This window comes from Streptomyces inhibens, assembly GCF_022221585.1.
Taxonomy (GTDB): Bacteria; Actinomycetota; Actinomycetes; order Streptomycetales; family Streptomycetaceae; genus Streptomyces; species Streptomyces inhibens.
This window is the reverse complement of the sequence record NZ_CP084681.1, coordinates 1-57,671: the sequence shown is the minus strand read 5'-3', so window position 1 is coordinate 57,671 and position 57,671 is coordinate 1. Positions and strand designations below refer to the sequence as shown.

General features: G+C 67.7%; 42 protein-coding genes and 9 pseudogenes (1 of these 51 running past the window's edge). 30 read left to right on the top strand and 21 right to left on the bottom strand.

Annotated features, from left to right (window positions below; translation table 11 throughout):
- Both KI385_RS00270 and KI385_RS00260 read left to right on the top strand, forming a co-directional pair.
- Positions 1-2,136 carry the 3' portion of a M48 family metalloprotease gene (locus KI385_RS00270; protein WP_238570219.1) on the top strand. Its footprint begins 777 nt before the window's first position, so the window shows 2,136 of its 2,913 coding nt (coding positions 778-2,913); its start codon lies beyond the left edge, outside the window; the stop codon is at positions 2,134-2,136.
- 2,188 nt (positions 2,137-4,324) lie between these two features.
- The gene (locus KI385_RS00260) at positions 4,325-5,008 is read left to right on the top strand and encodes a DUF899 family protein (protein WP_238570218.1); all 684 of its coding nucleotides are present in this window, start codon (positions 4,325-4,327) and stop codon (positions 5,006-5,008) included.
- A 757-nt stretch (positions 5,009-5,765) separates the two neighbouring features.
- On the opposite strand, the gene helR is transcribed toward KI385_RS00260, so the two are convergent.
- Complete coding sequence (gene helR, locus KI385_RS00250) at positions 5,766-7,913, bottom strand: RNA polymerase recycling motor ATPase HelR (protein WP_238570217.1); 2,148 nt, start codon at positions 7,911-7,913, stop codon at positions 5,766-5,768.
- Positions 7,914-8,102: 189 nt separating this feature from the next.
- Positions 8,103-9,329: a glycosyltransferase gene (locus KI385_RS00245; RefSeq protein ID WP_281066759.1), complete on the bottom strand. Its 1,227-nt coding sequence runs from the start codon at positions 9,327-9,329 to the stop codon at positions 8,103-8,105.
- Between the two features lie 219 nt (positions 9,330-9,548).
- On the opposite strand from KI385_RS00245, the gene KI385_RS00240 reads away from it, so the two are divergent.
- Both KI385_RS00240 and KI385_RS00235 read left to right on the top strand, forming a co-directional pair.
- Positions 9,549-9,863, top strand: a complete 315-nt coding sequence (locus tag KI385_RS00240; RefSeq protein WP_238570215.1) for a hypothetical protein — start codon at positions 9,549-9,551, stop codon at positions 9,861-9,863.
- A gap of 449 nt (positions 9,864-10,312) precedes the next feature.
- Positions 10,313-10,969, top strand: coding sequence for a class I SAM-dependent methyltransferase (locus KI385_RS00235; RefSeq protein ID WP_238570214.1), 657 nt, complete (start codon positions 10,313-10,315; stop codon positions 10,967-10,969).
- Between the two features lie 183 nt (positions 10,970-11,152).
- Here the strand turns inward: KI385_RS00235 and KI385_RS43775 are convergent, their stop codons facing one another.
- Entirely contained in the window at positions 11,153-11,287 is a 135-nt protein-coding gene (locus tag KI385_RS43775; protein ID WP_281066758.1) for a hypothetical protein, read from the bottom strand.
- An 855-nt stretch (positions 11,288-12,142) separates the two neighbouring features.
- Here KI385_RS43775 and KI385_RS00230 point away from each other — a divergent pair.
- Positions 12,143-12,856 (top strand): hypothetical protein, encoded by a 714-nt coding sequence (locus KI385_RS00230; protein WP_238570213.1) that lies wholly within the window; start codon positions 12,143-12,145, stop codon positions 12,854-12,856.
- Between the two features lie 213 nt (positions 12,857-13,069).
- Here KI385_RS00230 and KI385_RS00225 read toward each other — a convergent pair whose 3' ends face one another.
- The 4 genes and pseudogenes from KI385_RS00225 to KI385_RS00210 form a co-directional block, all read right to left on the bottom strand.
- On the bottom strand, positions 13,070-13,432 hold the full coding sequence (locus KI385_RS00225) for a hypothetical protein (protein ID WP_238570212.1): 363 nt from the start codon (positions 13,430-13,432) through the stop codon (positions 13,070-13,072).
- Positions 13,433-13,560: 128 nt separating this feature from the next.
- Positions 13,561-14,322 (bottom strand): MerR family transcriptional regulator, encoded by a 762-nt coding sequence (locus KI385_RS00220; RefSeq protein WP_238577502.1) that lies wholly within the window; start codon positions 14,320-14,322, stop codon positions 13,561-13,563.
- 159 nt (positions 14,323-14,481) lie between these two features.
- Positions 14,482-15,033 carry a YciI family protein gene (locus KI385_RS00215; protein WP_238577501.1) on the bottom strand — a complete coding sequence of 184 codons (552 nt, stop codon included), beginning with the start codon at positions 15,031-15,033 and terminating at the stop codon, positions 14,482-14,484.
- A gap of 32 nt (positions 15,034-15,065) precedes the next feature.
- Positions 15,066-15,251 (bottom strand): annotated as a pseudogene (locus tag KI385_RS00210) (transposase); the annotation flags it as partial.
- Between the two features lie 116 nt (positions 15,252-15,367).
- Here KI385_RS00210 and KI385_RS00205 point away from each other — a divergent pair.
- On the top strand, positions 15,368-15,925 hold the full coding sequence (locus tag KI385_RS00205) for a hypothetical protein (RefSeq protein ID WP_238570211.1): 558 nt from the start codon (positions 15,368-15,370) through the stop codon (positions 15,923-15,925).
- 8 nt (positions 15,926-15,933) lie between these two features.
- On the opposite strand, the pseudogene KI385_RS00200 reads toward KI385_RS00205, so the two are convergent.
- A pseudogene (locus tag KI385_RS00200) lies at positions 15,934-16,101 on the bottom strand (transposase); the annotation flags it as partial.
- Between KI385_RS00200 and KI385_RS00195 the strand changes: the two are divergent.
- Positions 16,091-16,493: pseudogene (locus KI385_RS00195) on the top strand (transposase family protein); the annotation flags it as partial. The pseudogenes KI385_RS00200 and KI385_RS00195 overlap by 11 nt on opposite strands.
- A gap of 511 nt (positions 16,494-17,004) precedes the next feature.
- Positions 17,005-19,893 carry an ATP-binding protein gene (locus tag KI385_RS00190; protein WP_238570209.1) on the top strand — a complete coding sequence of 963 codons (2,889 nt, stop codon included), beginning with the start codon at positions 17,005-17,007 and terminating at the stop codon, positions 19,891-19,893.
- Between the two features lie 133 nt (positions 19,894-20,026).
- On the opposite strand, the gene KI385_RS00185 is transcribed toward KI385_RS00190, so the two are convergent.
- Entirely contained in the window at positions 20,027-21,166 is a 1,140-nt protein-coding gene (locus tag KI385_RS00185; RefSeq protein ID WP_238570208.1) for an RICIN domain-containing protein, read from the bottom strand.
- 923 nt (positions 21,167-22,089) lie between these two features.
- Entirely contained in the window at positions 22,090-22,746 is a 657-nt protein-coding gene (locus tag KI385_RS00180) for a maleylpyruvate isomerase N-terminal domain-containing protein (RefSeq protein ID WP_238570207.1), read from the bottom strand.
- A gap of 753 nt (positions 22,747-23,499) precedes the next feature.
- On the opposite strand from KI385_RS00180, the gene KI385_RS00170 reads away from it, so the two are divergent.
- A complete protein-coding gene (locus tag KI385_RS00170; RefSeq protein ID WP_238570206.1) occupies positions 23,500-24,315 on the top strand; it encodes a hypothetical protein in 816 nt (271 codons plus the stop codon).
- Between the two features lie 454 nt (positions 24,316-24,769).
- Here KI385_RS00170 and KI385_RS00165 read toward each other — a convergent pair whose 3' ends face one another.
- Positions 24,770-24,943 carry a hypothetical protein gene (locus KI385_RS00165; RefSeq protein WP_238570205.1) on the bottom strand — a complete coding sequence of 58 codons (174 nt, stop codon included), beginning with the start codon at positions 24,941-24,943 and terminating at the stop codon, positions 24,770-24,772.
- Here KI385_RS00165 and KI385_RS00160 point away from each other — a divergent pair, their 5' ends adjacent.
- On the top strand, positions 24,944-25,219 hold the full coding sequence (locus KI385_RS00160) for a hypothetical protein (RefSeq protein WP_238570204.1): 276 nt from the start codon (positions 24,944-24,946) through the stop codon (positions 25,217-25,219).
- A gap of 578 nt (positions 25,220-25,797) precedes the next feature.
- The gene (locus tag KI385_RS00155; RefSeq protein WP_281066757.1) at positions 25,798-26,268 is read left to right on the top strand and encodes a hemerythrin domain-containing protein; all 471 of its coding nucleotides are present in this window, start codon (positions 25,798-25,800) and stop codon (positions 26,266-26,268) included.
- A gap of 100 nt (positions 26,269-26,368) precedes the next feature.
- Here KI385_RS00155 and KI385_RS00150 read toward each other — a convergent pair.
- Together KI385_RS00150 and argG are read right to left on the bottom strand one after the other, a co-directional pair.
- Positions 26,369-27,303: pseudogene (locus KI385_RS00150) on the bottom strand (DUF6192 family protein); the annotation flags it as partial.
- 843 nt (positions 27,304-28,146) lie between these two features.
- Complete coding sequence (gene argG / locus KI385_RS00145) at positions 28,147-29,601, bottom strand: argininosuccinate synthase (RefSeq protein WP_238570201.1); 1,455 nt, start codon at positions 29,599-29,601, stop codon at positions 28,147-28,149.
- Between the two features lie 3,043 nt (positions 29,602-32,644).
- Between argG and KI385_RS00135 the strand changes: the two genes are divergently transcribed.
- On the top strand, positions 32,645-33,631 hold the full coding sequence (locus KI385_RS00135) for an LLM class flavin-dependent oxidoreductase (RefSeq protein WP_238570200.1): 987 nt from the start codon (positions 32,645-32,647) through the stop codon (positions 33,629-33,631).
- Positions 33,632-34,080: 449 nt separating this feature from the next.
- Here KI385_RS00135 and KI385_RS00130 read toward each other — a convergent pair whose 3' ends face one another.
- Positions 34,081-34,545: a hypothetical protein gene (locus tag KI385_RS00130; protein ID WP_342593415.1), complete on the bottom strand. Its 465-nt coding sequence runs from the start codon at positions 34,543-34,545 to the stop codon at positions 34,081-34,083.
- A gap of 824 nt (positions 34,546-35,369) precedes the next feature.
- Here KI385_RS00130 and KI385_RS00125 point away from each other — a divergent pair.
- The 3 genes and pseudogenes from KI385_RS00125 to KI385_RS44385 all read left to right on the top strand — a co-directional run.
- Positions 35,370-35,876: a hypothetical protein gene (locus KI385_RS00125; RefSeq protein WP_238570199.1), complete on the top strand. Its 507-nt coding sequence runs from the start codon at positions 35,370-35,372 to the stop codon at positions 35,874-35,876.
- A gap of 203 nt (positions 35,877-36,079) precedes the next feature.
- On the top strand, positions 36,080-36,517 hold the full coding sequence (locus tag KI385_RS00120) for a hypothetical protein (RefSeq protein WP_238570198.1): 438 nt from the start codon (positions 36,080-36,082) through the stop codon (positions 36,515-36,517).
- 359 nt (positions 36,518-36,876) lie between these two features.
- Positions 36,877-36,963: pseudogene (locus KI385_RS44385) on the top strand (IS5/IS1182 family transposase); the annotation flags it as partial.
- Between the two features lie 134 nt (positions 36,964-37,097).
- Here the strand turns inward: KI385_RS44385 and KI385_RS00115 are convergent.
- Complete coding sequence (locus KI385_RS00115) at positions 37,098-37,466, bottom strand: MerR family transcriptional regulator (RefSeq protein WP_238570197.1); 369 nt, start codon at positions 37,464-37,466, stop codon at positions 37,098-37,100.
- Between the two features lie 90 nt (positions 37,467-37,556).
- Between KI385_RS00115 and KI385_RS00110 the strand changes: the two genes are divergently transcribed.
- The 3 genes from KI385_RS00110 (at position 37,557) to KI385_RS00100 (ending at position 39,651) form a co-directional block, all read left to right on the top strand.
- Positions 37,557-38,075, top strand: coding sequence for a hypothetical protein (locus tag KI385_RS00110; RefSeq protein WP_238570196.1), 519 nt, complete (start codon positions 37,557-37,559; stop codon positions 38,073-38,075).
- A 627-nt stretch (positions 38,076-38,702) separates the two neighbouring features.
- On the top strand, positions 38,703-39,017 hold the full coding sequence (locus KI385_RS00105) for a hypothetical protein (protein ID WP_238570195.1): 315 nt from the start codon (positions 38,703-38,705) through the stop codon (positions 39,015-39,017).
- A 400-nt stretch (positions 39,018-39,417) separates the two neighbouring features.
- On the top strand, positions 39,418-39,651 hold the full coding sequence (locus KI385_RS00100; protein WP_342593414.1) for a lamin tail domain-containing protein: 234 nt from the start codon (positions 39,418-39,420) through the stop codon (positions 39,649-39,651).
- Between the two features lie 381 nt (positions 39,652-40,032).
- Here KI385_RS00100 and KI385_RS00095 read toward each other — a convergent pair whose 3' ends face one another.
- On the bottom strand, positions 40,033-40,767 hold the full coding sequence (locus KI385_RS00095; RefSeq protein WP_238570194.1) for a TetR/AcrR family transcriptional regulator: 735 nt from the start codon (positions 40,765-40,767) through the stop codon (positions 40,033-40,035).
- A 105-nt stretch (positions 40,768-40,872) separates the two neighbouring features.
- Between KI385_RS00095 and KI385_RS00090 the strand changes: the two genes are divergently transcribed.
- Positions 40,873-41,952, top strand: a complete 1,080-nt coding sequence (locus KI385_RS00090) for an alpha/beta fold hydrolase (RefSeq protein WP_238570193.1) — start codon at positions 40,873-40,875, stop codon at positions 41,950-41,952.
- Between the two features lie 484 nt (positions 41,953-42,436).
- Here KI385_RS00090 and KI385_RS00085 read toward each other — a convergent pair whose 3' ends face one another.
- The 3 genes from KI385_RS00085 to KI385_RS00065 form a co-directional block, all read right to left on the bottom strand.
- Positions 42,437-42,787: an LppU/SCO3897 family protein gene (locus KI385_RS00085; RefSeq protein WP_238578083.1), complete on the bottom strand. Its 351-nt coding sequence runs from the start codon at positions 42,785-42,787 to the stop codon at positions 42,437-42,439.
- 1,145 nt (positions 42,788-43,932) lie between these two features.
- The gene (locus tag KI385_RS00070) at positions 43,933-44,151 is read right to left on the bottom strand and encodes an EF-hand domain-containing protein (RefSeq protein WP_238570192.1); all 219 of its coding nucleotides are present in this window, start codon (positions 44,149-44,151) and stop codon (positions 43,933-43,935) included.
- A 136-nt stretch (positions 44,152-44,287) separates the two neighbouring features.
- Positions 44,288-44,677, bottom strand: coding sequence for a hypothetical protein (locus KI385_RS00065; protein WP_238570191.1), 390 nt, complete (start codon positions 44,675-44,677; stop codon positions 44,288-44,290).
- Positions 44,678-45,175: 498 nt separating this feature from the next.
- On the opposite strand from KI385_RS00065, the gene KI385_RS00060 reads away from it, so the two are divergent.
- From KI385_RS00060 to KI385_RS00040, 5 genes and pseudogenes are all read left to right on the top strand, one after another.
- Positions 45,176-45,511 (top strand): hypothetical protein, encoded by a 336-nt coding sequence (locus KI385_RS00060; protein WP_238570190.1) that lies wholly within the window; start codon positions 45,176-45,178, stop codon positions 45,509-45,511.
- Positions 45,512-46,367: 856 nt separating this feature from the next.
- Complete coding sequence (locus tag KI385_RS00055) at positions 46,368-47,399, top strand: sulfotransferase family protein (protein WP_238570189.1); 1,032 nt, start codon at positions 46,368-46,370, stop codon at positions 47,397-47,399.
- A gap of 1,063 nt (positions 47,400-48,462) precedes the next feature.
- A pseudogene (locus KI385_RS00050) lies at positions 48,463-48,694 on the top strand (ATP-binding protein); the annotation flags it as partial.
- Between the two features lie 242 nt (positions 48,695-48,936).
- Entirely contained in the window at positions 48,937-49,257 is a 321-nt protein-coding gene (locus KI385_RS00045) for a hypothetical protein (protein ID WP_238570188.1), read from the top strand.
- A complete protein-coding gene (locus KI385_RS00040; protein ID WP_238570187.1) occupies positions 49,254-49,916 on the top strand; it encodes a GNAT family N-acetyltransferase in 663 nt (220 codons plus the stop codon). The genes KI385_RS00045 and KI385_RS00040 overlap by 4 nt, the downstream gene beginning before the upstream one ends.
- 7 nt (positions 49,917-49,923) lie before the next feature.
- Here the strand turns inward: KI385_RS00040 and KI385_RS44130 are convergent.
- Positions 49,924-50,087: pseudogene (locus KI385_RS44130) on the bottom strand (transposase); the annotation flags it as partial.
- A gap of 422 nt (positions 50,088-50,509) precedes the next feature.
- Between KI385_RS44130 and KI385_RS00035 the strand changes: the two are divergent.
- The 3 genes and pseudogenes from KI385_RS00035 (at position 50,510) to KI385_RS00025 (ending at position 53,203) form a co-directional block, all read left to right on the top strand.
- Positions 50,510-51,177, top strand: a pseudogene (locus KI385_RS00035) (HEAT repeat domain-containing protein).
- Positions 51,178-51,183: 6 nt separating this feature from the next.
- Positions 51,184-52,168: pseudogene (locus tag KI385_RS00030) on the top strand (MerR family transcriptional regulator); the annotation flags it as partial.
- An 813-nt stretch (positions 52,169-52,981) separates the two neighbouring features.
- A complete protein-coding gene (locus KI385_RS00025; protein ID WP_238570186.1) occupies positions 52,982-53,203 on the top strand; it encodes a hypothetical protein in 222 nt (73 codons plus the stop codon).
- Positions 53,204-53,438: 235 nt separating this feature from the next.
- Here KI385_RS00025 and KI385_RS00020 read toward each other — a convergent pair whose 3' ends face one another.
- Positions 53,439-54,035 (bottom strand): 2'-5' RNA ligase family protein, encoded by a 597-nt coding sequence (locus tag KI385_RS00020; RefSeq protein ID WP_238570185.1) that lies wholly within the window; start codon positions 54,033-54,035, stop codon positions 53,439-53,441.
- A 274-nt stretch (positions 54,036-54,309) separates the two neighbouring features.
- Here KI385_RS00020 and KI385_RS00015 point away from each other — a divergent pair, with 274 nt between their 5' ends.
- The 3 genes from KI385_RS00015 (at position 54,310) to KI385_RS00005 (ending at position 57,045) form a co-directional block, all read left to right on the top strand.
- Positions 54,310-54,642 carry a hypothetical protein gene (locus KI385_RS00015; RefSeq protein ID WP_238570184.1) on the top strand — a complete coding sequence of 111 codons (333 nt, stop codon included), beginning with the start codon at positions 54,310-54,312 and terminating at the stop codon, positions 54,640-54,642.
- Positions 54,643-54,656: 14 nt separating this feature from the next.
- Positions 54,657-56,213: a helix-turn-helix domain-containing protein gene (locus tag KI385_RS00010; protein ID WP_238570183.1), complete on the top strand. Its 1,557-nt coding sequence runs from the start codon at positions 54,657-54,659 to the stop codon at positions 56,211-56,213.
- 256 nt (positions 56,214-56,469) lie between these two features.
- A complete protein-coding gene (locus KI385_RS00005) occupies positions 56,470-57,045 on the top strand; it encodes a transcriptional regulator (protein ID WP_238570182.1) in 576 nt (191 codons plus the stop codon).
- Positions 57,046-57,671 lie beyond the last annotated feature (626 nt).

The following is a 57,671-nucleotide window of genomic DNA, read 5'->3' as shown; positions in this document are numbered from 1 at the left end:
GGCACCGGGCACGAACTCGTTTCGTCGGCCGTGATGATCGCGTTCGTCTACCTTGCGCGCGCCGACATCCTGCGCACCCGCGAGACCTTTGCGGACCTGGACGCCCTCGCGTGGGGCGCCGATGCCAAAGGCTGGCACCACACAGCCGCTCGGGACGCGACGGCGGGCGCCGGGCAGGGCCGGGCGAGGAGGGCGCTGGCCTCGTTCGTCGCGCTGTGGCGGACCCACCCCGCGTGGGACCGGCGCGTGGCTTCGCTCACCGACTCCCGGGAGCTGTTCGAGCCACACGCGCTGACCCTGTTCGTGGCCGGCGCCACCGCGACGATCGCCGGCGACCAGATAACCGATCTGCTGCGGGTACCCGGGACAGACTGGGCGCTCCGGCTGTTGACGGCGCTGCTTGCCGGGCTGATCGCGGCGATTCCCGGGGTCGCCCTGTGGCGTGCCGTGGCGCGTGCGGTCCTCACCGGCGGCCGGGTGCCGTCGGGGCTGCGCGTGGGATGGTGGCTCGGGGTGGGTCTCACGGTGGGCGAGTTGCTGACGAGCAGCACCTCCGGCAGTACGCGGTGGCTTCCCAGCCATCCGGAAGCGCTCGTGGTGCTGATCGTCATCAGCGTCGGAATCATGTGCTGGACGGCGCAGTTCGCGGAGTTGTCGGTGCGGTCGTGGCGGGGACGCGCTCTCCGGCCGGCCATGCTGATGGGGCTGGCAGCGATCTGGGTGGTCTTCGCGCTGTGGTACGCCTGGTGGCAGAACGAGGGCCACATCTTCACGATGGGGTGGGCGTACTCCGAAACCGGCATCCGACAGGCGTTGGAGGAGGAGCTGCCGGGCACGGTGCCCGGGGACCGGGGCGCGCTGGCGGCAATCGCTGCGGCCCTGCCGGTGCTGCTGCCGATCGGCATGGATCCCTTCATCACGTGGGCCGCAGCGGTGCTGTGGCTGCTCCCGATGCTCGCCTGGCTCCGGCGTCCGGCATCCGGAGCGCCGGAGTGGGTGCGTCGGGCGCTGCGTGGTGCCCCCGGCCCAGTGCTTCGCGCAGGGCTGCTGCCGCCGCTGCGCCGCGTCCTGCTCGCCGCGGTCATCGGCGCGGCGGTGTGCTGGGCGGGCACCGTCGCCGTCATGGCCGCCATGCACACCTGGCAGCCGCCCGTCGACAGGCGCTACGGCACCTACCAGCTGGTCTTCCTGGCACTCGTGCTGATCGTGCTGGTCTGTGGCACCGCGGCCACGGCCGCCCTGACCAGCGTGGTGGCCTCGCGCCTCCCTCTGCTCGTGGCGCTGGTCGCCGCGGGGACGACGGCGTTGCTCGGCCTGGCCGGTGTGTACCTCCTCGGCGCGGCCGACGGCTGCCTGGGGCCGTTGAACACGCTCGGTTCCACCTGCTTCTGGTCGCCCGCCAAGTTCTGGCCGGCGACCGAGCTGCTGCTGCCGCTGGTCCTGGGCCTGGGCATCTTCGTGTCCGCCGGCGCCGCCCTCCTGTGCACGGTGCTGAAGCGCATCCTGCGGCCGCTCCGCCCGGCCATGACCTCCGCCGGGCGCGCGCGTACGGTGCCCCTGCGACGGGAGGGGGTGGCGCTGCGGCGCCTGTGGGTCGGCGCGGTCTGCCTCACGGCCGTCGCACTCACCGCCGCCGTGTCCCTGCCGAGCGGCGGGGGACCGGCCCGGACGTCCCTCACCAAAGGCCAGTTGATTCCCACCGCCGCGATCCCCACCGCCTCACCCCAGGTCCTCGCCGCGCAGACGGACGCCTGGCTCCGGCTGGGTGGGGCACACCTCACGGCGCACTTCACGGCCGAGGTCCTGGCCGTCATCACTGCCCTTCAGGACAAATCAGCCCTCACCGACAGAGGATTCGCCGCAACCCGCATCCGTCCGCATTGCGTCGCCCTCGAGCACATCGCGGCGGACGCCGCAGCCTACTTCCCGGTCCCCAACCCCTTGACCCAGAAGCGGTGGACGAAGCTGCAGACCCGGAGCAAGCACGCCGGCGCCGACTGCCGACGCGCCATCACCGACGGAAAGTTCACCCTCTTCGCCAAGGCCATGCGCACGTTCCTCAACATCGGCGAGACCACGCCCGCACTCCTCGACACCATCAAATCCGAGGCAGCTTCGGCCGAGTCGAGACCCTGAAAGCCAATCCGCCCGAAGTCCCGCCGCACGCATACGCCATGACGCCCCACATGCCTGCGGTCCGTCCCCCATAACCGTCGATGCCCTGCACGCCGCCTCGTTTCGGCAATGGGCTGGTGGCGTGATGTACGGCCAGCCGCCGCACCGGCGAACGGTGACCTGCGGGAGACACGGTCTCTGCCGACACAACTGTTCCGGTCGTGCCTGCATGGCCTACAAGAAAGCTCAGTAAAGCCGCGACAATTGGGTACTAAACTATTCCCCCGCACGTCAACCAACCATCTTCGTTCCAGCAGCAAATTACGATCTCCCCGCCAAGTTCCCCGATATCGCAGCCGGGAGCCATCCGGGTGATCCCTGGAGTGCGGCACAACGCCGATTGCAGCCAATGACACAAACTCATAAAGAATGCTACATCCTGACTTGCGTCACTGGGTGGCTTGAACTTGACTTTGACAAAAGGGTGCTCATGGTCTGCGCACTTTGTGTTCGCTAGATGAGTGATTGATTCAATGATATCGAGCGGGAGTGTAATCCAGTTATCGCACGAGAGTGACTTTGTGAAGCTGATGGTTGATGAGGATCCATCAATTGCCTTTACCGCGCCAACGACGGAAAACTCTTCAGGGTTGGGCAATTCATTGTTTGACAGCTGGGATACAAACTCTGCGGGTTCATGGGTACGCATTTGCTCACTCCATCCCGTCAGTTCCGCGCCACTGCACGGAAATGGATACCATGGCGTCAGGAATGCCGAGCCAGTTGTATCCACGTTAGTCCTGTTGCCCTTTACGTGCACCCTGGTGACCTATCGGCCGTCAGTAGGCATACCCGGTGAGATCCCGTTCCGCCTTCTCTGACATCACCTTCGCGCTGTCGGGCGCCGTGCAACCCATGAAGAACCGTCTATAAGCAGCGATATCATTCGGCTGGCCCTTAACTCACACCAAACCCGCCCCCTTACAAGTGATCACTTTCACTGGGTCGACCTGCGCGGGTTGCGCGGTGGGCGACGCCGTCGGGGCCCTGTTCACGGTTCTGGCGGTGAGCTCCAGGGCGGCCCGAGCAGCAGATGCCACCAGCCGCCCCTGTTCCGGGGCGTATGGCCCCGCATCCGCCGGCCCCCGTCTTACCGTCGCCCTCGGTGTCGTGCGGGCCAGATGGGGTGAGTATGGGGACTGGACCAATCGAAGGGAACACCTTCGATCTGAAGAGCCTGTTCGATGAGGCCACCTGCGACATCGACTACTGCCAGCGGGAGTATGCATGGCAGCCCCGATTTGCAACAGGCTTTGCGCGGCAGCGACCTCGCTGACCACCTGCTTCTGACCAATTGAGTGCCTGGGCTTGGTGCCTTTCTTGTGGTGGGCAGGGCGGGTGTCTGCCTCACCGGTCGCGAGGATTCGGCCCACGTCGAGGCGTGTGGCTGGGCGGCGGTTCTTCGAACCCGGAGGCCCGCCGGCCCGAGGCGTGAAGGTTTCGGTGCCCCGGCCGGGGAGCCGGTCTTCGCGCGGACGTTTCTGAACCCTCTCCGGACGGGGGCGGATGTCAGTCTGTTCGGTTGGGGGCGGGCTTCTCCAGGGCCGCCTCAACTGGGACAGTGCGGCCTTGACCTGATTCAGCGTCACATGGAATTTCGCGGCGAACTTCTTGGCCGTCGCGGGCCGAGAACGTGCCGTTCGCCGCACCACCGCCCTTGCCGCACAGGACGAGATGGATGACGAACGGCTTCTCGCCCTTGGCCTTCGGCAGGTCCTTGGGCGGCCCCTTCGGCGGCCCCTTGAGCAGACTCGGGCTGTCCCGCTTCCCGTGCTCGGCGCACCTGGCCGTCCCCGGCTTCGACGTGGACGTACCCGTGCTGCTTGCGCTGCTCGTACCACTCTTCCCGACGCCGTCGTGGCCGCCTCCCCGAACACGCCCGCCATCACGGCGACCGCCATCCCGCCGGCGACCAGCACATTCCTGGCTCGTAGCGCCCGTTGCCGCAGCCGCGGTCTCCCTGCGTACGGGGACCGACCTCCTCGCTCCACTCGCGGATCAGCGCACCAGCCGGACTTCAGCTCAACTATCGGCGAACCTTGGAGCCGCCATAGACTTGAAGGACCGGTTCGGGGATGCGGGGACGCGGGGACCGGGAGCTCGGGATCCGGACCGGGGGCCGGGGGGATGGCCACCCCAGGAGGACGCGATGTTGCGGCACACCAGACTGGCCGGGGAATCAGCGGACTACCTCGCCGCCCGCGAAGAGCTGCGCCTGGCCGAGATCGACCTCATGCGCCACCGCGAGAAGGTCGCGGCCCAGCGACGGGCACTCCCGCAGGGGCCGCCCGTCGACGACTACGTCTTCATCGAGGGCCCCGCCGACCTCGACGCCGGCGACACACCGGTCCGCGAGGTCACCCTGAGCGGGCTGTTCACCGCCCCGGACCGCGCCCTGATCGTCTACCACCTCATGTACGGAAAGCTGCAGACCGACCCCTGCCCGATGTGCACCCTGTGGATCGACGGCTTCAACGGCATCGCCCACCACATCGCCCGCAACGCCGACTTCGCCATCGCCGCGGCGGCCGACCCGCCCGTCCTGCGGCAGCACGCCCGCAACCGCGGCTGGCACCGGCTACGGCTCCTGAGCAGCGGCGACAGCACGTTCAAGTATGACCTGGGCAGCGAGGACAAGGACGGCGAACAGGACTCCACCATCTCCGTCTTCACCCGCGACGGCGACGGCACGGTCCGCCATTTCTACTCCACCCACCCGCGCATGGCCGACGACATCGACCAGCGCGGCATCGACCTCCTGGCCCCTGTGTGGCACCTCCTCGACCTGACCCCGCAGGGTCGCGGCGACTGGTACGCGAGCCTCGACTACTGACCCCCGACAACGGCCCCCACCACCAGTACAGCCGTCAGGGCGGACACGACCAGGGCCTTCTTCACCAAGGACAAGACGGTCGCTTGGCGGAGTTTCACTCGTACGCTGCGTAATCTCGCTGGTGTACCTCGCGAGCGTGTCGGTCAGCCGCGTGGCGAACTCCGCCGCGTGCGTCAGATACCCCGCCCCACCTCGTCGCCCTGGTCCGCGCCGGAGCCCGCTCCGAGAACGGTCACCTCGTCGAACGCACCGAGCCCGCAGCGGCATGCGCGAAGCCCCCCCACAGCTGACTGCTACTGAACGTAGCTGGTGCTCATGATCGCCTGGATCTGCTCAGTCGGACAGTGCTCATGATCCGCCGACAGTGCTCACGGAACTGCGGATCCTGGAACGGTGCAGGTCCCACGACCTCGTGCGCATGGGTTCCTGCGGGAACGCCGGAATCCGCGGGAGATGAGCGCCGGCCATGTCGGTCCATCATGCGCAACCGGTGCCCTCGGAACAGAGCCTGCTGGTTGACCTGGCCCTGATCGACGACGAAACAGTCGTCCCGGTCGTCGACCAGGGCCAGGCCCGCTCAGCCGTGGGAGACGACTGCGCGGCGGCCCTGCACGCGGATCGCCTCGATGGCCCCCCGGGCGACGCCCTCCGAGATGCCGCGCATGCTGCCGGAGCCGACGTACACCGTGGTGTGCCGGCGTCCGGCGTCCAGGAACGCCTCCAACTCGGCCGGGAGCGGGTGTCCGTCCGGCCTACATCAGGAGCTCGTGAGGATGACGAGCCGCTGGGTCGCTCGGGTCATCGCGACATAGCGGTCGACCGCTCCTTCGATGCCCTTGCCGAACTCCTCCGGGTCGATGAGGACGACCAGGTCGAATTCGAGCCCCTTTGACAGCTCCGGGGTCAGCGACCGGACGCGGGACGTCGGCCGGAACGTGGGATCGCCGATGACGCAGGCGATGCCGTCGGCATGCGCGGCGAGCCAGGTGTCGAGGATCGAGTCCAGATCCGAAACGGTTCCGTGTACGACGGGGACGTCGCTGCTGCGGATGGAGGTCGGCACGTTGGCATCCGGGAGCACGGCCCGGATGATCGGCTCGGCTTCCGCCATGACTTCTTCCGGCGTCCGGTAGTTGATGCTCAGGGAGGCCAGGTTGATCCGGTCGAGCCCGATCCGCTCGAGCCGTTCCTGCCACGACTCCGTGAACCCGTGCCTGGCCTGGGCGCGATCCCCGACGATGGTGAAGCTCCGGGACGGGCACCGGAGCAGCAGCATCTGCCACTCTGCGTCGGTCAGTTCCTGAGCCTCGTCCACGACGATGTGCGCGAACGGGCCGGCGAGCAGGTCCGGTTCGATGCTGGGCAGTGCGGTCTCGTCGACCAGACTGTCCCGCAGGTCCTGTCCGCGCAGCATCGTCACCGCACCTTCACCGTCGTCATCGGCCGCGAGCACGTTGTCGATGACGTCGGCCATGCGCGCGCGTTCGGCGGCGAGAGCGGCCTTGTGCCGACGCTGGCGTCGTGCCGCCTCCGGGTCGCCGAGCCGCTGCCGCGCCGCGTCCAGGAGCGGCAGGTCGGACACCGTCCAGGCCTGGGGGTCCTTGCGCTGCAGCTTCCGGACCTCATCGGGGCTGAGCCAGGGAGCGCACATCCGTAGGTAGGCGGGTACCGACCACAGGTCTCCGACGAGGTCGGCCGCTTCGAGCAGCGGCCACGCGCGGTTGAGGGTGGTGACCAGCTCTTCGTCGTGCAGCAGCGATCTCCGGAAGAGGTCGGGCGAGACGTCACCGTCGTGCTTGTCCATCAGGATCGTGAGCAGCTCCTCCCAGATCTGCTCGCGCGCCTCGTTGTGCGGAGTACCTGGTTCCGGTGCTTCGAATGCCTCGGCCCAGTCGTCGGCGCTCAGCCAGATGTCGGACCAGTGGGTCGTGACCGTCATCCCCTTGGTGGGCGGCTCCTCGTAGATACTGACGGCCTTCTCGATCGCCTTCACCATGTCCGCGGACGACTTCAGGCGAGCCACGTCCGGGTCGGCCTCGACCGCTGCTGCGGCTCCCTCGGCGACGAGGTCCCGCACAGTGCAGGTCTGCACGCCCTCCTCTCCGAGGCTGGGGAGGACGTCGGCGACGTAGGCCAGGTAGGGCCGGTGCGGACCGACGAACAGCACACCGCCCCGACGGTGACCGAGGCGAGGGTCGGAGTAGAGGAGGTAGGCGGAGCGGTGCAGAGCGACGACGGTCTTCCCCGTGCCCGGACCGCCGTCGACGACGAGAGCGCCGCGGGATCCCGCGCGGATGATGGCGTCCTGGTCGGCCTGGATGGTGCCGAGCACGTCTCGCATCCGTGCCGACCTGTTGCTGCCCAGGCTGGCGATGAAGGCGGACTGGTCGTCGAGCGCGGCGTGCCCGACAAACCCGTCCGAGGTGAACACCTCGTCCCAGTAGTCGCTGATCCGGCCGCGGGTCCAGCGATACCTGCGGCGGCTTGCCAGACCCATCGGATTGGCGTGGGTGGCTCCGAAGAACGGCTCGGCCGCGGGGGAGCGCCAGTCGAGCAGCAGCCGACGACCTGTGCTGTCCGTAAGGCCAAGTCGTCCGACGTACACCGGCTCAGGGTTGTCCGCGCTGACCATGTGTCCGAGGCACAGGTCCAAACCAAAGCGACGCAGTGCGCGCAGGCGAGCGGTCAGCCGGTGGATCTCCGCGTCCCGGTCCATCGCCTGCCGGCCCACGCCGCCGGGCGCCCTGCGCTCGGCATCGAGGCGGTCGGACAGTTCGGCGATCGCCTGCTCAAGGCTCTCAGCGATAGCCGCGAAGTGCTGCTCGTCGCCGGCGATCAGCGTCGGGTCGGCCTTGGGGGAGAGGTGGTCGGGAAGGTCAAACACGCTGGTAGTCAGCGGGTGCACGTAATCGGCTCCGATCTGAGGTCGCTCGCGACCATTGCGCGCAGCAAGGCGTCTGGACGGCGTGACGAACCTGGTGGCCATGAAGAGCAACGCTCCGCCTGACGTGGACACCGTGGTCGTTGCCGGTTCAGGTCGCCAGGGTCTGCAGGTTCTCGTGTTCTGGGTCCTGGCTCGACGATCCCGCGTGGTTCACGCGGACATGGGCGGCCTTTCTCGGCTGATCGCGTCGAGCAGCAGCTTCGCGGCCACCGTCGCTCCGTCGGTGCGAATCGTGGCGGCCACGGCGGTCGCTCGTGCGCGGGTCTCAGGGGTCTGGGCCGCCCTGAGCGCGGCGGACAGGGACTCGGTGGTCGGCGTCGGACCGTCGTGTGCCGTGCCGATGCCCAGGTTGGCCACCCGGCCGGCCCAGTACGGCTGGTCCACCGACTGGGGTACCACCACCTGTGGCGCGCCGGCTCGTGTAGCCGTCGTCGTGGTGCCCGCGCCGCCGTGGTGCACGACGGCGGCCGCCCGGCGGAACAGTGCCTGGTGGTTGACCTCGCCGACGACGAAGCAGTCGTCCTTGTCGTCGATCAGGGCCAGGTCGGCCCAGCCGTGGGAGACGAGTGCACGGCGGCCTTGCGCGCGGATCGCCTCGATGGCCACCCGGGCGGTGTCCTTCGCGGCGCGCAGGGGCATGCTGCCGAAGCCCACGTACACCGGTGGTGTGCCGGCGTCCAGGAACGCCTCCAGCTCGGCCGGGAGCGGACGTTCGTCCGGCACGATCCACGCGCCGGTCTGCACGACGTCGAGGTCCGTCGGTTGCCACGGGCTCAGAGTCGGGTCCGTCGCCAGCCACGGGTGGTCGGTGTAGATGTGGTCGCGGACGTTGTCCACCAGTGGCAGGTCCATCGACGCCCGGTGGGTGTTGAGCGCCGGGCCGAACAGCTCCTTGATGTCCTGGGCGTCCAGGTCCCACAGCGCCCGGTTGTCGGTCACCTCTGGTGGGAACGGTCGGCCCAGCCGCGGCAGCGGCGGGCGGTGCGGTGACGGCAGGGTGATCGGCTGGTAGCTCGCGTACACGTAGTGGATGCCCAGTTTCTCGGTCACCGACCGCTCGGCGACCGGCATCATGCCGCCCGCCACCACCGCATCACATCCCTCGGCCGCTTCGACGATCTTGTCGAACTGCGCGGCGACCCAGTCGGCCGCGCGCCGGGGCAGGTCCGCCGCCGGTGGCGGCGTCGCCCCGGTCACCATCGGGCGCACAGGCCGGCCGACCGGCACCAGCGGCACGCCGACACCGGCCAGCAGCTCCGCGAAGTCCGGCGGCGCGCACACCCGCACCTCCGCGCCGAGTGCCCGCAACCGCACCGCGAGTCCCACCATCGGTTCGACGTCCCCGCGTGACCCATACGTCGACAACAACACACGCATTCCGCGACTCTCAACTCCTCAACTTCTGGCCCAGGCGAGCGATTCTGCAGCACGACCCGGGCCTTGCCACAAGCCCCCCGGTGCGCTATAAGTTGAGAGTGGCAAGGAGTGGGTACCCTCCTTGCCTTTGCCTTTTACTGTCCGCTCTGGACGGACGACCTCCTCGCGAAGCGGCGGCGCGCCGCGTACGGCGGTCCCGTCGGCCCAGGAGGATCTCCCATGGGCCTACGGATGCAGCCGCGGAACGAGAAGTTCTCCCCCTTCTTCAGCAAGGCCGGCTCGAACGTCGTCAAGAGCGCCGCCATTTGCCGTGCCCGCAGCTCCCGACGTCGCCCTCGCCATCCACTCGCGATGTCGCTGGCGCTTAGGGAGGGCCTGCGCAGCACGGTCCTTGCCTCGCTGTCCCGCAGGGACTACCACCCGGCCGTTGGCGACGTGCCGGGAAGTCTGACCTACCGCGACGGCGACCAGATCCGTGTCGTCGCGCTCTCGCCGGAGTCCGAACTCCTCCTGACCGCCTACCTGGAGCGGTGAGCCTCGGCGCGCGAGGCGGATCGTCATCTCCTACATGCGACTTTCCGCAAGGACTCCAAGTTCTCACCTTGACTCCAGGCGAACTGGCGGGCCTGCAATTCCATTGCGGGATAGCCGGGTTGGGCCGTCATCTCTTCCGGATTCTTGCTGTAGAGAGACCACGGTTGGCAACAAGGCGCCGCGAGCAGCGCTGGTGACCCCGACGAGATATGCGCTGTCGCCGCACTCCTGTTGCGTCTCATTAGGTGACTGGGGTCATTAGGTGACTGGGGGTTGCTGGAGCCGCTGACCGCTCTCATCCAATCGAGGCGTTTGCTCACCGAACCTGGTCGTTGCGTCTTCTGCCTCAGCGAACCTGGCCCTGCGGGTGATCGCACTGGGGGTGCCAACTCGGCCACATGTCCTCGATCGAGGTGTCACAGGAGCCAGGGACTTGGTGGACTGACGGCATGACGCCACTGCCGCACCGAATCCTCCGAGCTCTCGACCAGTTCAATGCCGCCCACCCCTGGGACCACAACGCCCACTACCACCGGTGGATCCTGCGGCAACTTCCCAAACGCTTCGACACTGCCCTGGACATCGGCTCCGGCAGCGGCGACCTGGTCCGGCTCTTGGCCACACGCGCCAACGAGGTCCAGGGAATCGACTGCGACCCGGTGATCATCTCCCGGGCGCAGAGGCTGACTCCTCCGGCGATCCCAGTGACCTTCACGGTCGCAGACGCGCTGACCGGGATCCCTGCCGGTTCCTACGACGCCATCACCTGCGTCGCCACCATCCATCACCTGCCCTTCGCCGAAGCTCTTACCGTCTTCCGCCGGCATCTGGCACCCGGAGGAACCTTGGTGGTCGTAGGCCTTTCCCGGGCGCAGACTGCCGGGGACTATCTGCTCGGCGCCGCTGCCAGCCCGCTGAATGCCGCCACGGGCTGGCTCAAGAACAAGGGCCGCAGGGCACCCCGGCCGGTCTCGATGACCGCCCTGACCCGACCAGCGGACATGAGCTTTTCCGACATCGTCAGTGAGGCCCACCACGCCCTGCCCGGCGCCCGGCTCCGCCGTCGACTGTTCTGGCGCTACACACTCGTATGGCATCGTCATTGAGTAGACCCCAAGATCGCCCTGCCTGCCTGCCTGCCTGCCTGCTTGCCTGCCGAACAGAACGATGTGCTCGATCGAGGTCAACTCCCGTCCGCGCCAGAACGAGTCGTGGATATAGGGCAGTGGCCGCTCGACCCGCGGCTTGTCCTTGGGCTTCAACGCGCGAGCCGGGTCGACCAACACGCCCTAGTGGGTGGCGAGTTCGGCATACGCCTTGTTGATTTCCGGGTCGTAGAGGTCGGGCTTGTCGATCCCAGTCCTCAGATTTGTCCGGCACCAGCCGGCGCGGGACTCCGCCGAAGTAGCGGAAGGCTGCGACATGGGCCTCGGTCCACGCGTGCTGGTGCAGGTGCAGCACAGGGCGGACGAACATGTGCCGCGAGCACGGCAGCACCATTAAAACGAACGCCCAGATCCGGTGGCGCTTGCCGGTGCCCGGGTTGGTCCGCCGGCCCAGGAAACCGTAGTCGATCTGGGCCTCCTCACCGGGCTCGACTTCATCGCGCAGCACGGTGGCCTGCGATCTTCTCGTTTCCTCGGGCAATGTGGCGTGCACCAGCGGCGGAAGGAGGAGATCGACACATCCAGCTTGTGCTCGTCCCGCAGCCGCTGGTGGATCGTGGAGACCGTCAACGTCCCCAGCAGGCTCTCGATGTAATCGCGGTGTTGGTCGACCTCTGACCAAGTGATCTGTCTGATCTGTCTGAGCCGGGAATTGGTGAGTTCGGGGAACCAGATCTTGATCGGTTTGGCCCGGTGATGGTCTTGCGGTCCACCCCCAGCGACGTGTGCGGCTCACTCATCGAGCGGCCCGCGTACCAGTGGATGTAGATCTCGGTAATGGCGACCACGACGAACGTCCTCCGTGCCGTCCGGGCTGCCCATCGGCTTTCCGAACCACAGACCGAAGAAACCCCGCAGCTCCGCGATGTCCAGGTCCCTCGATCGATCCCGAACTCCGCCGTACCCATGACTAATTGGGAGAATTCAGCATGGGAAATGACATGACGCTCAGACCACTCGTCGAGATCGGGAAAACGTGATCGCCGACACCCGCGGCTGCGGTCACGTAATTCCCCCAGGAGCCGGCCGACGGGCCTTCGGGTGGGGCGCTCGTCCTGCGGGCAGCGGAAAACCGTTGGACGGTCGAGCCCGGATGGGCCATGATCCGCACTCGTGACGACACCGAAGCGGCATCTGGTCCGAGCGGCCGCCCGCAACAACGCCGAGTGGTGTGCGGCGATGAGCCGATCGCACGGCTTGGCAGGAGAGTTCGGGGCACAGGACTGGACCGCTCCGGCTCGCACGCCGCTGTACTACCCCGACGCGGTGACGCTGGTGCCGGGCGCCGACCCGGCCGCGCTGGCGACCCGGATCGACACCACGACGCCCGGCGCCACCGTCAAGGACAGCTTCGCCGACCTCGACCTGGGGGAGGCCGGCTTCCAGGTGCTGTTCGAGGCGCAGTGGATCCACCGCCCGGCGAGTGCGCCCGCCACCGCGTCGGATCTTGCCTGGAACGTGGCGGGCGACCCGGACACGTTGCGCGCCTGGGCGCACGCTTGGGACGACGGGAACGGCAACGCGGACCTCTTCCGGCCCGAACTGCTCGATGACCCGGCCACGTTCGTGCTCTCCGGACTGTCCCTTGGCGGCCGGGTGATCGCCGGAGCGGTGGCGAGCTGCAGCGACCAGGTGGTCGGAATCTCCAATGTCTTCGCGCTGGAGGGCGGCCCCAACGCGGCTTGGCCGGTCGTACTGGACGCGGTGCACGGGCTGTTCCCCACCCTGCCGGTGGTCGGCTACGAGCACGGCAGCGATGACCTGGCGGCCGCCGTCCGCCACGGCTTCGAGCCGGTCGGTCCGCTGCGGATCTGGCTGCACGGCTAGACCGGCTCCAGAGCTGCCCGAGCCACTGTTCGCCGCCACCGCCGCTATGGGAAACGTGACAGCGACGGTGGGGAAGTGACGCTCAAGCGGGGTTCGAGCAGGCAGGACGGCAGGACGGGCAGGAGATCTCCGGGAGGGGATGACGCCGGCATGTGGTGCCGCCGTGCTCGGCCGTCCAGCGTCGCCGATGCGACGGGGCTGCAGGACTGGGGGTCAGCGCGGGTGGAGTTGCCCGGAGGCGGGGACGTCGAGGACGAAGATGTGGCCGATGTCCGCGTCTGCGTAGCCGTAGTCGACGTTTTTCACCCGGAGCTGTTGCGGGGTGGCTTCGACGATCTGGACGGCGACGGGCTCCGGGCGGCCGGGCAGGGAGAGCAGCCAGTCCTGGGCCAGGTAGCTCAGCCCCATGCGGTCCAGGCACTGGCGGGCGTGATGCTCGTTGGTGGGTGCGCCGAGCGGGTGGCCGAAGACGGTGACCGGGGTGAACAGAAACGGGTTGTCGTCGACCGGGCGCAGATAGCCGAGGAGTTCGCCGTCCTCACAGCGGTGGTGGCGGGCCCAGTGGGCGGGGATCACGGCGGATGCTCCAATGAGTGTGCGGCGACGCCGCTTCGCGCGGACAGGGCATCGCCAGGCGGTGGATCAGATCGGGTGGAAGATGCCCGGGGCCAGAGGTCTGCAGCCCTCCAGCAGCCGGTGGCCGGTCAGCTCAGGCGGGCGTCCGCGTAGACGGCCATCGCGTCTCGCTGGTAGGCGGCGAGCCCAACAGCGACCTGGTCGTAGGCCGCGCGCCACTGCACATCGTCGACATAGGTGTCACCAAGGGCTTTGAACGCGGCCGCGTTCGGGGTCCACATCCGGCAGATGCCCCGGTAGTGGGCATCGACCTCGGCCTGCACCGCGGTGTCGGTCACCGGCGTGCCGGATGCTACGAACTCGGCCATGCGGACCATCGCCGCGGTCGCCTCCCGCTGCAGCCGCGCCTGGTCCTCATCCGTGAGTGTGCCGGCGAACTGCCTCGACTGCTCCGCCTCGTCAGGCCACTGCTCGAGGGCGGCCGCCTCGTGGCGGGCGGCGTCGAAGCCCTCGAACAGGTTCTCCGGCCTGCTGATCTTCGTCATGTCGTGGGTGTCCTTGTCTTCCTCAAGTTCGGCGATGGTGCGGCCGACTGTGGCGGCCAGCACGTCCAGCCGCTCCCGCTCCACCAGCAGCCTCCGGCGGTGCTCCCGCAGCGCGGCCACCTGGTCGACCTGGCGCTCCAGGACCGCCGCGATCTCGCGCAGTCCCAGACCGAGTTCCCGCATCAGCAGGATCTGCTGCAGCCGCAGCAGCTCTGCCTCCTCGTAGTAGCGGTGGCCGTTGCTCCCGATGTACGCAGGATCAAGCAGCCCGATCTCGTCGTAGTGCCGCAGCGTCCGGGACGTCACCCCGGACATCCGGGCCACGTCCGCGATGGACCAGGCCATAGCCGTGCCTTTCATCGCCGGGCCGGTCTCTCCGGCCACACACGAGACCGTAGGAGTTGACGCAGCGGAAAGCGCAAGAGGGCCCCGGCACGCACCACTCTCACAACGCCCGGCAATAACGGCTGGCACAATGAGGTGGAAGGCTGGCGACGCCTCGGTTCATGACGGCCGTCCGCCGAACTGCCAGTTGTGAACTTCGATATCGGCGTACCGGTCCGGGGTCAGGACGGCGCGTGCCGTGTACGGGTCCGGCGCCCGCACCAGCGCCGCCGTACCCAGCCAGGTGTCGCCGTCGTCAGACAGCAGCGGCCCGTACGCGATCAACTCGTCCTGCTCGGACGGCACGGCGAGGTCGCCGGCCTGCCCGGCGCCAAGGCCGAGCACCAGGTACCGGTTGCCGCCGGTCCGGCCACCCGGGAAATCCCACATGGTGCGCCCCAACGTGTTGCGCCACCGGCGCAGCAGCACGTCGCGGTACACGCCTGCTTGGTAGCCGGGCTCGCCGAAGGCGAACGCGCGGGCGGCGGCAGGATCTGGCAGGTCGACGATGTGCACACTGCCGGTGGGCGCGTCGCCGTCGCTGGTGAGGGTCGGGCCGCGGGCGATCATCTCCCTCGCGTACCCGTCCATGTAGGACCAGTGCGCTTCCAGCAGCTCGTTACGCAGCGCCAGGGAGCCGGGCCGATCGCGGTGATAGCAGAAGAACTCCATGACCACATTCTTCATCACCATGCGCATCCCCCTTACAACGTCCCGCACAATGCGTTGAGTTGGCGGTGGGTGATGAGGCAGCAGGCCGGCCTTGAGAAAGGCTTCGTGGATGTCGGCTCGTCGTTCCCAGCGGATGCTGAGGCGCTTGGAGCCATGGAGCCATGGAGCCAGGCGAAGGTTCGCTCGACCACCCATCGGTAGGTTCCCAGGCCGGCTCCGCCGAGGAAGCTGAGCAGGCCACGATCCTGCGCCGCTCTGCCCTGCAAGTACGGCAGCCTGACTGGCGGGGAGGCGCTGGAGGGGGATGTCCGTGCCTCGTGCTATCCAGGCTTGTATGACGGATACGACGTACTCCGAATTGCTGGGAACTATCGATGAGTTCGCCGGAAGGCTGGACCTGCATGAGCGGGTGGCCTGCCTTTACGGCCTGATCGCTCCCCTGCTCGACCGCGTTGAGCAGGAGGACGAGGAGTTGAGCGATGAGCCCGTGCTCTCGACCGCGGATGCGGTGCGGGGGATCCACAAAGCTGCTGCTGGCGAGCCGACCGACGTCGATGCGGTCCATGAGCAGCTGACCGAAGTGGGTCTGTGCTACTCCGAAGACCAGGACCCGGAGCGACACATTGTGTCCCAGTCGGCCTACGCGTCGGCGGCCTGGCTGCGCCTGCTGACAGGGCGGAAACTGCGTACCACGAGATACCTTGAGGGCGACGACGAGGATCTGATGCCGCCGTTCGCTCCGTCGACGTTCACGCAGATTGTCGATCTTCTGGCTTGGACTCGATCGGGCCAGGTGTATTGCCACTGGGAGGACGCCACAACCGCTCCCGAGGACGATCTTCCGGCCGCGACACGCGAGCTCCAGGTGATGCACCTGGAGATCACCACCTGAGGAAATCATCAGGGGCGGATCACGGTCCTCCGTTGCAGGTTGTAGGCGAAGACGCCGAGTCCGACCCAGGTTTGTGCTCCGCTGAGCCGTCGCAGCCGTGTTCGGCGGAGCCCGAACCCACGCTTGAGGTGACTGATGCGGGCTTCGATACCAACGCGCCGGTTCCGCTTCATCCGGACCCTCGCCCAGGACACCGACCTGTGGCACGACGACGTGTGGGTCGTGGACTCCACACCGGTGGAGTGCGCTCGGTCCAGGCCCACCGTCAAACGCACGGACCTGGCCGGCCGGGTCGCCTACGCCTACTGTCCGTCCCACTCCCGATTCTTCCGGGGCGTGCGACTGCATCTGATGGGCACACCCGGTGGCCTGCCCATGGCCTGGGCCCTGGCCCACCCCAAGGCGGACGAACGCGACGTCCTGGCCGACATACTCACCACTGACCCTGACCTACTGGCCACCCCTCCCGGTCAGACCGCCATCGGCGACAAGAGTGACGTGTCCAAGCACCTGGACGCTTTCATGACCAACCACGGCCGGCCTGGCCCTGCTCCGACCGAGCTACCGGGCCCGGTGTCTCGGTCGTCATCGTGACGCGGTCGCCGTCGAGCCTGCCGGTGCTTTTCGGCTTCGGGTCGTCCCGCGGCAGGCTCCAAAGCATCATCGCGACCACGGTGGCGGTCATGGCCAGCGGCAGCCGGCATGTCAGCGAGACCGGTCTCCGGGCCGCAGCCGGCGGCTGGGTGGGGAGCCGTGCCTGCGCGGCCTCGGCAGAGGCAACACGGGCCCCTCATGGGCCAGTTCTTCTCTGACATCTCGCGGGGCGGTGGCCGGGGTGGAGGAGGCTCTCGCCGGTCCCGCGGCGGGTTGACGACGAAGATCCGCCTTGCAGCCAACGGCCGCTGCCCTCCGCCGGCGGGTCCGCCGCTGTTCCGTACTCGTCTGGTCCCCGCGGCCAGGCGGCCGGTCGGCATGACCACGGTCATGTCCTGGACCGCATGCCCCCGGGTTCCATGGCTGCCTCGATCGACGAGTGGATCTTGTCCGGGTGATGGTCATTCGTTACGCATATCCAAGACATGTGTTATGAAACACCTGGCATTACATGGCGTGGGGGCGAAGTGATGGCTTCATTCGAAGGTTGTCTTGTGGGTCGTGCGGCTGAGTTGGCGGAGCTGTCCAGGCTGGCGGAGTCCACACTTGCGGGCGAGGGGCAGGCCGTGTTCGTCGTGGGTGAGGCCGGTCTCGGGAAGACCGCGGTGCTTGAGCGGGCCGCGGCGGCAGCGGAGCGTATGGGTATACGGGTGCTGCATGGGAGTGCCCAGGAGCTGGAACAGGCATGTCCGTTCGCCTTCATTTCAAGCTCCTTGAGGCTGGAGGAGTCTCCCTCGGATGCCCGGCGGGCTCGGGTCGCCGAGGTGCTGCGTGGCGATGCCCGCTACGGTCTGCCGGGCGCCAAGAGTGAGGCGGCGGGGGCGACGATCGAGGCGATGGTCGGGCTGGTCGAGGACTTGTGCGCACAGGGGCCGCTGGCACTGTTCCTCGATGACCTTCAGTGGGCAGATGCGGCAAGCGTGGCCGTGCTGCACAAACTGGTGCGTTCGGTGCATCAATTGCCGCTTCTGGTGGTGGGTGCCCACCGGCCCGTGCCCGGAGTTGGGGAAGTCTGCCACCTGTCACGGAGCCCGATCGCCGGCAATCGCACCCTGCTGGAGCTGGCACCACTCGATACGGAGGCCGTGGCGGCCCTGCTGGCTGACCTGTGCGGCCAGCCGGCCGGTCCGCGACTGCGGCGCATGGCAGAGGGAGCCGCCGGCAACCCGCTGTACATCACGGAGTTGATCGCCGCGCTGAGGCGCGAGCACGCCATCGAGACCGGCGAGGACATGGCGGACATCGCCGCCGGCTGCTCGCTGCCGCCGCTGACCGCGCTGGTGACGCACCGGCTGCGCTACCTGCGTGATGACGTGCTGCAGGTGCTGCGCGTCGCCTCCGTACTGGGCGCCAGTTGCACCACCGCCGAACTCGCAGCAGTGGTGGACCTTCCGGTACGCGACCTGCTGACCGTCATGGCGGAGGCCGAGGCATCCGGGGTGCTGAGGGACACCGGCCAACGCCTGCGCTTCCGCCATGAGCTCATCCGGCACGCCCTGTACGACGCCGTGCCGGAGTCGGTCCGGACCATGCTGCACATGAGAGCGGCGCAGTGCCTTGCCGAGGCCGGGGCAGCTCCCGAACGCGTTGCCGAGCACCTGCTCAACGGGGTGCCGAGCACGGACTTCCTGATCACGTGGCTGGAAGGATCCGCGGCACGGCTCACCACGCGGGCACCGGTCATGGCTCTGCGGCTGCTCACCACGGCGCTGGCGCTCGGGGACCCCACGGATGCCGGGTATATCAATCTCCGTCTGCACCATGCCCTTGCGCAGCTCTCCTGCGGTCTCCTCGCCGAGGCGGAGGAAAGTGCCCGCTGCGCCCTGGCAAAGGCACCTGACCCCGGGTGGGAATGCCTGATGCGCTGGATCGTCATCCAGGCGGCGTTCGCCCGCGGCCGGCCTGACCTGGCGCTGGCGGAGGCGCGGGCCGGATGCCGGAGCCCGGGCGTACCGGCGATCGAGGCGGTCCGGTTCCAGGCGTTCAGTGCGGTATGTCTCTTCGCGCTGGGCGACGTCACCGAAGCCGGCGCGGTCGCCTCACGTGCCCGGCGCGCCGCCGACGAGGCCGGTGACAGTTACGCCCTGGCCAGCACCCTGCACATACTGGCAGCCAAGCGTTTCCTCGAAACGCCTGACGCCGAAGCGGTCGAACTGGCGCGGCAGGCGTCCCGCCTCACGCCCGACACGATGCACCCGGCGGAGTGGATGGGGCTGCAACTCGCCCTGGTCAACTACTACGTCGATCTCGATCTCGGGCACGACGCCCAGCGGACCCTCGCCGCCGTACGCATCCCGGCGGAGCACACCGGAGGGGTGTTCCTGCCCTGGTACCACCTGTCCTGCGCGCTCCTCGCGTTTCACACGGGGCGCTGGGACGATGCGCTGGCGGAGATCGAATCAGGTCTCGACTGCGGAGGCCAGGACGAGATGAGCCGGGCGCTGCGGGCGGTGGCGGCATTGATCGCCGTGCACAGAGGCCGGCGCCCCCTCGCCGAAGCACATCTGACCGCTCTGCAGCCCGAGCTCGACAACGCGACGGTCGCCGCCTTCTACGAGTATCTGCCGTTGTGCGCAGGCGTCCTTCTGGACGAAGCGCAGGGCGATGCCCAGCGCGCCTACTCCCGGCTCGCCGAGGCGTTCGACAGCGGCGTCGGCCATCTGCCGGGCCAGCTGATCCTCAGCTTTCTGACACCTGATCTGGTCCGCCTCGCCCTGGCCCAGGGGGACCACACGAACGCACGGCGATACGCCGCCGCCGCGCAACGGCGCGCCGACCACAGCGGCGGCCTCTACCACCTCGGTGACGCCTACCGCTGTCAAGGTCTGCTGAGCGAGGACCCTGATCTGCTCATGGAAGCGGTCCGCTGCTACCGCAACGCTCCGCGGCCACTCAATGCGGCACACGCCCTTACCGATGCGGCGGAAATGCTGGCCCGTAAAGGGCGACTGGATGACGCCCGCGTGCTGCTCGATCAGGCGCTGGACACGTTCACGCAGCTGGGCGCGGTCTGGGACGTGGCCCAGGCGACGTCCCGGCTGCGAGCGGTCGCCGTCCGCCGGGGCTCACACAGGACCCGAACCGGCTTTCGCGACGGCTGGGAAGCACTCACCCACACCGAACGACTGGTTGCGGAGCACGTGGCCGAAGGGTGTTCCAATCCCGAGATCGCGGCTCGGCTGTCCATCGCCCGAAGCACCGTCAGCACGCATGTGTCCAGCATCCTCAGAAAGCTGGCGATGACCTCACGGGTCGAAATCGCCGCGGAGGTGACCCGCCGGCAGAAGTCCGGGCGGTCACCTTCGCAGGGCTGACCCCCTCGGCGCCCGACGCTCGACGCGTTGTTCCCCGGCTCCGTTCGCGGAGGCCGGGGAACCGTCCGACGGCGTGCCGTCAGATCACGAGGTGAAGTGCTCTCAGATCACGAGGGGGAGTGATCCGCACCGGTCACCGGTTGTTGACGCACTCCGGAGCGAGGCTGTCGCTCGTGCACAGCACCAGGTTACTGCTGAGATTGTCGGTGCCGTCCTTGGCGGGGATGGTGGCGGTGCCGTCACCGGACCAGGTGTCACCGAGATCATTGGTGAACGTCCACTTACCCGTCACCGTCTTCATGAGCTGGCCTCGCATGGCCCAGCTGTAGTTGTTCGGCTTCACGGATATCTTGTTCGCGTCGCTCACGGCGTCGGTCTGGGTCCAGGAGTGATCGTAGCGTGCGGTGATCGCCGTACTGACCTTGGCCGTGACGATTTCGACGTTGATCCCGACCTCGCTGGTGACGGTGATGGAGCCGCCCACCGCATTGGTCTGGGACGTGGTCTGAGTCCAGGTGATGGTCCGATCCCCGGGGTCGGTGCTGTTGTTCCACACATTGGAGCTGACCCGCTGCAGGTTCCCCACGGATGCCACGCTGTCGCCGGTGACCTTGTAGTCACACGACTTGATGATGCTGGAACTGTTGCTGCACTGCTTCAGGGCGTACGCGGTGGCCAGGTCCGAGAGGGTGGGACCCGTGTACTCCGGGCTGGGCGTCGGGCCGATGGTCCACTGCTGGTTGTTGTCGCCGTTGCAGTCGTGGATACCCACTGTTGTGCCGTCGTTACTGCTTCCCCCGAACACATCCATGCACTTATTGGTGTTGACGTTCCGGATCAGGTAGTAGCCGCCACCACCGCTCGAGGGCTGCAGATACCAGTTCTGCTTGCTGTTGCTCTGGTCGCAGTACTCCGGCTCGACGAGGTGGCCGTTGTCGGAGTTGAAGTCGACGCACTTCTGCGTCTTGTCGTTGCGAATCAGGAAACTCCCGTCCCCGTTGGGAAGGATGCTCCAATTCGCTATCGGCGACTTGTTGATGACCATTTCGGTCCGGTAGTCCGGCGAGTCCTTCGCCAGATCCAATGATGGCGCAAGACCGTCGCTCTGGGGCAGGCGCGGCGACAGCGACAGGCCCGTCATGGCGGGGGTGTCCGCGTGAGCCGTTCCGGCCGTGAGCGGCGAGACTGACGTGGCGAGGGTGGCGAAGGCGACCGCGGCGAATGCGGCCATCGTCCGCCGCACTGGCCTGTGGGGGGTCGGCTCGGTGATCATGGTTATTCGGTTCTCCTTCGGCAGTTCTTGCTTGTGGGCGGGCTTGGTGACCGGCCCTCATGCCGTGGCAACGCCCTCCCGGACAGGGGAGGAAGCACCCCATCCCTGGCTGTGGCCCGCTGCGGCGGTGTCAACGTACGGGCGTCCGCGCGGCGTTACATCCATCAACTGAGGGAGGACTTGCCGGACGGGCGGCGGAGGGGGTGACGGGCGCGGCAGACGACAGGCGCACCTCGGCCCGGTCGCACTGGACCGTCATGTTGTGCGTCGTGCGGTGGGATCCAGTGGCGGTGGGCAGTTCGGTGGTGGTGCCGGTGAGGGTGGTAATGCCCTTGGGAGCGGGTGGGGTCGAGTGGCTCGTTTTGGGGGTAGGCAGGGAGTAGTTCACTTGTCACGGCTGTGTACTGCGGGCCTGGCGATTGGTTGTCGTCGCTCACGGTGGGTAGACGCGGATCGCCCGTTTCCTGTCGGAGCCATTCCATGTCTGTGGTGACTCTTCCGCGGCCTTTGAGCCGCATCACCCTGATGGCTGTGCAGCGCCGTCTGTTGGGAGGGCTCATCCTCGCGTTCGATGGCTGGTCGGGGTGTCGGCAGCTCGGTGAAATTTGTGGCGGGGCGCTTTGTTCGCGACACCGTTGAGGGCTTTGCGGCGGTCGGGGGAGTGGTGGTCGTGGATGGTGGGGTGGAGGTTGGTGGCGTGGAGGAGCGTTTCGCCGAGGGGCGAGGCAGCGTGGTGGGCCTGTGCCGCGCTGCAGTGGCTTCGGCACTGGTCATACGTCGCTCATGCGCGTTGGCTGGTGCGTGGCGGCAAAGGCGAGGTGTGCGGCTCGGTAGTGGGCTGGTTCGCGTAGTTCACGTTGGCGGTGAGCTGCTGGCAGCAGGGCGCCCTGTCTCATCCACCCGGTCTGTCTGCAGTGGATGTATCAGCCGAGGACGAGCGGCAGTTTCGCGGCCAGTTCGCCGAGTTCGGCCTTCTCCGCGTCGGTCGGTGCCCGGCGTCCGGTGCCGACCAGAAGTGCGTCTTTGTCGGTGAACGAGGCGGGGAACGCGGCGTCGGTGATCTTTTCCAGCGTCGCGCGGGTTCGGGCCAGGCCCTCCGTGGGCGGTTCCGTGGCGTCTGGGAGGTGCGCGATCAGGTCGAGGTGGTGCAGCGTCCATTCCAGGACGTACGCGGTGAGGTAGTCGCCAACGGTGAGGACCTCGTCGCGGGTGCTCACCCGGGCGCCGGGGTCGGCGAGTTCGGCGGCGCGTCCGGCGGCGGAGCCGACGTCGTCGAAGTGGAACTTGAGCAGGCGCGGATCCTCGTACGCGGCGGCCAGTCGGACGATCAGCGCATCGAGCGGGTCCTCGCCGGTCGGCGGTTGGTCCTCGATGTTCCAGTAGGTCACCGCGTTGACGGTCGGTTCCGTTTCGGCGGGGGTGACGAGGGTGATCAGGACGTCCTGCGCGTCGATGATCAGGTGGCACACGAGGTCCCGCACAAGCCAGCCGGTGCAGCCGGACGGCTGCTCGAAGTCCTTGTCCGGGAGTTCGGCGACCGCCGTGCGCAACGCCGCCCAGGAGTGTGAGAAGAGATCCACACCGGCAAGGTAGTGCGGTGCCGGAATGGCGGACAAGCGTATTTGGATGGTCGGGTCGTGTACCTGGAGGGGCGGGTCGGGCGGAGGCCCTGGGTGACCCCGGACCCGGCCTTGCCGGTCCGCGCCGACAGACCGTACGCGTCCGCCAAGAACCGCGTCTACCTGGGCAGACGCGGCATCCACTGGCACCATCCCGGACAGGGCCGACCAGGCGGCCAACCGCAAGAAGCGCGGCTCCCGCGGCGGACGGCCACCGAAGTTCGACAAGATTGACTACCGGGGGGCCACGCCGATGGTGTCGGCCATCCGCTCATAAGCACGGAGTGCCTCTGGAGCGGATTTGTCGATCTTGGGCATGAGAGTGGCCCCTGATTTCCGATGGGGGTCTACAGGCCGTGGCTCACCTGCGCTTTCGGGTACTTGCAGCTGCGTGACTGCGTGACTGCGTGACTGCGTGACTGCGTGACTGCGTGGCGCAGAGGGCTCGGGCTGGCTGTGGAGAGTTCCTCGACGAGTGCGTGGACGAGGAAGTGGGGGGTCGGCAGAGAAGGAGGCGGTCCACGGGATTCGTTGGGTGCCGGCACTTCCCGTCATCGTCCAGCTTTCCGGTGCGACCACGTCCATCGTGAATCGGCTATGCCGGTCGGGTGCTTTCCACACGCCGCCCCCGTAGCTGGCTTCAGTTGGACGGTAAGCAGCCCGTTGGGGCAGCCCCGGCCGTCGAGGCTGCTCTCCGTCGCATAATCGGCGTCTATGCGAGACACGAGGCTGTCGGAGCCGTCAGAGCCGACCGAGCACTACATCTTCAATGACAGCCAGACGATCGTGCTGGAGTGCGGATTCCAATGGGATTCCGTGACCGACCGGGATCCGATCGAGCTGGAGCGGATGACCGCTCACCGTGCTGTCCGAGCGCTGGCCGAGCTGTGCGAGGGGCTCATCGAGCCTATGACGCTCGGCATGACCAGAAACTGGGTGGACGAGTACAGCTGGCCGACCGACGGCAATCCGCCGCGATGGAACTGGTTCCTGAAGACGCCGCAGTCGCCGTCTGACGCCTGCTCGATTTACGTGGACCCGCAGGTCATAGAGGTAGCAACGCTGGACGAGCGGTCGGTACTCACCGCTGTCGACCGCATACTTGACGACCCATGTGAGGCACCCGAAGGCAAGCGCCTGGCATGGGAGGAGATGCGTATATGTCACACCTGGGCCCGGTTGCCCGAACCCGACCGGCACATTGAGAACGATGAACTGCGCATCGATGACCACGACAACAAGGCGCGTCGCGTTCTGGTCCCTCTTGAACGTGCAAACGGCCGCACATGGGTGACCGTGCCGGAGACCAGCGTCTGGTATCCGTTCCTGCTGCGGGTGAACAAGTCCTTCGGCACGGTTTACTCCGACGGGCTCGAGTACGACGAGTTCATCGAGATGACGATTGACGTCAACTGGTCATTTTGGTGGCATCCCGGGGAGGGCCGAACCAAGCTCGATCAAGCTGTGGACCGCCTCCTTCGGCAAGGGTGGCGCAACACAAACCCGCAATCCAGAACCCATCCCCAGTGATCAACGCCTGCCCCTGAAAAGAAGACTTCCTGGCCGCAGGAGGCGAACACGCGGTGGAGGGCCTTGCCCGAATACGACAGACGGAAGAGGCCAGTACTTCACCCGGGGGCGCATGGCAGCACCAGCACGACGACGCCGATTCACCTGTACACGGCGCCTGTTAGGAGTCTGCGGGCCCGCGTCGCCCGCCGCTGTGCACGCCGGGCCGCTATCGGCCGTCTCGTCGTCGCCGCTGTCATACTGGCCATCGTCGTCGTTGTGTTCCGCGCATACCCGGTCACCAGCGCCCTCCTGATCGGTCTCACCTTGGCCGTGGCCGTCATCGAGGACGCCGCTGATGCGTTCAACGCCCGCATTCGTGTCGATACCCAGGCCAAGCAGGCGGGCCGCGGCGGTCTGCTCGGCGGCCCCGGATACGGCCGCGCCCGCCCTGCGCCGTGGCGGTTCGCGGGGGTCAGGTGTCGGGCGGGCGAAGCCCGGCCACCGCCCATTTCGCCCGCGTGGACAGCCGGCTGAGCGCCTTCGCCGGCTCCTTGCCGATCGTGTCCAGCAGGAGCCTTCCGTGCGCCATCGTCGCACGCGCGAGTTCCGCGTCACCCGCCTCGACCGCGGCGAGCGTCAGCTCCAAATGCTGTTCCTCGACCGGTACGCCGAGGCCCTGGAGCTGGCAGGAACAGCTGTCCAAGGCTTTGTCGTGCCTGAATCGGCGCCGGGTATTTGCCGGGTGGGGGTGTTCGGGGGTGGCTGGGGGGTGTTCGGTGGTGCTTTGGCTTGGTGCGAGGTCATGGTGGAGTTGGTTGGTGCGGGTGTCTTCGCCGGGCCGGGTGCTTGGTGCGTGTATGGCTGGCTCGTGTCGGAGGTGGAGAGGCTGTTGGCTGATCTGGTTCATGCGGATGTGTGGTGAGTGTTGTTGGGTGCTGAGGTCGTTGGTCTCGTTCGGGCTGGGTTTGGTCGGATGAAGGGTTGTGCCGTCACTGAAGTGGTCGTCCAGTTGCTGGTGAGGTGGTCGTGTGTTGGTGCGGTGTCTGATGGGATCGTCGCAGTGGTGTTCGATGATCTGGTCAGGGGCGGCGTCGTTGGTGTAGGGGTCGAGGTGGTCCTTGAACGGTTAGGGGTGGTGGGTCGCTACGCGGGCTTTGGTGACCTCGTTCGTGTAGGGCGGGAGGGCGTCACCCAGGGCGAAGGGGAAAGTGTTCACGGTCGTGCGGAGAACAGGCTCAGTGCCTGTTTTTGAACCGGGCGGGTGGAGAAGTTCGGGGAGGTGATGGCTGCCAGAGCTGCAGGAATGGTGCGGCTTCGCAGCTCACTATGGCGCTTATCAGAGCGGGCCACGCTCGGCGTGCGGGACGACAGCGGTGTTGACGGGGCAACAGGCGCGGTAGTGTGTGGGAAGCGTCGCGTGCTGGTGGCAGACCGTGTCAGGCATGGAGGCGCCGGATCGAAGGAGGCCGACGATGCACTCGTCGCACCCTTCGCTCTCGCGTGACTGAGCGCGAGACGACCAGGCTCGTCGCCTGGAGCCAAGAACTCCGTCGGGTGCACAGTCGACTACGAGAAGCGCTGGCTGTGACCCGCGCTTCCCTTGCCGACGGCACCCCTGGTGAGGCGGCCACCCGTGAACTGCTGCTGTATTGCCATGGCTTCTGCACGGCTCTCGACGGCCACCACCAGGGCGAAGACCGCACCCTGTTCCCGGCCATCGCAGCTGCGCACCCGCAGCTGCGCCCGGTGCTGCGCTCGCTCGAGCAGGATCACTCGATGATCGCCCACCTGCTCGGCAGCCTGCGTGACGCTGTTGACCGGGCCGCACTGTTTGAGGAGTTTGGCTACCATCTCGAAGGCATCGCTGCGATCATGGAGAATCACTTCCGCTACGAGGAGCGGCAACTGCTCACTGTGCTCGAAACCCTCGAGCTGGCAGCGGCACCCGGAGAGGTGTTGGGCCCGATGTGATCCTCAACCGGACAGTGGGTGGTGGTGACCGCCACCGCCAGATTGATCAGTCTCGTTGCGCTTCGCGAGATGCCGGTTGTCCGCTTCTGCGGGAGCTTCGGCGGGTGATTGGCCTGGTCATGAGCGTGATGGCAGCCCAGGTGATCAGCGACTCGGAGTGTTGGATGAGCCGTTCGTAGTCGTGTGTGTGGCGGCGGGCGTGCATGATCCAGGCGAGCGACCGCTCGACGACCCGGCGTCGGGGCAGGATGACGAAGCCGGGGGTGTTCTTTGGTCGGCTGACGGTCTTGAGGGTGAGCCCGAGGTCTTTGTTCGGGTCACGAGCTGTCCGGCATAGCTGGAGTCGGCCCGGGTGATGGTGATTTCGGGGTGCATCAGCCCCAGGCGGAAGAGGACTTCCTTGGCCGCGTCGCGGTCGGTCATGTCGGCCGGGGTGACCATGATGAACAGCGGCGGGCCCTTGGTGTCCACGATCAGGTGCCGTTTGCGGCCGTTGGTCTTCTTCGCTCTGTCATAGCCCCGCGAGTCCTTGCCGACGGTCTCCGCGGCCTTGAGCGACTGCGAGTCGATCACCGTGGCGACCGCTCCGGGCGCCTGGCTCATCTCGTGGCGGATGCGCTTGCGGAGCTGGTCACGGATTTGGCCGACGACGCCGGCGGCAGCCCAGCGGGCGGTGAAGCGTTCCTCCTCCTCGCCGATCCCTGCGAGGATCTTGTGGACGGTGAAGGACACCCTCGACACCCGGCGGTCCTTCGGCCACCTCGACGCGGTCCACCTCGCGTTCTTCACCACCGGGTACGACACCTCGATGTCCTCGGCCAGGCGGAACAGCGGGTCCTTGACCGTGAACAGCTCGTCGTTTCGCTCCTGGCCGCCGGACTCGCGCATCGGCTCGACCTTGAGTGCGTAGTCGCCGATCGTGAATTGGATGCGGCTGGCCGTCTCGACCGGTTTCCGCAGTTCAGCCACGATCTGGGCATACCGGCTCTGGCTGACGCTGCCGACCTTGTCGGCGATCTCGATCTCTTCGGGCATGGCATGGCATTCACCACCCACCGTGGGACCGGGGCACGGGCCCGCGGTCGTCTCGAGACCCGGCCCGCTTCTGTGACCGAGAGTCAGACCGCAAATGTGCTGATCACTACGAACGACCGTAAGTGACCGGAATCTGACCGAGGTTGGGATTCGGATGCGTTCGCGATGCGGTCACTGTGACCGTTCGCCGAACGTTTCCTTCCGGGCCTTCCGGGCCTTCCGGGCCTTCCAGGCCCTCGCGACGCACCGCCGTGAGCAGTAGGCGGCGTTCGAACGCCGATCCACCCCGGTCACCCCAGTGGCCTCGTATTCAGGGCACTGGGCCCGGCCGGCACCACTTAACTCCGCGGCCATCCGCTTGCGCAACCGGCGGTTCCGGCGCCACGGCCTGGAACGATATGCCGCAGAGCAGTACACGGCACCGGGCCGTGCTTCCGGCCTCAGCCGTTCACCGCAGCCCCGCACACAGGCTCTCCGGCTTGCCCGGCACCCTCGGACACCAGGTCGGCCTAGGCCCCAAAGCTACTCAAAACCTGGGATCAGAAACAGGCGCTCAGGTGGTGGTGGGCGGTGTGAGGGGCCTTTGGGGTCGACTGTTCATCGGTGGTTCGCCCAGTGGAGTGGAGCTCGGGTGTGGGCCGAGCTCCACCGTGTGGTGCTGGATGGGTTGGGCTCGTGTGGTGGGGTGGGTTGGTGGAGTTGGTGGGTCGGGAGGGGGTGTGCTTTCTGGTGGTGGTTGAGGTGTTGGGTGGTGGTTGAGGCCGGCTCGGTGCCGTGGCGCTGGGTCGGTCTTTTTTGGTGGTGTGTCTTTTGGGTGTTGGGTGTTGTGTTTGGTGGGTTTGGTTAGTCGGTGCCGGATTCCATTGCGGCGTGGTCGAGCATTTCGTCGGTGGTGGAGGGTTTGCCGCGGGAGGCGATGGCGTCGGCGTCGCCTTGGGGTGTCTGTGGCAGGGTGTCGATGAGTGCGGTGGCGGTTGTTTGGGTGGCGCTGATGGTGGGGCTTGTGGTGCCGATGAGGCCGAGTCCGGCGTATTGTTCGAGTTTGGCGCGGGAGTCGGCGATGTCGAGGTTGCGCATGGTGAGTTGGCCGATGCGGTCGACGGGGCCGAATGCGGAGTCTTCGGTGCGTTCCATGGAGAGTTTGTCGGGGTGGTAGCTGAAGGCGGGGCCTGTGGTGTTGAGGATCGAGTGGTCTTCGCCGCGTCGCAGTCGCAGGGTTACTTCGCCGGTGATGGCGGCGCCGACCCAGCGTTGGAGTGATTCGCGGACCATGAGTGCTTGTGGGTCCAGCCAGCGGCCTTCGTACATCAGGCGGCCCAGGCGTCGTCCCTCGTTGTGGTACTGGGCGAGGGTGTCCTCGTTGTGGATCGCGTTGACCAGGCGTTCGTAGGCCGTGTGCAGGAGGGCCATGCCGGGTGCCTCGTAGATGCCGCGGCTTTTGGCCTCAATGATGCGGTTTTCGATCTGGTCGGACATGCCCATGCCGTGGCGGCCGCCGATGGCGTTGGCCTCCATCACCAGGTCGACGGGGGAGGCGAACTCCTTGCCGTTGATGGTCACCGGGCGGCCTTGGTCGAAGCCGATCGTGACGTCCTCGGTGGGGATCTCGACCTCGGGGTCCCAAAACCGCACGCCCATGATGGGCTGCACGCTCTCGACGCCGGTGTCGAGGTGTTCGAGGGTTTTGGCCTCGTGGGTGGCGCCCCAGATGTTGGCGTCGGTGGAGTAGGCCTTTTCGGTGCTGTCGCGGTAGGGCAGGTTGTGGGCGAGGAGCCACTGCGACATTTCTTTGCGGCCGCCGAGTTCGGTGACGAAGTCCGCGTCCAGCCAGGGCTTGTAGATCCGCAGGTGCGGGTTGGCGAGGAGGCCGTAGCGGTAGAACCGCTCGATGTCGTTGCCCTTGAACGTCGAGCCGTCGCCCCAGATCTGTACGTTGTCCTCGAGCATCGCCCGGACCAGGAGGGTGCCGGTGACGGCGCGGCCCAGTGGCGTGGTGTTGAAGTAGGCGCGCCCGCCCGAGCGGATGTGGAACGCCCCGCAGGTGAGCGCGGCCAGGCCCTCCTCGACCAGCGCCGCGCGGCAGTCGACCAGGCGCGCGATCTCGGCGCCGTAGGTCTTTGCGCGGCCGGGCACCGAGGCGATGTCGGGCTCGTCGTACTGGCCGATGTCGGCGGTGTAGGTGCACGGGATGGCGCCCTTGTCGCGCATCCACGCGACCGCGACCGAGGTGTCGAGGCCGCCCGAGAAGGCGATGCCGACGCGCTCGCCGGCGGGGAGGGAGGTGAGGACCTTAGACATAGGAAGAGTATGCCTAACCGCGCATGATCATGCAAAGGGGGTGTCTCGTCGGGGCGAAAAGCTCACCATGGCGCGGACTGTCGGTGCGCAGGCCGGCGTCGGCGAACCCTCCGCGCCGCCCCAATGCGGGGCGCAGCACTCGGGTGATCACTCGGATGAGAGCCGGGGCGAAGTTCAAGGGCGGGATTCGAGTACGTCGCCTTACCTTTGGCGAAGCCGTCGTCGTCGCCTGGTTGGGGCATGCTCCCTGTGGCCCTGTGGCCCTGTGGCCCTGTGGCCCTGTGGCCCTGTGGCCCTGTGGCCCTGTGGCCCTGTGGCCCTGTGGCCCTGTGGCCCTGTGGCCCTGTGGCCCTGTGGCCCTGTGGCCTTGTGGCGGTGTGGCGGTGTGGCGGTGTGGTGGTGTGGTGGTGCCGGGTTGGTCTGTCGGCTGTGTGGTGAGTTCCGGTTGGGTTGGGTGGCGGTGTAGAGCTCGTCCGTGTTGCCCTGGGGAGGTAGCGGCGGGGGAGCGATCCATTCGTTGTGCATCTCGCGGGGCGCGGTGGTGGTCAGCCGCTCGAGGGCGGCGGGTTGGAGAAGGCCTGGACGACATGGTGCGGCGTTTGATCTCGCGGTTGATCCGTTCCAGGGGTTGGTGGACGGATCTTCTTCCAGTGTCGAGAGGGACGCCTTTCGACGGCGATTTCGCTGGTGACGATCCGCACGGAGGTGTCCTTGATGAGCCGATCACCGGTTCCAGTGCCTTCGCCCATGACTGCTGCTCGCTGCACCGCCCGGTCGCCAGGTCAGGGGGACGCTGGTGAGGACTTCGCGGAGGGCGGCGTGGTGGTCTCGAACCGCCGGGGAGTGTGGGGCGTGGGGCCGGAAAGGGCTGCAACGGGTACTGGCACCGCCGTCGCGTCCGGTCCACGGGCCGGCGGCCAGAGCTTCCGGCGCCGTTGCGCAGGGCGGTTCACCGGTTGCCGCGAGTGTCGCCGGCAGTGGCGGTGGCAGTGGCAGCGCGGGTGGCAGTGGCAGTAGACCAGTCTGCCCGTGTTCGTCGCGGCTCCAGTCCTTGAGATGGGTGGCGTAGGAGAAGCACTGCCGTCAGGAGGTCGCCAGGGCACTGGTGCGGCGCAGGCTCAGGCGGTCTCGTCCAGACGTAGCGCAGGTATGTCCACTCTCCGCCGCTGTGTGTGCCACACGGGAGACGAACTGCTCGGCCGCACGTCCGCTTCGGCTGGCTGGGCTTCCAGTACGTCCTGTTGGACCTGCGCACGCGCACGCAGGTACGTGATCAGGTCACTCTGGTTGTGCTCGCTGTCGGCGTCGTCCGTAGCACGGCGGGGCGGGGGAGGGGCGCTGGGCCCGGCGGGTGTCCCGTCCGGTAGATGCCGATCACGAGCACGTCGTCCGCAGCAGCCGGGCAGACCGCAGGGCAGACCCCGGGGCAGGACTCCCGGTGGGCGCTCGGCTTTGTCCGCTCCGTCTGTTCACGAGCAGCAGTACACGAGCAGCGGCACACGAGCAGCAGTACACGACCAGCGGTACATGGCCGTGTTTCTTGCGGGCCTGTTGGGTCGCACGGTCGGGATGGCTTCGAACCTTTCGGGAGGATGGTCTGTTCCGGCAGCATGTGGGTGGGAGCCGTATCCGACAGTCCGTAGTGTTGGATCAACGGTCCGGCCGGGTTCTGCATCCGGCCCGAACTATTTCTGCCTTGGCGGAGCGGACGAATGACCGAACCGGCCGCGTTCACGCATCAGGTGAGCCGCTACCGCGGATTTCCCCTGCCGGCGGCGGCCTCGATCCGCAGATATCCGGGTCGCCGTCTGTCGAGGAACTCTCCATCCGTTCGACTATCCACTGTGTCTGGTGAATCCGCTGCCGGGCACATGTCCAACACTGCCCTCGGGTCACGGACCGCCTCGTCGATCGACACCGCCCCGCGCCTGGATCGAAGAGTTCACCGGGATGATTGATCTGGCCTGCACAACGGAACCGACTACGGCCCCATCAGTGTGGTTGTGTACTTTCGACCGTTCCCCCGCCTCCGCCCCGCCTCCGCCCCGCCTCCGCCTCCGTCCCCGTCCCCGCCCCGCCTCCGCCTCCGTGCCCGCCTCCGCCTTTGTTCGTCATCGCGTCATCGTGCGCGCTGTCTGTGCTTCCCTCGACGTTTTAGTCATGAAGATTCGGCGATTCGAGAGGGCGTCGTGCAGCACTTCGGTGTACTTCGACCGGGTCGGCGCCGCTCCCCAACCTCATACATCCCTCGATCTCCTTTGCGAAGTCCCGTGGCAGTACGGCGAATCGGTGGATTGACTCGGGGGGGGGCGGGAGGCCTCTTGTTCGCCTTGTCGACCGCCCGCTGTCGCGCTGCCCCCAATTTGGGGCGTCGTCCAGGGGAGTTCGGGCGGGAGGTCGTGTTTGCCATTGGTGTGGCGCCAGGGGTGGTGTCCTCCGGGGCGAGGAGATGAGGGCCGTGTCGTACGGGCGGTGCTCGCCCAGCACCATGCATGGGGGGCCAGTGGGGGAGCGAAGCCAGTTCTCTATGGGCGGGGCCACGTTCTTGCCGCCCGTCGTGATCAGGATCAGGTTTCCTTCTTGCGGGCGGCCGTGGCCGTCAGGTAGCCCTCGTCGTCCAACTCCCTATGCCGCCGGCGGGGAACCAGCCGTCCACGCTCGCCGGCACCACTCGGCTTCGCCCGCGTGTGGGTTCCAGTAGCCGCGGAAGAGCTGACCGCCGGTGAGGTGAATCTCGCCGTTCGCGGCGATGCGGACCTGATGCCGGGCAGGGCACCGGCTGGATCTGCGGACGGTCTCCGCCCGAGGCATGATGATCCTTGTCGGGCACGCTCAGTGAACTCTGCGCTGCTGGGCAGCAGATGGCCCGCCGGCCCGAACGTGACCGGCACACACACCACACCGCACGTGCACACCACACCGCACGTGCACACCACACCGCACGTGTCTTTGTGGTGTGCCGGCGCCGGCCGAGCCACGAGACCTTGGCGCGATCAGGGAGATCACCGCACCTTGGTCGAACACGTGATCTTATGCTGGCGGCATGATCGATGTACCTCTTTCAGCGTTGGAAGTCGCGATGGTCCAATCGGGCGCCCGGGCCGTGGAGACCCTACGCGATACCGCCGCCTTTGCTCAGGGACTGGAACGGCTGGGCTACCACCGGATCTGGTACGCCGAGCATCACCATTCGCCCGCGATCGGCGCGTTCCCACCCCTCGTGTTGAGCGCGCATTCTGCCGCCTCGACCTCGGTCATCCGTCTCGGTTCGGGCGGTGTACTGGCACCCAACCACGCGCCCATCATGCTGGCGGAGCAGTTCGGAACGCTGGCTGCCTTGCACCCGGACCGCATCGACCTGGGTATCGGCCGCGGCCCTGGCACCTTCGATGAGGCCACCGCACGGGCACTGCGCCGCGGAGCCGGACCGACGACGGATGCGGAGTACCACGGCGACGTGGCCGCGATCTTGTCCTTTCTGGTCGACGAAGTCGCACTCGGCCCGCTGCCGCAGCCATGGCTGCTGGCCTCCAGCACCGCAGGTGCCGCCCTGGCCGCAAGACTCGGCCTGCCGATCGCCCTCGCACACCACATCCGGCCGGACAACACCCAAGCGGCGCTGGAACGTTACCGGGCGGCGTTCACCCCGTCGCGTTGGTGCGAGCGGCCTCGGGTGCTGGTGTGCGTGGAGGCGGTGTGTGCCGAGACGGAAGAGGAAGCCGCGTGGCGAGTGGGACCGATGGACGTCGTCAAAGCCGGGCTCCTCAAAGGCCTCAGTGAGATCGCCTTCCCCACGCCCGCGGACGCGGCCACCCACCCCTTCACAGCAACGGAGCGACAGGCGCTGGCCGGCTTCCGTGCGCAGCAAGCCGTCGGGACGCCCGAGACCGTCGTACGCCGGCTTGCGCAACTGGCGGGTGAGACCGGAGCGGACGAACTGATGCTGACCACGCCCGTCTACGACCTCCGCGACCGCATTCGCTCCTACGAACTCATCAAGAAGTACTCCGAGGCGACGACAGCACCGTAGGAACACGCTGGAAGGGACGCCGGACGCCCGCACGTCGCAGGCGCTCCCCACCGGCCGCGGCCTCAGCGCCTCGACCCGCATCGGACGGTGCCGGTCGAGGTGGCTTCAGGCGGAACGACTGACCGCCTACAGCTGCTGCTGCGGAGCGGTTCGAACGCGGCTCGCTCCGCAACGGCTCACCATGAAACCGGTCAACGGTCCCTGGCCAACAGTCCTTTCTGGAGCGGCTCACAGCCCTCGGCGCTGGTGGCGCCCTCCACGGCGCACCGGTGCACCCTGGCTGCGACACCCTTCCCGCCTCGCCCGCCGGTCAGAGTCGGGCGGGGCATGCCCGACAAGGCGCCAGAGGTGTCGGCCTGGTCCGGCTGGCGGCGCAGCGAGGGAGCAGCTGCGGTCACTGCGAGACGGGCCACGTCCACCGGAGGTGGCCGGCTCCCGCCCTGGGGACGTCAGTGCCTGAGGCTGTAGCGGATCAGGCGTGCGCGGGCGTCCTTCGCGGGCAGGCCGAGTGCCTGCCCGATCGTTTCCCACGATGCTTCATCGGCCTCGGCGGCGTGGGCGGCCTCACGGCCGACGCGGCCGCTCGTGCGCTCCAGCGCCGCCACGGCCTTCAGCGCAGCCAGCGGTGCCTGGTCGGCCAGAGCGCTCAGCTGCTCGTCCAGCCGCTCCAGCAGGTCCGCCAGTTGGGCGGGCAGCGGAACCGACCGTGACTCGACCTCGCCGATGTGCGCTTTCCAGTCTTCGTACGGCCCCGGGGTGTCGAGGTCGTAGGCGCGTGCGCCGTTCGCTTGGTCCCAGTCGATCGGGTAGTGGCGCGCGCCGCGCCAGCCGCATGAGCACGAGCTGCGCATGTGGTCCGCCCGCTGCCTGCCCCGCCTGCCGTCGTAGGCCCACCACTGACTGGTTTGGTGCATGTGGCTGCTGCTCCCAATGTCCAGGTACACCGGTTCGGGCTCGCTGCCGTCGGCGAGGACTGCCCCCCGCCATCCGTTCGTGGGACGACCCGAACTCCTCGGTCTGCCACTGCATGACGTCTCCTTGGCGAGCTGTGCGGCATATGCCAAGCCCGAGAATGCCCGAGCCGGGGAGGCGGCGACCGGCACAGCTCAAAACCGGTCACGTCGTGTGCTCTTCTGTCATCACCGAGTGGGCGCGGGAGCGGCCAAGGGCATCGGGTGTGGACGTGGCGTGTGCCAGGGCATCGGCGTCAGCGCGCCGGCCTAGCGCAGCAGAGTGCCGGGATGCCGAGGACGAGGCTGGTCATCTCACCTCGGAGGCCGCGGTATCGATCGTGAGGGTCGCCTCGTAGGGGCGAGTCCGTTACGGAACAGGGCGCGGCGGTGTTGCCACTTGGCGTGCTTGGCGTGCTTGGCGTGCTTGGCGTGCTTGGCGTGCTTGGCGTGCTTGGCGTGCTTGGCGTGCCTGGCCGATTGGCCGGAGCCTGGCGGCAGGGTTGGTGGGGCGCATCAGCGCGAGGAAGAAGAAGCACTTCACCAGCAGGAAGTCGCCCAAGTGCTCACTCGGCCGCGACCGCCGAGGAGGTTGGTGGTCTGTTGGTCCAGGCTCTGGAGGTGGCGGGCGCACTGGGCGGGGTGAAGACGTAACCCTTGCCGCCTGGCCGGGGAGGCGTAGCCCTTGCCGCCGGTCGTGAACGCGGCAATGTCCAGACTGGGTGGACGGGTAGCCGAGCGGGGCGAGCGCGTGGTGCTGCCAGCCGATCACGCTGCCCGGGAAGGCGTTGGCATCCCGTAGCGAGGCGGTTCTCGCACATCGCCACCGTGCGCGGCCGCTCAAGCGCGGTGCCCATCACAGCGCGGGTGCCATCGGTGTCCAGGTCCACGTTCTCGGCGTAGACGTAGACGTAGACGTCGGCGGCGAAGGCGGCCCGCTCGCACCAGCGCTGGCGGGGCGGGTATGGCGTGCCGGGGTTGCCGGCAATCCGCAATGGCCATCTCACGCAACGAAAACTCCCTGTGCTGCGTTCGGTGAAGCAGCAGGCGCCGTCGTCTTCACCGCCGCGGTCGACCTGTTGGGGTACCAGATGGCCGCAGGGGGCGAGGCGCTGTTGCAGCTCGGCCTCGTCGTGCACCTCTTGCCGCCGGTGCGCTTGAACAGGCAGCTGTCCGCCGAGCGCCAGAGGGCGCCGCAGCCGCCGTCGGCAACGGTGCAGTGCGGCAACGATGCAGTACGGCAACAATGCAGTGCGGCAACAATGCAGTGCGGTGCGGTGTGGTGCGGCGCCTGACGAACTCCCACGTGGTCACCGCAGAGCCTCCCCTTCCTAGCCACCGCCCACCTCCACGCAGCCGGCGACTTCACGTAAAGACCACGCCGCTTCCTGGCGTTCAGGAAGCCACCTCATCCCCTTTAACCCGTCACCTCGATCGACCGCTCTCTGCGTCATCGGGGACGATGCGATGTCACTGATCGCCTCACCCGGGAGCCTGTGTGTCGTCCAGGAGCGCAGACATCGACTTCACATTCACACGCGAGGTCACGGTCGGGGCGACCGTCGATGCCCTGGCGGCCGCAGGGTGGTCCCTCAAGGAGCCTTTGGGCATCTCGTACGTGGTGAACGACAACGACATGTTCGACTGGCAGTCCACCACCAGCGACCGCGCGCAAGAGGTCCTGACACTCCTGGACGCGCCCGAGAACGCGGATTACCACGTCGCCGTCTGCGTCTACCACGTGCGAGCGGACACCGGCGGTCAGCTCCTCTTCTTCCCGCGCCGCACAGCCTGCAGTTTCAGCCCGACCATCAATCGGCGGAGCCTGCCCGGCTCACCTGCCTTCACCGACGTGGGGTGGTACCTCCATACGCTGGTGCCGCCCCTTGTGGCCGTTGGACTGGAGGGCTACGAAGCGCGGGACATCGGCTTTTGAGATGCGGCTCGCCGGCGGCGGCAGGTGAGCAGACGCCGTCTCTTCATCGACGTGGCATCGACGTGGCATCGACGTGGCTTCGACTGGCATCGACGTGGCTTCGACTGGCATCGGCGTGGCAGGCAGTGGTGGAGCTGGCCGAGCGTGCGGTTGAACAGGTACCCAGGGCAGGGCGTGGGCGTGCCGGTCTTCGCTCTCGCGTCGGCGCCGACAGTGGGCTTCGGCGCCCGGTGAGTGGGTGGTGGGTGTGTGCGTGAGGTGGCGAAGGCCACAGGCATCCGGTGTGGCTGGGCCGGTGGTTCTTCATGAACCGCCGCCCGAGGTACGTGCGTTGGGCGACGGTTCGGGTGATCGGGCTGCTGCGCGTGTGCTGCCGGCTTCGCGGCGACGGCGTGCACCACGCCATGCGCGGCATCGCCCGCCTGCACAACGTCGGCATTGCCGGGTGGCCGGCTGACGGACCGGCACGTCGGTGTGTTCCGATACTGCCCGGCAGGGTCACGCTACGTTGCCGTATGTTCCGCTGCTTCGGGCAATCCGCGACACGCGAACACGCGACTGTGCCCATCTCCCCTCGTGCTCAGCCGCCTTGGCCGGCGGCCGCTCGCAACGGGCATCCGGTGCCGACACGCGCATCGAGTTCGGTCCGCAGGGCGGCGAGTTCGGCCATGCGCGCGTCGATGACCTGGATCTTCTCCTCGAACAGTGCAGAGAGTGCTTCCGCGGCGTCCGGCGCGTCGCGCAGTTCCTCGCCGTGCCGGGAGATCTCCGCCAGGGAGAATCCGAGGGTCTGCGCGGTACGGATGTAGTGCAGCCAGGCCACTGTCTCGGGCGGGAAGTCGCGATAGCCGTTGGGCAGCCGTCGGCCGGCAACGAGGCCGACCTTCTCGTAGAACCGAAGGGTGTCCTTGGTCATGCCCGCTTGCGCGGCCAGTTCCCCGATCAGCATGACCCTCCGTCGGATGATGGGCTTGACCTTGGAGCGTACTCCACTGTTTAGCGTGAGCCGTCGCTGCCGTCGGACCAGCAGGAGCTCATCGTGATCCGTCTTTTCGCCCCTTCCCGCGCCGCCTGTCTTGGCGTCGTACGCGCAAGTGCCTGGTACGACCTCGTCGTCACGGCGGGATTCGCGACGCCGTGGACATACGCTCTGCTGCACGGCGCGCTGTCATCGTTGGGTGGCGCGCTCGGGCTGGGCGTCCTGCCCGACCGCGACCCGATGCAGACCCTGTACGCGAATCTGTTGGGTTCGGTCGTGGTCGTCTGGGCCCTCCTGCGCATCGTCAAGCCGCTGGGGGTGCACGCACTGTTCGACGGCGTCGCGCGCACGCTGTTCGCGACATGGCAGGCGTACGCGGTGGCCCACGGCGCCACGCGGCTGCTGTGGCTGTTCTTCGTCGTCGAGGTGGCGTTCGGCGTCGTTCAGCTTGTGCTGTGGTGGCGCAACCGGCACACCAACCTGGTGGACGGCCTCGCCGACCCGGCCGATGGACACGCGCTCAGCGCAGCAGTCGGTGATGCCCGGGGTGGGTCAGGTGCGCCGGCAGCGGGGGCGTAGGGGGGTGTCGAAGCGGTTGACGGCCGCGTGGGCGCCGCGGTGCAGGACGTGCCCAATGGCTGGCGCGGTGAGGGCAAGCTTCGGCCAGCGGTGCCGGTCGGCGTCGGATCCGGCGGCAGCCTCGTCCATCTCCGCCTCACCTCTGCCTCGTCCATCTCCGCCTCGCTTCTGCCTCCGCCTCTGCCTCTGCCTCCGCCTCCGCCTCCGCCTCACCTCTACCTCCGCTTCAACTCTGCCTCCGCGCCAGTGCTCGTGCCCAGAGGGAATCCCACGCACACGCGCTGGTGGCGGCTGCAGCAGTGAAGGCCGCAGACGACGTCAAAGACGACGTCCCGTCCTCGGCCCTTGAGAAAATCGGTGACGGCCGCGCGCAGTGACAGCCGAACAGCCACACACGCTCGCAGAAGCTGGCGCACGCAAGCTCAGCGAGAGCCTGGAGCGGGACGACGGCCATGAGCGTCACGAGCGGCAAGCCCTCCGTTGACCTGCGGCTTTTCCCCACGCTGTCCATTGACATGGGCCGGGGCGCGCTCTTCGTTCCGTTCCACGGTGTGCGTCTGCCGTGGGCGACGCGGCATTGGCTGACGCCCGAGCAGAGCGTCAGCACGCGCTGTGAGAAGGTGCTGCATGTCCAACTCCTTGCGGTTCTTCTTCGAACCCGGCGTCCCGCACACCCCGCTGTGGCCACACGAGATCGACAGCCCCTACGGCTACCCCTGCGATCTGGAACGCTTGCCGATCAGCTCGGCCACCCGGACCGAACTGGCGAGGCTGTGCAAGTGGTTTCAGTCCTCCATCGACTGGAAGAACCCACCGGGTCCGTCTCCGTGGCCCTATGAACAGCAGGAGCTGTTCAGCCGGCAGGCGGACGCTGCACTGGAAGCGCTGCGCGGTGAGTTGGGCGACGAGTGGAAAATCCTGGATCAACGCCTACCGTGGTGACGCCGATGTTGCAGTGGGCCGGGCCATCGAAGACGACCCGGCCCACTGCAACCGTTGGAACCAGCTTGGAGCCTGTTGCGATCAGAGAGCGTTCCGAGGCGACCGTTCCGAGGCGACCGATCCGGTAGGTGGGTTGGCTTGGAGCACGATTTCGGGTTCCCTCACGCCTCGCCTGTGGCCGCTGCCGTCCTTGGTCCCGTGGCACGGCAGCCACCGCTGCTCTACCTGCCGCCGCGGCCGGCCACCTCGGCGCCACGCTCCGGCCCCGCACCACCAGGTCCGCCCCACGGTGCTCCTGGGCCCGAACCAGTACGACAGCCCGGACGCGAGGACCGCTCCCACCGGAGCTTGAACGCCGAGAGGCCACCGTGAAGACACCGGCCGCTGGCCGGTGACCATCATGGGCCGGCCCTGTCCGACTCTGGCCGGCCACAGCCGGGTCCGCGTCCATACCGGCATCGGCCGTGACACCCGAAGCGACCTCGACCAGGACCGCCGCGCCTACGTCTGGGACAACGACGGCGACACCGCCCCCTGCGCAACGACCACCGCCGCCCACCGCCGCTTCGTCGACTCCGAAAGCTGGGGACGACACGGCCACTGGGTTCACGGCCACTGGGGCCACGGCCACTGACCGTCCCTAACCCGGTGGGCGGGACTTGGTCACTTCACTCCCACCCGCCACCCCTGGTGCGCCGCAGGCCCTGGGCCTGCGGCGGGTCAGCGCCGCATTCAAGAGCCGTCATGTGCCTGAGGTGCCGGCGTCCGTGTCGGCTGCACCCGCTCGACTCGACGTCGGTGTCCGTGCGGCTGGCAGCAAGTTGCCGAAGGGTGTCGCGTTCGCGGCGGTCGGCGGTCGGCGGTCGGCGGTCGGCGGTCCGCGGTCAGGGAGGGACCAACGCGGTGCGAGCGGGGCGGCGCGCGCCGTGCCGGTTCCAGGCTTCGGTGCAGGTTCCAGGCTTCGGCGCCGGGCGCTGCTCACGGTGATGGTGTCTGCTCACGGTGATGTGTCTGCTCAGGGTGAGGGTGTCTGGTTGCGGTCGATGAGGGTCTGGATGCTGTCGAGGATGCGGTCGAGGCCGAATTCCAGGGGGTCGACGGCGTCGGGGGCGAAGGCGCCTGCGGTGATGGCGCGGGTCAGGGCGGGGAAGCGGTCGGCGTGGCGGTTGAGCAGTTCGCCGGTGAGGTGGTTCCACTGCCTGTTGTGCTCCTCGTCGAAGTCGATCAGTTGCTGGACGAGGGTGCGTACGAGGCCGGCGACGAGAATGAAGATTCGGTGCTGCTGGACCGCTGTCAGGCCGGTTGGCTCCAGTGCGGCCAGTGCCGCGTCCAGCCAGCCGAGCTGGTTGGGGCCCATGAGCTGGCGGCGCATCGCGGTAGCTGCCAGCAGCCAGGGGTGGGCCTGGTGGGTCTTGGCGGACTGGCGGGCCCATTCGGCGATCTGTGGGCGCCAGCCGCTTCCCGCCGCTGACAGGTCGGGGATCGGGGCGAGGGTGGACTCGACCATCAGCTCGACCAGTTCGGTCTTGCCGGGCACGTAGCGGTACAGGGCCATCGCCGAGAGGCCGAATTCGGCGGCGACCTTGCTCATGGAGACGGCGTCCAGGCCCTCGGCGTCGGCGATGGCCACAGCTTTCTCGGCGATGCGGTGGGGGGTCAGGCTCGGCTTGGGACCGCGGGTCGGCCGGTCCTGCTCGCCCCACAGCAGCGCGATGCCTTCGCGCAGGTTACGAGCCTTCTCCGTCGCCATGCGGCCTCCCTCTCGGTGGATTTGGCGGGTCGGTTGACGCCACCTCCAACTGTATATACCTTAAACACAACTGCTGACGACATAAACAGTTTAGGGGGAGCACCTATGCTCGGCACCATCCTCACCCTGTCCGCCACCGCCCTCGCCACGCCCCTCGCCGGCCTGCTGGGCCACCGCCAACTCAAGCGCACCGCGAACGCTAAACACCTGCGCATCACCACCCCGAACGGCATCGACGAATCCGGCTTCGTCCGCATCGGCGGCATCGACCAATGGGTCTCGGTCCGCGGAGAGGACCGCCGCAACCCCGTGATCCTGGAGATCCTGGGAGGCCCCGGCGCCTCCAACCTCATCTTCCTGTCCCGCACCCGGGCCTGGGAGCGGCACTTCACCATCGTGCGGTGGGACATGCGCGGAGCCGCCAACACCTTCGCCGCCACCGGCCCCGCCGGACAGGGCGAGATGAGCCTCGACCGGCTCTACCACGACGCGGTAGAAGTCACCGAACACATCCGCACCCGGCTCGGCGTCGCGAAGGTGCTGCTGGTCGCCAACTCCTTCGGCACCGTCCTCGGCCTGCGCCTGGCCCGAAACCACCCCGACCTGTACTCCGCCTACGTCGGCACCGACCAGAACATCATCGCCGGCGGCCGCGAACACTCCGCCTACCGCTCGCTGGTGGCCCGACTCCAAAAGACAGGCAAGAAGAAGGCCCTGGCCGCCGTCACCGCCATGAGCGCCGACAAGTCAACGTGGAGCGTGGAGCAGCTGTCGCAATACAACAAGCTCGTCCTCACCACCGACCCGCTGTCCTACGACACCATGAAAACCGTGGTGATCCGCTCCCTGTGGTTCTCACCCCTGCACACCCTGCGCGGCCTGCGCACCTACCTGAAGGCCATGACCTTTTCCGAGCCGCTCGCGCTCGAAGCCGTGGCCATCGACGAGTGGGCCGAGGGCACCACGTTCGACATCCCCTTCTTCATCTTCCAGGGCGACGCAGACGTCCTCACACCGCCCCGGCCGGCCAAGCGACTCTTCGACGACGTGACCGCCCCGGTCAAGGACTTCGCACTCATCCGGGGCGCCAGCCACTTCGCGTCCTTCCGCCACCCCGACCAGTTCCTCACCCTGATGCTCACCAAGGTCCACCCGGCGGTCACCGGCAAACCGGCCACCAACTGAAACGCCACGCTCCCAGCCCCTTCCCCCACCACCGCCCAGGTCACGCAGCACACGCAGCCGACGGCGACCGGCGACAAACCAGAAGGCACCCGCGGCCCTCAACGGGCACGACAGCCCTGTGCCGTGCCCACAACCCGCCCGGACACCGTCCTGGAGCACTCCCACACAGCCGACCCACCCGGCCCAGAACGCCACCACCACCACCACCCAAGCGATCAGCGACCTGGGGACACTGACCGGCACGCTCCAACTGAACCGGCCGGCGACCGTCAGCACGCCGATCGGCGCGCTCCTCACCACCGCACCGGGCACCGGACATGCGACGCCCCACGTCGACCAGGCAGCGCGCCTGCACGGCCCACTGCTCGCGCATGAACGGCCAATGCCGACTGCTGGCCGGACGCCCCCTTCCCACAAGGCACGCCGCCGGCCCCGCACATCCTGACAACGGCACGCCGCAGCTCACCTCAGGGAGCTCCGCCTTTCAGTGACGCACCGGGGTCAAACACAAAGTGGTCTGTCCAAGGCGGCCGCCACGCTCGGTGTACTCGTCGAATTCCGGCGGGCACGCACCTCGACGAGTCGCATTGATCATGACCTTGTAGTCGGCTTTGGCATCGCTACAACCGATGGTGAAAAGGACCGGGTCCGCATGCGTACCGCGGTTCTCCAGGCAATCCCCCACAACGGCATCGCGCGCGACTTTCGCCGAAGGCTTGCCGTCGTCGCTGACGACGGTCAGCACCCAAAACCCGGCCCCGACAACGAACACAGCGCCGAGAGCGATCAGCGGCCGCAGCCACGGACGCCGCACAGGCCCCGTCGGCGTGAACATCGGCCGACCTGGCTGCTGTACCGGCGGCTGGCCGTAAGCCGGCGGCTGGCCGTAGGGGAGCGGACCACCACCAGCAGGCGCGCCGTAGGCGGCAGGACCACCCTGACCGGCAGGCGCCCCGTACGGCACCGGACCGGGCTGACCATAGGGCGTGGGGCCATGGGGCGTGGGGCCATAAGGCGTGGGGCCATGGGGCGGCGGTGAATACGCGGACATACACATCCCCCTGTTGCGACGCGGCTATCTGACGCCGACTCGAGTTCAACCACCCTATGAGGCCCCCACACCCACCGCACAGCGCCCACACCCCGCCCTCAGACAACAAAACAAGACGCACAACCGGATCACCAAGCGGCGCACTGCCCGCGACATCCCACTGCGCACACCTCAACCACCCCGAAAACACCCACCGCCAGCCGAGAAACGCCACAGCAACCCACACGACGGTGCTACGCCCCACCCACCCCACGCCCACCACTCACCCCACCACTCACTTGCCGCTACCACGCTCTTCTCGGCCGTGGCCACAGACGGCCACTCAGCGGGCTTGATGCCCAACTGCGACAGCCGCCGTGCTGCTCCGTCGACAGCTGCGCCCACCGGCCGGCCTGCCGCTCCAGCCATTCGCCCAGATCATCGCCTTCGCACAGCACGCCAGGTGGGGATGCCACGCGGCTACGCCGTCTACCACGACAACTGCAACATCACCTGGAACAACGACCGCGACACCATCTACCTCTACAAGCCCGGCGGCAGCCACGTATGCCGCAGAGGATCAGCGCGGCCAGGGCGGCGAAGACCAGCTGCGGGGTGGAGAACTGCGGCCCCGGCGTGTGGTGGTGAACGTCGCCAGCACCAGGCTCAGCCCGGCCACCGTCGCTCGACGTCCACTCCCACACCAGGAACGGAAACGCCCGTGACGGCAACGGCTACGTCACCATCCACTGAGCAAGCGAGCTGGCCATCCGCCCAGCGCGACGGAGCCAGCTCGTGTTGCGCCTCGGGGGCGCCCATACCCGCACCCCTCTTCCGGAGCCTGGCAGAAATCAGCGATCCGGCGGATGCAGCGTTCGGCGACGAGCACACACGAGGATCGGCGGGATGACGAACCAGGTCCGGCAGTTCACGTGCCGGACCCGGCAGTGTCAGCCATTCATGGCCGCCCAGAACTCCTCGAAGGACATCTGACGGTCGCCGTTGGTGTCGAGCGAGTCGATCAGCTCCTGGGCCTGCGACTCGGTGATCTCCGAGCCCTCCAACTCCGCCACGACCTTCCGGTATTCGGCCGCGGTGACCTGGCCGTCCCCGTCGATGTCGTAGCGCTCGAAGACCTTCCGCGCCGCCGTCTCCACGATGTCTGCCATGTGCTCCGCCCTTCTGCGATCTTCGCTGACGGGCCCAGATTATCCGTCCACGCGGAGCAACGCGGACGCGCCCAACCTGCCTGGCTGTTGCGGGCCGAGCTCGTTCCAAGGCCCGTGAAGCCACCGCCGGCCGTGATCACTCGATGGTGAGTTCCTCGTAGCTGATGGTGACGGTCTCTGTCGCCGGGCTCACGTTCCCCGCTTCGAGCGTCGAGCCTTGCCAGCTGCTGTCCACGCCTTCACGAAGTGGTACCGGACCATCGGCTTGTTCCCACCGTGCTGAGTGATCGTGATGTTGGGAGCGTCGTGAACGGACCCCTGCTGCTAGGAGGTCTTGCGGACCACTCGGTGATGCGGTGCTTGCCTCCGCACCCCGCGTGATCGTGATTTCGCCCGGGCCATCGCCCGCCGACGGCACAGCAGTCCTGCTACTGCACGGCGCGCCGACACCCTTCACCGTCTCCACCTGGAACTCTCCCAGCTCGACGCTGAAGACGTTGGTAGAGGCGGTGTCGCCGAGAGCCATGATGTCTTCCTTTCGGCCGAAGCCGTGACCAACACAGTGACTCCCTCTCGGCTGCCGAGCCACGCACAGCTTCACCCGCGTGAGTCACTCCAGAACAACCAACGGCTCCTGCAGACCTATCGGACACACCCCAGTTGGCCAGTGACCAGGATATTTGGCCGCACCGAGCATTCTGGTTGGCCCGCCTGAGCGGTTCAGGTCCTGCAAGACCGCAGACCGCAGACCGGCGGGGCGGGGTGGGGTGTCAGCGCCGCCTCTTAGGGTTTCGGCGAAAGCGCAGGGGATCTGCATGCGAACCTCGGGAGGGCGCTGTGAGCGACGGGATTCAGTGGTTGATGGACGGGAACACCGGGAGGGAACCGATGGTTGGTGTGGTCTTCGCTCGCGGCATCGATGCCCATGAGTTGGCGGTGCGGCTGGGGGCACCGCAGGGGCCGGGCGGCGATGCGATGACCGACGCCGAGGTCTGCGATCTGGATGTGGAGGCATACAGACCGGGTGAATCCGGTGACGGTGGTGGTCCGCGTTGGCGAACACGCCGGGTGGGCATTCGCGATCGAGTACGGCCACTGCGAGAGCCTGTCGCGTCTTGAGGAGGTCTCCCGCGAGGGCGTAGAGGCCGTGTACTACTCGTACAACCCCGAGCATCCGCCGACCATCGTCCTCTACGCGCGCGACGGCCGCAGCATCTGCGGCTTCGGGCTGGGGGAGGAGCGGGTCCGTTGGGGCCAGGAGCCCGATCTGCTGGTACCCCGATCTCGTCGCCGCCCAGATCCTCACGGCCGACGGCACCGCTCTTCGAGACGACGAAAGCGACGACGACAGCGATCGTGAGCGCCGCGCCCTGGCCGTCTTCGAGGAACGCTTCCGCCTCTCCTTGCCCCAAACCGTGTTCACCGTTGCCCGTCTTCGTGGTGCACGCGGTCAACGGGGCGCCTGCTGCGGACTTCGACGCTGTGTGCACCTGGGCATCCGCCAACGGCCATCCCGTCCCTGACGCGCGCCTTGGTCTGGTCCCCGCCGGTCTGCGCCGGACCTACGTGCGTGCCACCGACCCCCAGTGGCAGCAGCGCCTCGGGTACAGGTCCGCGGGGCCGGCCGTCGGCAAGTTCCACGCCAGCGGGGCCTTGAGGAACGCTTCGAAATAGTTCTTTCCTCTGAGTGCACGGCCCCGCACTGAGCGCTGTAGTTGGCCCTTTTGCGCGCGAGAGGCCCGCAGGGTCGGGGTGGGGCGCGATTGGCTTTGCTGCCCCGGCCCCTCTGAAAACCTACTTGGCCACTCGGGCCAACGAGGGCGCTCAGTCACAGCTCGTGTCACTGAGCGCTTCAGCTGGCGGATGAGCGGCTCGATGACACTATCGGGCAGGCCGGCCTCGCCGATCAGGGCGATCTCCTGGTCTCGCCCGCCGTCGCCCGCCGTTGGCTGCCGTCGGCACAGACGCAGGAGAGTACGTGGGTTAGCCGAAAAGGGGCCAGCTACCTTCGACGGCGCAGGGGTAGCCGGGTCGGCGCGGTCGGCGATCAGGCCGTAACGCAGGTACTGGCCGTCCTAGTCGACCGGCGTGTCACCAGCGGTGCCCCTCTGCACCCCTCGCCTCTGCACCCTCGCCTCGGCAGAGGAGTCGGGAGGCGAAGCCGCGGGAATCCTGTTCGCGATGGGCACGGTCGGTCGTCGAAGGAGAATGGCTACATGCGCACCCTGACGTTCGTCGTCGGTACAGGCCGCAGCGGGTCGACCGCACTGTCGGCATCGTCAAACGCGCATCCGGACGTGCTCAGCCTCAATGAGCTGCTGTCGTCGGTGCAGAGCCGGGGCTTTCCCAAAGGCCTCCTGGGCGGTGGGGAGTTCTGGCGGCTGCTCGCCGACCCCAATCCGCAGTTCGAGTCCATGATCCGCAGCGGCGTGCCGATGCCGGAGTTCGTCTACACCCGCCGCCCCGGACGGTTCGCGACGCAGACCACCGGCATCCCCGCCCTCTCCCTGATGGTACTTCCGCACCTCACCGACGATCCGGACGGGCTGTTCGACGAGCTCGAGAAGCAGGTATGCCGCTGGCCGGACCGTACTGCCGCGGGGCACTACGAGGCCCTGTTCGATCTGCTGTGCGCCCGATTCGGGCGGACAGCGGTTGTTGAGCGGTCCGGCTATTCGACGGAGCGGGTTCCACTGCTGCGCAGGGTCTTCCCCCGGGCGCGTTTCGTGCACCTCTTCAGGGACGGGCCCGACTGCGCCCTGTCCATGAGCCGGCATACGGGCTACCGGCTGATCCTCCTGCTGCGGGAAATCCTCGCGCGGACCGGTGCCGAGCGCCCCGACGACCTGACACAGGACCAAATCCGTTCCCTGCCGCCCGAACTGGCGTCGCTGCTGGCGGAGCGATTCGACCCCGCACTCGTGCTGGACAGTGACCTGCCGCTGACCCGATTCGGGGCGCTGTGGTCGGAGCTCATCGCCCGCGGCGTGGACCACCTCAGCGACGTGCCTGCACCGATGCGGACCACGCTCGCCTACGAGGACCTGCTCGACGAGCCCCGCAAAGAGCTGACGCGACTGGCAGACTTCATCGGCGTCGAACCGCTCCCGCAATGGCTCGATGTCGCGAGCGCGCGCCTCGACGGCAGCCGCCGGGGCACCTCCCAACGGCTGCCGACGGCTGAACTCGCCGCACTGCGGGAGTGTTGCGCTCCCGGCGCACGCGCCCTGGCGGGCGGCGAGGGCTAGGCAGTGCCCGGCAGGTCAGTCGCCTCTTCAACGGACTACCTCCGCAGCAGCGCCTCCCTTCGGTACCTGACCGCTGGTGCCCGCTGATCGGCGGCACGGCCGCCTGCTGGCGCATCAGCTGACCCAGAGCCCTCGGGCGAGAGCCGGCGTGCGAGGCACCGGCCGCGTCGCCGATCGGGCTGGCCAGGACACCTCGGCGACCTGCCCCCGAAGTCGTCGGCGAATGCCTGCACGAGCGCGGCGCCGACGTGCTGGCGCCGGTAGGCGTCCGCCACCCAGACCAGGAGGATGCGCGGGCGCAAGGCGTCATCCTGCTCGCCGCACCGTGACCCGCCGATCAGATCCCAACGGCGGTGCTGGCGGGCGCCCGGATGCCGAACGCCCACGCCGCATGGCGGGCAGTCTGGTGTGCTCCCCTACCGCCGCCCCAAGGCTCTCGCAGGTTCACGCCACAGAGGCACTTGCCGCCGCTCGGCATCGTCACAGCGCGAAACTTGACGGGTGTCGCGCCGTAACTGAGGTTCTGGTCTCTGCCACCCACCCAGGGCCGGATGGGCGCCTCATCCAACTCGACGTACCCGGTCCAGCGGTCCACCCACCCGGGGGACCGCTCGGGGAACCCCCGTCTCCGCTCTTGGGCGGGCGACAGCGTCGGGCGAAGCCACACCCTCCCGGCGGTCGCCCGACCGTTGAGGCACACACCGCGCCCCCTGGCTTGTCCACGCAGGAACCTCAGGAACGCGCCGGGCAACGAGTCGAAGTCGACGCCACGGAACAGCTCCCGCCCGCCGGGAGCAAGCCAGCCGTCAAGGGGTAACGCGAGCCGGTCGGCGAGCGCGTGAAGCTGCTGTAGTCGTGGTCGAGCTCGGCTACACGCAGCGCTTCGCCCGTAGCCTCGACATGAGGGAACTGAACGCACAGGGTGACCCAACACGGGCCGTCACCCAACACGAAGGTCGAGGTACGTGGTCCGCTCCACCATGCGCTCTGCTCCTCGTCCTGCTGCTTGCGCATCCTCGCCGCCTTGCGTGCGAAGTGGCGGCGTTGTCGTCGTACCTCGTACCACAGGGAACGCGATCGCCACGGCGCCGAACTCCGCTTCCAAGCCCTGACCGAACGCGAGGAGAACAACAGCGTCGCCATCGCCTCGAACGAGTCGTTCGGCGGCTGGACGAAGACCTTCACCCCCCCGCCTGTGCGCGGCCATCGTCGACCGGCTCACCTTCAACGCCACCATCATCGAGACCGGCACCGACTCCTACCGCCTCGCCAGCACCCGAGCCCGGGCCGAAGCCGAGCCCGGGCCGAAGCCGAGGCCGGCCAGTGCCGTAGCAGGCAACGTTCGCCCTGTAGACCGTGACGCCCGTCGGGCGATGTCCGCAACCGGCCAGCGTAACCGAGGGACATGGCTGCCCGGCCTGCCATCGGCTCCGCCACCACGACGCTGCGCTTCGCGCGTTGTGCTGTTGACTGCCGCGATCGGCGGCCCCGGAAAACGGTTCGACGGCTTTGCGGGGTCCTGACACAGTGGCGCACCATGCCGAACTTCGAGCTTGTGACCGCCGCGGACGTGCAGCTCATGCAGGGTCTGGCGCAGCGTGTCACCGCCACCCGCCCGGACCTGGTGAACAGCGACGCGACGTACGGCGAGCTGGCCTGGAACTGGGGCAAGGGGCACGCCAGCGACGGCGCAAGCTGGCCGCGTCGGCTGTGGTTTTCCGGCGGGAATCTGGTGGCGTGGGGCTGGGCCTATCTTCCGCACCAGGTCAAGCGGAGCGACGGGTCGGTGAAGGACATCACGGCGCCTATCTGGCGTATCAGGTCCATCCCGACCACGCCGGGCTGGTTGACGAGGTGATCGACTGGTACGACGGTACGGCGGCGGACATCGAGCGTACGGTGATGCCGAGCGCCGCCGATGAGTTCGCCCTGAAACGATGGGCGGCGCACGGCTATGAGACCGACCCGGCCTCGCTCGGCGACACCGGGTCCTGGACCCAGCTCAACGAGCGGGACCTCACCGACGTGGAACAGCCGGTACTGCCAGCCGGATTCCGGTTCCGCACCGCCGACGAGGCCGGGCCGAAGGCCGCGGTCCAGGCCCATCTGGACGCCTGGGCTCCCTCGACGTACACGGCCGAGGGCTACCAGGGCGTCCGGAGGACGGCGACGTACCGCGGCGACCTGCACATCCTGGTGGAGGCGCCGGACGCAACGATGGCATCCTCGACGATCATGTGGCTCGACGAAGCGAACAAGACCGCTGAGTTCGAGCCGGTCGGGACGCATCCGCACTACCGCCGTCTGGGGCTGGGAAGGGCGATGCTTCTGCACGGAATGCATCTGGCGCGGGCAGCCGGGGCCACTCATATGACGGTCGCCTGCCTGGGCGCGCCGGGGCATCCCAAGGCACGCGGCCTGTACTACAGCGTCGGGTTCCGGGAGCTCACGCGGGACGTGCCGCTCATCCGCTCATCAAAACCAAAACCGCGGGCTGAGGACCGGGCGTTCGGGTAGCCGCTGGTCAAGCCACGTTGGCTCGGGCGACGACCTGACATAGGCGGGTGTCGACGGCGCGGCGGTTTCGCCAGATGATGCAGCGGCGGATCATGCTGCCTTGCTCTTTGTGGCTGCGATGGTCGGTGCCGTCAGGGCGAAGTAGCGCAGCGCAGTGAACTGGACTCGGACAGCCCAGCCCAGCCCAGCCCAGCCCAGCCCCCTCACGAACGCCGACCGACCCATCCATCTCGGCGACACAGCATCGCCGTCACCACTCGCGAACATTCCCAAGCAAGTTGATGGCCCACTGCTGCTGAAACTCATCGACAAACGCTGTCGCTGAAGGCGAACGAAGCCACTCCGCACGATGAAGGGCCCGGGTGCTTGCCGAAGTCATCCCCGAGGCCAGCACGATTACCCCGCCGCCCGCCGCCCGCCGCCCGCCGCCCGCCGCCCGCCGCGCACACCAGCCCCGCGGCCAGCAACTTCACGATGCACAGCGCACAAAGCGCGCGCTCGGAACGCAGAGGCAACTGATGCTCGCGCAGCGGGCCCTGTTTGACCTTGACACGGTGACAAGGCCTTCACTGCTCGCCAAGGAGGTGGTCTCGATGACGATCACGAGACAGGACACGAATGCGATACGAGCGCTCCAAGGGCTAGAGGACAGCCGTTCGTCCGTACGACTGCGGGCTGCTCTGGCCGTCGGCACAACGCCTGACCCACGCTTCGTCGACAAACTCATCGAGCGATGCGCGATCGAGCCGAGTTCTTCGTCCGCGACATGCTGACCTGGGCGCTCACCCGCCACCCAGTGTCCATGACGCTTCCCGAGCTGGTCCGCGAAGTCCGCTCGCAGCGTGCGCAAGCACGGAGCCAGGCACTGCACACGCTGTCCAAGATCGGGGACCGGGCAGGCGTGGCCGGCGATCACACGGCGCTGTTGTCCGACGCCGACGACGAGGTGGCGCGGAGCGCTTGGCGCGCCGCGGTCGTGCTCGTGCCGAAAGGCGAAGAGTCCGCGTTGGCCGCGGTGCTGGCGAGGCAGCTCGGGCGCGGTGGGCGCCAGACACAGTTGAGTCTCAGCCGGGCGCTGGTCGCGCTGGGGGAAGTGATCGTGCCGGCTCTGCACGCTGCGACGACGGCCCCCGACCCGTGCGTGCGCACACACGCACTCGCCACGCAACGGCTGCTGCGCGAACCGGACACCGGATTCGAGTTCGCGATCGAGGAGGCGAAGCGCGTTGTGGCCCTCGGCAGGTCCGGCCAGGAGGGATGATAAGACGTGTTGATCGGTGAGGTGGCGCGACAGTCCGGGGTCAGTGCCCGCATGCTCCGGCATTACGAGTCGCTCAATCTGGTGCAGCCTTCGGCCGTACGGGCTCCGGTTATCGGGAGTACTCCGCAAAGGACATCCGGCGCATCTTCCACATCGAGAGCCTGCGGTCACTGGGGCTGTCACTGGCGTGAGATCGGGCGCGCACTCGACGATCCCAGCTTCACGCCCTCGGCGCTCGTCGGCGACCTCATCCGTCAGACACGCGAACGCATCGCGGCCGAGACCGGAGCTGCTCACGCGGCTGCGCCGGATCGATGCTGCGGACCCCGCCGGCTGGAAGGACGTCCTCCAGGTCGTCGCGCTCCTCCAGGCACTGGGGTCAAAGAGCGCCGACGCACGCCAGCGCGCGGCCCTTTCCTCGGCCGACGAGGTTCCGGTGCCGGTGGAGGCCCTGGTCGAGGCGGTACTGAGCGAGACGGAGCCGAACGTCGCCGGAGCCCTTCGATGGGCGCTGGCGCGATCGGGCGACGGCGGCCCGGCACTGCTCGCGAAGGGCCTCGACTCACCGGTGGCCGCGGTGCGGGAACGTGCCGTTCAATCCCTCGCCGAGATGCCCGGCGATGAGGCTACCGCGCAACTGCGGCACGCTCTCGCGCACACCGACGTCGTGGTCCGCGGGTATGCGGCTCTGGCACTCGGGACACGCGGAGTGGCCGACGCGGTCCCGACCCTCATCGACATGATCATCGAAGGAAAGAACGACACCGATGCAGCCGATGCACTGAACGCGCTGGCGAGCGACACCGCAACGGCGCATCAGATCGCGACCAAGCTCGTCGACCACCTCGCCCACGACACCACTGAAGCGCCTGCACGCGGACGGCTGGCCCAAGCGCTGGCCGCCGTCCCAGGAACGACGGCGTCACGCGCCCTCGTGGAACTGTCACACGACGAAGACCGTGCCGTTGCACTGACTGCGGCATACCTTCTTTCAGCTACGCGACGCACAGTGACGGACCTCTCCCGAGGTGCCACGTACGCGGCCCGCAGGGCGGAGCGATCCCAGACATATCACCATCCACCGAAGGGAGACAGCGAACCTCCTGGCCGGCTTCCGCAGCACCACCCCAACACCGCAGCGGACGACGAGACCACGGTCGTCCACTTCCAAGTGCTGCTCCAGCGCCCATAGCCACGGAACGTCGTCATCCCAGCACGCCTCAACTGACGTTCAAAGAACACCCACCACCCGACCCGACCCCGAAATGCCCAGGCCAGGTACCCACCCCACCTGGCGGGCCAACCGCGACGCCCAGCCCGCCCAACTCGGACGCTAAAGGGCAACCGAGCCGCTACGTCTCAGCTTGTGTGACTGAGCACCCCAGTTGGCCACCGTGCGTGCTTGTTGGCCACCGGGGCGCCCAACCGCGCCCGGACATCCTTCACCTTCGGCCGCTGCCCGAACAACTGCACTTGCGCCATCGTCCGTGCCCGGACGGGATCTGCCGTACGCCTCGTTCTTTCGCGGCGGCCACGCGATCCACCACTGCGCGCACTTCGACCTCGGTTACCGCGCAGCACTGACCATGCATGCGCCGAGAGCAGCAGCCCCTGCGCCGCAGAACACCACGACGAGGCGAACCGTCCAGTTGTCCTGGTCTATTGCCACCCGGATCGTTAGCCGCGAACGCACGCTGCTTGCCTTCGGGCCGCCACAACCAGCCTCACCACCAGCCTCTTCGTTACCCCGGCGCCGTCCGCGACTGCCGCACCCACCTCTGGAACCGGAACCGATGCCATTGTCGTGACCCCCACGGCCGCCGCCGACAACTGCAGCACGTGGTTCGACAACAACGGGCCCGGCGGCGCCGGCCGGGCCCACAAAAGCGCCCCGGCGTCTACGTACAAAATCACGATCACCTGCGTAGACGGACAGCGGAACACCAGCGCCTGGCGCTATGGCTACGCCAAGGCCGAGTGCTCGTACGGCGTCGACTGGGAAGACGCCGTCTACGACACGAAGTGACCCTGAGCCGCCCGCACAAAAGCCACTGCGGGCTGTGACGGACAGGCGGTTGCCGCCTCTCGCGGGCAGCAACCACGCCCCGGTGACCTAGCCGAGCGGCACTGCAGCCGAAGAGCTCAGTGGGCCGCCGATCAAACTTCGTCGGCACACGCTCAAGGCTCAGTGCCACAGGCCAGTTACTGTCCCGACGCGAGCTGTAACCCCTTGTCACCGCACAGGCGGTCCGGACACCCCTTCACTCCAACGGTCGGCGGACCTCGCCCGTGCCCAGTGCGATCACGGCCCGGGGCCGCATGGGCCCCTCGCTGCGCCGGGAGAGCAAGACCACCTCCTCGACCACCGCCGACAGCGCGCCGAGCCGGACAGCACACTCGGCGGCCAAGCGCTTTGGGTCCTGGGTGCGACCGAGAGACAAATGCGGGGTGAAGCCACCGACGCGCCCGCGGCAAAGGGGAAACCGCAGCCCCAACTCCCGGTAGAGACGGGCCCACGGCGCCGAGTCCGCCGCAGCCGGATCGAGCCACAACGTCGCGTAGCGCCGGTGCCGGAAGTACCGCACTCCGGCCAGGCGCGCCGTGAACGCCGTGCTCTGCGCCGCCCCGGCGGAGAGCAGCGGCACGGCCCGCGCGAACGCCTCCTCCGGCACGAAGCCGAACAGCAGATTCACATGCGGCGGCCACCGCCGGACCTGCGGATCGTGCTCCCAGCGGATGTCCTGAATCACCGGCCAGAGCCTCCGCGGCGGCAGCCACGCCACCGCCGTCCGGGCCGTCGGCGCCACCTCGAGCACATCTACCGGCTCGGCCCCGCCGAAGACCGGATTTCCATTCACACGGCCATGCTCCCAAACCGGGGCTCGAAAAACCGTCCAGAACCTCCCCGACGGCGCGCGCGCCAAGGCATGGCTTGTCACTCGGCACCGCCCACCGGTCCGTGCCGTAGGGACGGCGTAGAGGCCGGTGATCGGTCCTGCACACCACGCTGCCCTGCTCGAACCCCAGCACCGACCAGGCCAGGTCGGCCACCTCTGGCAACTTGTTGCAAAGTTACCTCACACATGGCAACTTTGTAACAAGTAAAAAAGTATTGCTTCGAGGGGTGGGCGAGTGCTTCAGATCCAGATCGGCGCCGAGCGCGCCGCAGACGCGGACGACGGCCTGGGACGGACCGACATCGGCTGGCGCCCCGGCATGAGCGAGCACGAGGCCTGGGAAGCCGGCCGCGGCATCTGGAAGTTCAACGCCGACCGGGCCCTCTCTCAAAACGAGGTGCAGATCATCAACACCGAGGGCACCGTTCTCGCCGTCGCAACGATCACCGGAATCTCCAAGCGCGGCGACCGCTACGCCCTCGAAGGCGACCTCCTGCACGGCGACCCCCGCGTCGGCAAACCCACCCCCAGCCCGCATCTGTCCCGCAACCCCATCACCTACATCTGAAAGGGAGCGGCCCGGTGAGTGACTTCGACGCGATCGACTCGCTGCTCGCCGCCGTCGGCCCACACGCCGGCCTCCCGGCTCCTGACGCCCGGCGGGAGCTGCGGGAGCGGGCGCGACTGTCCAAAGCACAGGTGGCCCGCGCCCTCGGCGTGAGCCCGTCCACGGTCGGCGGATGGGAAAGCGGCCGGGAGCCCGTCGGCGAGACACGCACCAAGTACGCGTATCTGCTGGACGGTCTGAGCGCCAAACTAGCCGCCGAGACCCAGACCCAGACCGCGGCGACGCCCCTTGCGGAACAGCCCGCGGCACCGGACGCCACCACAGCAGCCGCCGCCCCTTCGCCGGATCTCAACCAGAACCAGAGCATCGATGAGGAAGAAGCCCTCACCACCGCCGAGCCCTGTGTGCTGTGCGGCCGTCCGGCCCACCACCGGGTGGCAGGGTTCGTCCAGCACCTGGACCCAGCCGACTGCCGGCCCACCACGGCCACGGCACCTGCGCCTGCCTCCGAACAGCCCACACGACAAACCCCGAACCAGCCCTCACGCACGACACGTCCGGTAGAGCGTGCCAAGGAGCCGGCCCGGCGCGCCTTCCAGAAACCGTCCGGCCCGGCCGACCTGATCCACCAAACGGTTCAAGACGCGCTCGCCGAGCACCAGGGCGACGTCGACACGGCCACCACAGCCTTGTTGAAGAAGGCGATCCCCGACGCGATGCGACTACTGGACGAAACCCGCAAGGGCGCCCGCTACGACGTCATCGCCCACCCCTGGATCCCGGACATCCTCAAGAAGCAGACCTCCCGCGGCGCGGACCAGATCTGGGAGGCCCGCCCCAAGTGGACCCGCCACGAACTCCCCCCCGGCAGCCACGAGGTGACCGCACTCGACATCAACGGCGCCTACCTCTCCGCCCTCAAGACCCACCTCCCACTCGGCCAACTCGAACACTCCGCCGGCCCCGCCCACGACCGCCGCCGCGCCGGAGTACACCTGATCACCCCACCCCCCTGGGACCACGAGGCGGTACTGCCCAACCCGATCGGCAACCGGGACGAGCCCGGCCCGCTGTGGGTGACCGAACCCACCCTGCGCCTCCTGCTGCGCCTGTCCGGCCCGAAGTACGGGCTGTGCGCGCCGCCGGAGATCCATGAGTCGTACACATCCGGAGCCACCGAGAACCTCCTGGAGAAGTTCCGCGTCGCCCTGAAGGACGCCCGCGACACGGCGATCACCAAGAACGACGAGGTGACACTGGAGTACGTGAAGGCGATGTACTCCAAGTTCGTCTCCACGATGGGCGAGTCGAACTACAACCGGGAGCTCTACCGCCCGGACTGGATGCACATCATCCGCAGCCAGGCCTTCGCCAACCTCTGGATGAAGGCCTTCAAGGCCCACGACGAAGGCCTCGCCGTCGTCCGCGCGATGGGCACCGACGAACTCCACGTCATCGGCGACTGGCGCCGCGTCTTCCCCGCAGGACGCGGTGTTACCGAGGTCAAGGTCAAGGACACCTACACCACCGGCACCAACACCCACACGATCACGGGGGAGAAGCAGGAGTAATGCCGGAGAAGAACATCGACTTCGGGAAGTCCGGCGCCACCGGCATCAAGGACAGCGGGGAGCGGATTTCATTGAATTCTTCTTCCCTGCAACTGAGTGAATGCGTTCGCCCTTCTAACGGACCTTAGTGTTTTCTATCTAGCGCCATGAAGGCTTACTTCTGAGTATACTTGGCGAGTACTAACGCGAATTTACCGGGGAGGATCGCGCCCCTGGACCGCGTCGAATAATGAGGCGAAAAGAAGGAGAGCACCGGATGCCGGAGCACACCATCGAATTCGGCAAATACGGCGCGCGCGGCATCAAGGGACACGCCGCCGTCGCCCGCCAACTCGATGCACTCGCCGGCTACATCACCACCCCCATTACCACCCGGCGAGGCCTGATGGCCCGGCTGCGCTACCTCACCCGCACCGACCACGCCCGCGCCGCCGCCCGCGCCGCCGGCCTGACGGTCACCGACCGCACGATCAAAGCCTGGATGGAAGGCAAGCGCCGCCCGTCGAAAAAGAACCTCGAAAAGATCGAGACCGCCTATCTCACGGTGCGTCGGCACAACGTCGCCCGCTACCTGATCGCCCGCCTCAACCGCGAAGGCCGCGGTACTCGAGTGGAGTTCCACCCGCTCAACCAGTCCCAGGTGTCCAGGCCGCTCCAGCGCGTGGTCGAGTTCCGTACGCTCAACGTCCGCCGCTGGGACCGCATCGTCGAGGCCTGGGCCAAGGGGGACGATGCATCCCTCGATGACGCATGGGTCAACGACGCCGTCGTCGACCTCGGCTCCCAGTGGGGCCAGTACGAGTACGTCACCAACATCGGGTTCGCGGCCTGACGGTATGGCAGGCTACAAAGTCGGCTGCGCATCTCAGGTCTGACCACATATCAGCAGAACCCGTGCGACCGGGAACAGCCCGCTCCATCATCTCCTGAACGCACCACGGTTCCCAGTACGTGGGCTCGCCGCCACCTGCCCGATGCCGTTCTCCCGTACGGCCGAGCCTTCCTCGCCCTGGAGCGCCTGTGGCAGCACCTCCCACCCCTGCACTTCCTACGCCCGTCAGGGAGATCATTGGGCCGATCTCACAGCCCATTAGCTGATGGCGTCACACGATGAGGCGGGGCGGCGGCGCCAGCACTGGGACCGGGCCATTCGCAGTCTTGAACTTCCCTACAGGGGAGGCTTTTCACAAATTCAACGGAGTGATGGCGGGAACAATAGTTAAGGGAAACTCCAGAATCCCTGAAATTATTTTGACGGACCATCAGAGAATCTATGGAAAGCCGAAAGTGGCCGACCCTCAACCCCGTAGCCAGCCCCAGGAATTCGCGGAGCGAATTCCGTTAGGCCGAATTGCGGAGCAATTCGTGCCGCAGCCAACGGAGTTGGCTGCATCCGGCGGCGGAGCCGCCGGTGCGCCGCGCGGAGCGCGGCGAATCTCCCGCCGCGTAGCGGCGCGC

Coding starts and splice junctions, on each gene's coding strand:
- KI385_RS00260 (WP_238570218.1), top strand. CDS start 4,325: ATGTTGCGGCACACCAGACTGGCCGGGGAATCAGCGGACTACCTCGCC.
- KI385_RS00245 (WP_281066759.1), bottom strand. CDS start 9,329: ATGCGTGTGTTGTTGTCGACGTATGGGTCACGCGGGGACGTCGAACCG.
- KI385_RS00240 (WP_238570215.1), top strand. CDS start 9,549: ATGGGCCTACGGATGCAGCCGCGGAACGAGAAGTTCTCCCCCTTCTTC.
- KI385_RS00235 (WP_238570214.1), top strand. CDS start 10,313: ATGACGCCACTGCCGCACCGAATCCTCCGAGCTCTCGACCAGTTCAAT.
- KI385_RS43775 (WP_281066758.1), bottom strand. CDS start 11,287: ATGTCGCAGCCTTCCGCTACTTCGGCGGAGTCCCGCGCCGGCTGGTGC.
- KI385_RS00220 (WP_238577502.1), bottom strand. CDS start 14,322: ATGGCCTGGTCCATCGCGGACGTGGCCCGGATGTCCGGGGTGACGTCC.
- KI385_RS00215 (WP_238577501.1), bottom strand. CDS start 15,033: ATGGAGTTCTTCTGCTATCACCGCGATCGGCCCGGCTCCCTGGCGCTG.
- KI385_RS00205 (WP_238570211.1), top strand. CDS start 15,368: ATGACGGATACGACGTACTCCGAATTGCTGGGAACTATCGATGAGTTC.
- KI385_RS00190 (WP_238570209.1), top strand. CDS start 17,005: ATGTGTTATGAAACACCTGGCATTACATGGCGTGGGGGCGAAGTGATG.
- KI385_RS00185 (WP_238570208.1), bottom strand. CDS start 21,166: ATGATCACCGAGCCGACCCCCCACAGGCCAGTGCGGCGGACGATGGCC.
- KI385_RS00170 (WP_238570206.1), top strand. CDS start 23,500: ATGCGAGACACGAGGCTGTCGGAGCCGTCAGAGCCGACCGAGCACTAC.
- KI385_RS00160 (WP_238570204.1), top strand. CDS start 24,944: ATGCTGTTCCTCGACCGGTACGCCGAGGCCCTGGAGCTGGCAGGAACA.
- argG (WP_238570201.1), bottom strand. CDS start 29,601: ATGTCTAAGGTCCTCACCTCCCTCCCCGCCGGCGAGCGCGTCGGCATC.
- KI385_RS00135 (WP_238570200.1), top strand. CDS start 32,645: ATGATCGATGTACCTCTTTCAGCGTTGGAAGTCGCGATGGTCCAATCG.
- KI385_RS00130 (WP_342593415.1), bottom strand. CDS start 34,545: ATGCACCAAACCAGTCAGTGGTGGGCCTACGACGGCAGGCGGGGCAGG.
- KI385_RS00115 (WP_238570197.1), bottom strand. CDS start 37,466: ATGCTGATCGGGGAACTGGCCGCGCAAGCGGGCATGACCAAGGACACC.
- KI385_RS00105 (WP_238570195.1), top strand. CDS start 38,703: ATGTCCAACTCCTTGCGGTTCTTCTTCGAACCCGGCGTCCCGCACACC.
- KI385_RS00100 (WP_342593414.1), top strand. CDS start 39,418: ATGGGCCGGCCCTGTCCGACTCTGGCCGGCCACAGCCGGGTCCGCGTC.
- KI385_RS00095 (WP_238570194.1), bottom strand. CDS start 40,767: ATGGCGACGGAGAAGGCTCGTAACCTGCGCGAAGGCATCGCGCTGCTG.
- KI385_RS00090 (WP_238570193.1), top strand. CDS start 40,873: ATGCTCGGCACCATCCTCACCCTGTCCGCCACCGCCCTCGCCACGCCC.
- KI385_RS00085 (WP_238578083.1), bottom strand. CDS start 42,787: ATGTTCACGCCGACGGGGCCTGTGCGGCGTCCGTGGCTGCGGCCGCTG.
- KI385_RS00070 (WP_238570192.1), bottom strand. CDS start 44,151: ATGGCAGACATCGTGGAGACGGCGGCGCGGAAGGTCTTCGAGCGCTAC.
- KI385_RS00065 (WP_238570191.1), bottom strand. CDS start 44,677: ATGGCTCTCGGCGACACCGCCTCTACCAACGTCTTCAGCGTCGAGCTG.
- KI385_RS00055 (WP_238570189.1), top strand. CDS start 46,368: ATGCGCACCCTGACGTTCGTCGTCGGTACAGGCCGCAGCGGGTCGACC.
- KI385_RS00045 (WP_238570188.1), top strand. CDS start 48,937: ATGCCGAACTTCGAGCTTGTGACCGCCGCGGACGTGCAGCTCATGCAG.
- KI385_RS00005 (WP_238570182.1), top strand. CDS start 56,470: ATGCCGGAGCACACCATCGAATTCGGCAAATACGGCGCGCGCGGCATC.